At 34.4% G+C, this 57671-nt stretch carries 53 protein-coding genes (2 of these 53 only partly in view); 22 read left to right on the top strand and 31 right to left on the bottom strand.

What is annotated here, in order from left to right; genetic code table 11:
* On the top strand, window positions 1-1147 hold the 3' portion of the coding sequence (locus JHL15_RS12350; RefSeq protein ID WP_200246111.1) for a helix-turn-helix domain-containing protein. Its footprint begins 11 nt before the window's first position; the window shows 1147 of its 1158 coding nt (coding positions 12-1158); its start codon lies off the left edge, out of view; the stop codon is at window positions 1145-1147.
* 5 nt (window positions 1148-1152) lie between these two features.
* Here JHL15_RS12350 and JHL15_RS12345 read toward each other — a convergent pair whose 3' ends face one another.
* The 4 genes from JHL15_RS12345 to JHL15_RS12330 all read right to left on the bottom strand — a co-directional run bounded on the left by JHL15_RS12345 (window position 1153) and on the right by JHL15_RS12330 (window position 4384).
* Window positions 1153-2397: a Na+/H+ antiporter gene (locus tag JHL15_RS12345; protein WP_200246109.1), complete on the bottom strand. Its 1245-nt coding sequence runs from the start codon at window positions 2395-2397 to the stop codon at window positions 1153-1155.
* A gap of 209 nt (window positions 2398-2606) precedes the next feature.
* The gene (locus JHL15_RS12340; protein ID WP_200246107.1) at window positions 2607-2840 is read right to left on the bottom strand and encodes a thioredoxin family protein; all 234 of its coding nucleotides are present in this window, start codon (window positions 2838-2840) and stop codon (window positions 2607-2609) included.
* A gap of 4 nt (window positions 2841-2844) precedes the next feature.
* Window positions 2845-3729, bottom strand: a complete 885-nt coding sequence (locus JHL15_RS12335; protein WP_200246105.1) for a dihydrodipicolinate synthase family protein — start codon at window positions 3727-3729, stop codon at window positions 2845-2847.
* A 199-nt stretch (window positions 3730-3928) separates the two neighbouring features.
* The gene (locus JHL15_RS12330) at window positions 3929-4384 is read right to left on the bottom strand and encodes a cupin domain-containing protein (protein WP_200246103.1); all 456 of its coding nucleotides are present in this window, start codon (window positions 4382-4384) and stop codon (window positions 3929-3931) included.
* Between the two features lie 101 nt (window positions 4385-4485).
* On the opposite strand from JHL15_RS12330, the gene pdxR reads away from it, so the two are divergent.
* Window positions 4486-5919 carry a MocR-like pyridoxine biosynthesis transcription factor PdxR gene (gene pdxR, locus JHL15_RS12325; protein WP_200246101.1) on the top strand — a complete coding sequence of 478 codons (1434 nt, stop codon included), beginning with the start codon at window positions 4486-4488 and terminating at the stop codon, window positions 5917-5919.
* 78 nt (window positions 5920-5997) lie between these two features.
* Here pdxR and JHL15_RS12320 read toward each other — a convergent pair whose 3' ends face one another.
* The 9 genes from JHL15_RS12320 to JHL15_RS12280 form a co-directional block, all read right to left on the bottom strand.
* Entirely contained in the window at window positions 5998-6786 is a 789-nt protein-coding gene (locus tag JHL15_RS12320; protein ID WP_200246099.1) for a phosphatase PAP2 family protein, read from the bottom strand.
* A gap of 16 nt (window positions 6787-6802) precedes the next feature.
* Window positions 6803-9229 carry a TonB-dependent receptor domain-containing protein gene (locus tag JHL15_RS12315; protein WP_317193036.1) on the bottom strand — a complete coding sequence of 809 codons (2427 nt, stop codon included), beginning with the start codon at window positions 9227-9229 and terminating at the stop codon, window positions 6803-6805.
* 1 nt (window position 9230) lies between these two features.
* Complete coding sequence (locus JHL15_RS12310; protein WP_200246097.1) at window positions 9231-9659, bottom strand: PepSY-like domain-containing protein; 429 nt, start codon at window positions 9657-9659, stop codon at window positions 9231-9233.
* 75 nt (window positions 9660-9734) lie between these two features.
* Window positions 9735-10469: a COG4705 family protein gene (locus tag JHL15_RS12305; RefSeq protein ID WP_200246096.1), complete on the bottom strand. Its 735-nt coding sequence runs from the start codon at window positions 10467-10469 to the stop codon at window positions 9735-9737.
* Between the two features lie 133 nt (window positions 10470-10602).
* Window positions 10603-11889 carry a sensor histidine kinase gene (locus JHL15_RS12300; protein WP_234047761.1) on the bottom strand — a complete coding sequence of 429 codons (1287 nt, stop codon included), beginning with the start codon at window positions 11887-11889 and terminating at the stop codon, window positions 10603-10605.
* A 241-nt stretch (window positions 11890-12130) separates the two neighbouring features.
* Window positions 12131-12814 carry a response regulator transcription factor gene (locus JHL15_RS12295; RefSeq protein WP_200246094.1) on the bottom strand — a complete coding sequence of 228 codons (684 nt, stop codon included), beginning with the start codon at window positions 12812-12814 and terminating at the stop codon, window positions 12131-12133.
* Window positions 12815-12900: 86 nt separating this feature from the next.
* Window positions 12901-13401, bottom strand: coding sequence for a CinA family protein (locus tag JHL15_RS12290; RefSeq protein ID WP_200246092.1), 501 nt, complete (start codon window positions 13399-13401; stop codon window positions 12901-12903).
* Between the two features lie 161 nt (window positions 13402-13562).
* Window positions 13563-14177 carry a Crp/Fnr family transcriptional regulator gene (locus JHL15_RS12285; RefSeq protein WP_234047760.1) on the bottom strand — a complete coding sequence of 205 codons (615 nt, stop codon included), beginning with the start codon at window positions 14175-14177 and terminating at the stop codon, window positions 13563-13565.
* A gap of 216 nt (window positions 14178-14393) precedes the next feature.
* Window positions 14394-15278, bottom strand: a complete 885-nt coding sequence (locus tag JHL15_RS12280) for a DMT family transporter (RefSeq protein ID WP_200246086.1) — start codon at window positions 15276-15278, stop codon at window positions 14394-14396.
* Window positions 15279-15369: 91 nt separating this feature from the next.
* On the opposite strand from JHL15_RS12280, the gene JHL15_RS12275 reads away from it, so the two are divergent.
* Window positions 15370-16794 (top strand): aminotransferase-like domain-containing protein, encoded by a 1425-nt coding sequence (locus JHL15_RS12275; protein ID WP_200246084.1) that lies wholly within the window; start codon window positions 15370-15372, stop codon window positions 16792-16794.
* Here JHL15_RS12275 and JHL15_RS12270 read toward each other — a convergent pair.
* The 5 genes from JHL15_RS12270 to JHL15_RS12250 all read right to left on the bottom strand — a co-directional run bounded on the left by JHL15_RS12270 (window position 16791) and on the right by JHL15_RS12250 (window position 20149).
* Window positions 16791-17381 carry a Crp/Fnr family transcriptional regulator gene (locus tag JHL15_RS12270; RefSeq protein ID WP_200246082.1) on the bottom strand — a complete coding sequence of 197 codons (591 nt, stop codon included), beginning with the start codon at window positions 17379-17381 and terminating at the stop codon, window positions 16791-16793. The two genes, JHL15_RS12275 and JHL15_RS12270, sit on opposite strands and share 4 nt — an antisense overlap.
* Complete coding sequence (gene ytxJ / locus JHL15_RS12265) at window positions 17378-17758, bottom strand: bacillithiol system redox-active protein YtxJ (protein ID WP_200246080.1); 381 nt, start codon at window positions 17756-17758, stop codon at window positions 17378-17380. The genes JHL15_RS12270 and ytxJ overlap by 4 nt, the downstream gene beginning before the upstream one ends.
* Window positions 17755-18216: a DUF1569 domain-containing protein gene (locus tag JHL15_RS12260; protein WP_234047759.1), complete on the bottom strand. Its 462-nt coding sequence runs from the start codon at window positions 18214-18216 to the stop codon at window positions 17755-17757. Before JHL15_RS12260 ends, ytxJ begins: the two co-directional genes overlap by 4 nt.
* Entirely contained in the window at window positions 18210-18746 is a 537-nt protein-coding gene (locus JHL15_RS12255) for a YfiT family bacillithiol transferase (protein WP_200246078.1), read from the bottom strand. The genes JHL15_RS12260 and JHL15_RS12255 overlap by 7 nt, the downstream gene beginning before the upstream one ends.
* A 260-nt stretch (window positions 18747-19006) precedes the next feature.
* Window positions 19007-20149: a DEAD/DEAH box helicase gene (locus JHL15_RS12250; RefSeq protein WP_200246076.1), complete on the bottom strand. Its 1143-nt coding sequence runs from the start codon at window positions 20147-20149 to the stop codon at window positions 19007-19009.
* Between the two features lie 431 nt (window positions 20150-20580).
* Here JHL15_RS12250 and pncA point away from each other — a divergent pair, with 431 nt between their 5' ends.
* Together pncA and JHL15_RS12240 are read left to right on the top strand one after the other, a co-directional pair.
* The gene (gene pncA / locus JHL15_RS12245; RefSeq protein WP_089026301.1) at window positions 20581-21186 is read left to right on the top strand and encodes a bifunctional nicotinamidase/pyrazinamidase; all 606 of its coding nucleotides are present in this window, start codon (window positions 20581-20583) and stop codon (window positions 21184-21186) included.
* A 258-nt stretch (window positions 21187-21444) separates the two neighbouring features.
* Entirely contained in the window at window positions 21445-23010 is a 1566-nt protein-coding gene (locus tag JHL15_RS12240) for an amidase (protein WP_200246074.1), read from the top strand.
* Between the two features lie 362 nt (window positions 23011-23372).
* Here JHL15_RS12240 and JHL15_RS12235 read toward each other — a convergent pair whose 3' ends face one another.
* On the bottom strand, window positions 23373-24557 hold the full coding sequence (locus tag JHL15_RS12235; RefSeq protein ID WP_234047758.1) for a pseudouridine synthase: 1185 nt from the start codon (window positions 24555-24557) through the stop codon (window positions 23373-23375).
* A gap of 101 nt (window positions 24558-24658) precedes the next feature.
* Between JHL15_RS12235 and aroB the strand changes: the two genes are divergently transcribed.
* Window positions 24659-25705: a 3-dehydroquinate synthase gene (gene aroB / locus JHL15_RS12230; RefSeq protein WP_200246073.1), complete on the top strand. Its 1047-nt coding sequence runs from the start codon at window positions 24659-24661 to the stop codon at window positions 25703-25705.
* A gap of 95 nt (window positions 25706-25800) precedes the next feature.
* Here aroB and JHL15_RS12225 read toward each other — a convergent pair whose 3' ends face one another.
* Window positions 25801-26547, bottom strand: a complete 747-nt coding sequence (locus JHL15_RS12225) for a hypothetical protein (protein WP_200246071.1) — start codon at window positions 26545-26547, stop codon at window positions 25801-25803.
* 434 nt (window positions 26548-26981) lie between these two features.
* Here JHL15_RS12225 and JHL15_RS12220 point away from each other — a divergent pair, with 434 nt between their 5' ends.
* From JHL15_RS12220 to JHL15_RS12210, 3 genes are all read left to right on the top strand, one after another.
* Complete coding sequence (locus JHL15_RS12220) at window positions 26982-27638, top strand: porin family protein (RefSeq protein WP_200246069.1); 657 nt, start codon at window positions 26982-26984, stop codon at window positions 27636-27638.
* Between the two features lie 165 nt (window positions 27639-27803).
* Complete coding sequence (locus JHL15_RS12215) at window positions 27804-28364, top strand: porin family protein (RefSeq protein ID WP_200246068.1); 561 nt, start codon at window positions 27804-27806, stop codon at window positions 28362-28364.
* Between the two features lie 593 nt (window positions 28365-28957).
* Window positions 28958-29668 carry a porin family protein gene (locus JHL15_RS12210; protein ID WP_200246066.1) on the top strand — a complete coding sequence of 237 codons (711 nt, stop codon included), beginning with the start codon at window positions 28958-28960 and terminating at the stop codon, window positions 29666-29668.
* A gap of 166 nt (window positions 29669-29834) precedes the next feature.
* Here the strand turns inward: JHL15_RS12210 and JHL15_RS12205 are convergent, their stop codons facing one another.
* The 6 genes from JHL15_RS12205 to JHL15_RS12180 all read right to left on the bottom strand — a co-directional run bounded on the left by JHL15_RS12205 (window position 29835) and on the right by JHL15_RS12180 (window position 36644).
* Window positions 29835-30716, bottom strand: a complete 882-nt coding sequence (locus tag JHL15_RS12205) for a glycerophosphodiester phosphodiesterase family protein (RefSeq protein ID WP_234047757.1) — start codon at window positions 30714-30716, stop codon at window positions 29835-29837.
* Window positions 30717-30901: 185 nt separating this feature from the next.
* Complete coding sequence (purF, locus tag JHL15_RS12200; protein ID WP_200246065.1) at window positions 30902-32395, bottom strand: amidophosphoribosyltransferase; 1494 nt, start codon at window positions 32393-32395, stop codon at window positions 30902-30904.
* Between the two features lie 108 nt (window positions 32396-32503).
* Window positions 32504-33223, bottom strand: coding sequence for a phosphoribosylaminoimidazolesuccinocarboxamide synthase (purC, locus tag JHL15_RS12195; protein WP_200246063.1), 720 nt, complete (start codon window positions 33221-33223; stop codon window positions 32504-32506).
* Between the two features lie 32 nt (window positions 33224-33255).
* Window positions 33256-33951: a DUF3307 domain-containing protein gene (locus JHL15_RS12190; protein WP_200246062.1), complete on the bottom strand. Its 696-nt coding sequence runs from the start codon at window positions 33949-33951 to the stop codon at window positions 33256-33258.
* 2 nt (window positions 33952-33953) lie between these two features.
* Window positions 33954-34559: a SatD family protein gene (locus JHL15_RS12185; RefSeq protein ID WP_200246060.1), complete on the bottom strand. Its 606-nt coding sequence runs from the start codon at window positions 34557-34559 to the stop codon at window positions 33954-33956.
* 204 nt (window positions 34560-34763) lie between these two features.
* Window positions 34764-36644: an endonuclease gene (locus tag JHL15_RS12180; protein WP_200246058.1), complete on the bottom strand. Its 1881-nt coding sequence runs from the start codon at window positions 36642-36644 to the stop codon at window positions 34764-34766.
* A 190-nt stretch (window positions 36645-36834) separates the two neighbouring features.
* On the opposite strand from JHL15_RS12180, the gene JHL15_RS12175 reads away from it, so the two are divergent.
* From JHL15_RS12175 to JHL15_RS12125, 11 genes are all read left to right on the top strand, one after another.
* Window positions 36835-37974, top strand: a complete 1140-nt coding sequence (locus tag JHL15_RS12175) for an acyl-CoA dehydrogenase family protein (protein ID WP_200246056.1) — start codon at window positions 36835-36837, stop codon at window positions 37972-37974.
* Window positions 37975-37988: 14 nt separating this feature from the next.
* Window positions 37989-38486, top strand: a complete 498-nt coding sequence (locus tag JHL15_RS12170; protein ID WP_200246055.1) for a DinB family protein — start codon at window positions 37989-37991, stop codon at window positions 38484-38486.
* 201 nt (window positions 38487-38687) lie between these two features.
* The gene (locus JHL15_RS12165; RefSeq protein ID WP_200246053.1) at window positions 38688-41618 is read left to right on the top strand and encodes a reprolysin-like metallopeptidase; all 2931 of its coding nucleotides are present in this window, start codon (window positions 38688-38690) and stop codon (window positions 41616-41618) included.
* Window positions 41619-41707: 89 nt separating this feature from the next.
* Window positions 41708-43912 carry a zinc-dependent metalloprotease gene (locus JHL15_RS12160; protein WP_200246051.1) on the top strand — a complete coding sequence of 735 codons (2205 nt, stop codon included), beginning with the start codon at window positions 41708-41710 and terminating at the stop codon, window positions 43910-43912.
* A gap of 246 nt (window positions 43913-44158) precedes the next feature.
* The gene (locus JHL15_RS12155) at window positions 44159-46354 is read left to right on the top strand and encodes a zinc-dependent metalloprotease (protein WP_200246049.1); all 2196 of its coding nucleotides are present in this window, start codon (window positions 44159-44161) and stop codon (window positions 46352-46354) included.
* 537 nt (window positions 46355-46891) lie between these two features.
* Complete coding sequence (locus JHL15_RS12150; protein ID WP_200246043.1) at window positions 46892-47602, top strand: hypothetical protein; 711 nt, start codon at window positions 46892-46894, stop codon at window positions 47600-47602.
* Window positions 47603-47612: 10 nt separating this feature from the next.
* On the top strand, window positions 47613-48032 hold the full coding sequence (locus JHL15_RS12145; RefSeq protein WP_200246042.1) for a hypothetical protein: 420 nt from the start codon (window positions 47613-47615) through the stop codon (window positions 48030-48032).
* 243 nt (window positions 48033-48275) lie between these two features.
* Window positions 48276-48743: a pyrophosphohydrolase domain-containing protein gene (locus JHL15_RS12140; protein ID WP_200246040.1), complete on the top strand. Its 468-nt coding sequence runs from the start codon at window positions 48276-48278 to the stop codon at window positions 48741-48743.
* A 3-nt stretch (window positions 48744-48746) separates the two neighbouring features.
* The gene (locus JHL15_RS12135) at window positions 48747-49313 is read left to right on the top strand and encodes a TlpA family protein disulfide reductase (protein ID WP_200246037.1); all 567 of its coding nucleotides are present in this window, start codon (window positions 48747-48749) and stop codon (window positions 49311-49313) included.
* 3 nt (window positions 49314-49316) lie between these two features.
* Window positions 49317-49922: a DUF4230 domain-containing protein gene (locus JHL15_RS12130; RefSeq protein WP_200246035.1), complete on the top strand. Its 606-nt coding sequence runs from the start codon at window positions 49317-49319 to the stop codon at window positions 49920-49922.
* Window positions 49923-49934: 12 nt separating this feature from the next.
* Window positions 49935-50120, top strand: a complete 186-nt coding sequence (locus JHL15_RS12125; RefSeq protein WP_200246033.1) for a hypothetical protein — start codon at window positions 49935-49937, stop codon at window positions 50118-50120.
* A gap of 71 nt (window positions 50121-50191) precedes the next feature.
* On the opposite strand, the gene leuB is transcribed toward JHL15_RS12125, so the two are convergent.
* The 4 genes from leuB to JHL15_RS12105 form a co-directional block, all read right to left on the bottom strand.
* A complete protein-coding gene (gene leuB / locus JHL15_RS12120; RefSeq protein ID WP_200246032.1) occupies window positions 50192-51316 on the bottom strand; it encodes a 3-isopropylmalate dehydrogenase in 1125 nt (374 codons plus the stop codon).
* Window positions 51306-51905 carry a 3-isopropylmalate dehydratase small subunit gene (gene leuD, locus JHL15_RS12115; protein WP_200246030.1) on the bottom strand — a complete coding sequence of 200 codons (600 nt, stop codon included), beginning with the start codon at window positions 51903-51905 and terminating at the stop codon, window positions 51306-51308. Before leuD ends, leuB begins: the two co-directional genes overlap by 11 nt.
* A gap of 136 nt (window positions 51906-52041) precedes the next feature.
* Window positions 52042-53427 (bottom strand): 3-isopropylmalate dehydratase large subunit, encoded by a 1386-nt coding sequence (gene leuC, locus JHL15_RS12110; RefSeq protein WP_200246028.1) that lies wholly within the window; start codon window positions 53425-53427, stop codon window positions 52042-52044.
* 35 nt (window positions 53428-53462) lie between these two features.
* Complete coding sequence (locus JHL15_RS12105) at window positions 53463-54626, bottom strand: 2-isopropylmalate synthase (RefSeq protein ID WP_200246026.1); 1164 nt, start codon at window positions 54624-54626, stop codon at window positions 53463-53465.
* 146 nt (window positions 54627-54772) lie between these two features.
* On the opposite strand from JHL15_RS12105, the gene JHL15_RS12100 reads away from it, so the two are divergent.
* On the top strand, window positions 54773-56317 hold the full coding sequence (locus tag JHL15_RS12100; RefSeq protein ID WP_200246024.1) for a hypothetical protein: 1545 nt from the start codon (window positions 54773-54775) through the stop codon (window positions 56315-56317).
* A 44-nt stretch (window positions 56318-56361) separates the two neighbouring features.
* On the opposite strand, the gene JHL15_RS12095 is transcribed toward JHL15_RS12100, so the two are convergent.
* Complete coding sequence (locus JHL15_RS12095; RefSeq protein ID WP_200246022.1) at window positions 56362-57330, bottom strand: dipeptidase; 969 nt, start codon at window positions 57328-57330, stop codon at window positions 56362-56364.
* A 205-nt stretch (window positions 57331-57535) separates the two neighbouring features.
* On the opposite strand from JHL15_RS12095, the gene thrS reads away from it, so the two are divergent.
* On the top strand, window positions 57536-57671 hold the start of the coding sequence (gene thrS, locus JHL15_RS12090) for a threonine--tRNA ligase (RefSeq protein WP_200246020.1). Its footprint extends 1784 nt past the window's final position; the window shows 136 of its 1920 coding nt (coding positions 1-136); its start codon is at window positions 57536-57538; the stop codon falls past the right edge of the window.

Genomic DNA, 57671 nt, shown 5'->3' with positions numbered 1-57671 from the left:
TATCATTATTGGAGCTTTTCAGGCACTTGTGGCACTTTGGCTTTTACAGTTTAAAGAAAGAAAGTCACCTTCTAATTATCTGTTTATTTTCCTGCTTTCAGCAATTGCGGTTCATTTGATCATAAAATTTGTGATCTTCAATTTTATCCCCGATGAAAGTATCAGGCAGCAGATGAATACGTTTATTGGTGTCTGTTACGGTCCTTTGGTTTATTTATATACTTTAAGCAAGACAAAAAAGGGGTTCTCTATTGCCAGTAAGTGGTATATTTTCATCCCTCTTTTTTTGTTGATGATCGCATATTTTACCATTTCATGTGTCTTTGTCATTCTTAATCATGTTGATCAGAAATTGTTGAATCTTTACAATGATTTCAGCCTGGATCTCATTTTTATGGTCAACTTATATTATCCTGTAAAAAGCATTCTTATTGCCAGAAAAAACAAATCTAAAATCCTTGACAATATTGAATACGATATCATTACGAGGATATCTTACTGCCTTTTATTGATGGAATTGGGAGTGGTAATTTCTAAAACTTTACTTTATATCAGACCGGAAGATGCACACATAATTAATATTTCGATTAGGTGTATTGCCTACTTTTTATTGTTAATGATCTGCCTTTTAATCATAAGAAAAAGTCTCAAAACTGAAATAATGAATATTCATGAAATTCATTCAGATAATAGGGTTAAAATTCCTGTACATCAAAATAATAATACAGTAAATACTGTTGATTATGAGTTGAAATTCAGTGAACTATGGCAGAAAATGGATGCTTCGATGAAAAGACAGGAATTATTCAGGAATTGTGATTTAAATCTGGACGAACTGGCTCATAAAACGGAGATCAATAAATATCAGATCAGCGAGATGCTGAATGGTTATAAAAACAAACCTTTTTATCGCTATATCAACGAATACAGGATCGATTATTTTAAAAATATTGTAGAAGAAGCCATTGAAAAAAATGAGAGTATTAATTTTTTATCCTTTGCTTATGAGGCAGGATTCAAATCAAAATCTTCTTTTAATCGTTATTTTAAAGAAATTATTGGTCAAACACCATCAGCTTACTATAAAAGTCTGACACAGGAAAATAAAAGAGAAACGTTTGAAAATCTATACAGAGGGAGTGCCTAATTTTTTTACAATTTAAATTTCTTAACGATCCATGGCAAAGTAAGACCTTGTCCCAACAAAGAAATTAAAACGACAACTACAGATAAAAAGATAATTTCATTACGCATGGGAAAAGGTTCGCCTCCATTAATGTGAGTCGGAAGACCTAATGCGATGGCTAGAGAAACAATCCCCCGCATTCCGGACCATGTAAGGATAAAACTGGTTTTAGAGTCAAACAATGCCTCTTCACTGATTCTAACTCTCCTTTTGCCCTGAAAAGCTCTTTGTAGATTGAATTGCTGCAGATAGACCCTTGCCATCCTGATGATCAAGGTTACGATTACAATAATCGCGGCATAACCTGCATAAATCCAAACTTGTATCTGGGGCATTTTCTTTAGAATAATAGGGAATTCCAGACCGATCAGTAAAAAAATGAGCCCGTTGAGAAGAAAAATAATAATATCCCAGAAATTACGGGACTGCTCTTTGACATGATCAGGAAATTTGGTTCTGCTCAGTTTAGACATTCCTAAGCCTAAACAAACAACCGCAATTACTCCGGATACTTTGAAGTGCTCTGCTATAAGGTAAGTTACAAAGGGCATTAAAAGAATCAAACTGTTTACAACCATTGCATCTTTACGAAAGAAGCCAATAATGAATCTTAATCCTACAAAAATAATCCAGCCAACAAGAAATCCACCACCTAAAACACATATAAATTCAATAGATGCTTTCCAGGTTACAAAGGCAACGCCTATAACAGCTGCTACAGCAAAACGATAGGCTACCAAAGCGGAAGCATCATTAATCAAACTTTCCCCTTCCAGAATGGTCATTGCTTTATGAGAAAGCCCTAGCCCTTTGGTTACCCCTAATGCTGCTACAGCATCAGTTGCAGAAAGAATTGCACCCAGAACAAAAGCTAATGGCCATGTCATACCAGGAATTAAATAATGAGCGATAACAGCAATCCCTATTGTGGTTAAGAATACAAGCCCTATTGCTAATGTTCCTATCGTATTGAGATTCGTTTTAAACTGTTGAAATGAAATATTAAAGGCCGCATCATACAATAAAGGAGGAAGAAAAAGCAACATGATAATTTCCGGGTTGATCTCAACTTCTGGCATAGCAGGAACAAAACCGATCATCACCCCCACAATTAAAAGAAGCATCGGGACAGGTATTTTAATTTTACCCGCTAAACCGGAAACTCCGATCATTAAGGCCATAATCACTAAAATGACAGCATAGTTTTCCATCAGATTTATTGTATTTCAGAAAATTCTATAGTTGTAGTTGATTGTTGAATTGATAAAAGTAACAAAAATAATGATGTAAAGAAGGGAATCAATGAAGAAAAACAGGTAGTTTTTGGCTACCTGTTTTGGCATAATTTCGGATCAATATAAAGGGGGTTAGCCCATTCTATAATTTACATTTTGCATAATGGCTTTAGCCAAAACCAACACTAATTTTTTACATCCTCCATAGAAGCTCCGAAATTAATGTGCAATACATTTCCATTGGGAGTTATTAAAGCAGGAACAGACTGCACTCCTGCCCTTTCAGCAACTTCAATTTTACTTCTGTCTTCACCGAGATGAATGATTTCTACATTTTCAACTCCGATAAGATTAATAATATCGTGCTCAGCACTGATGCATACAGGACATCCTGCATGATAAAAAATGGACTTTTTCATTGGATTAATTTTTTAAATGATTAATAATAGTTTCTAATTCTTCAATATCACATTGCTGCAGTGGTTTTAGTGGACTTCTTAAGTTTCCGCCATCTTCACCAAGGATATTTAAACCGGCTTTGACTGTTCTTGGTAACCCTTTAGCAACAATGAATTTCAATAATTCTACCTGTTTATAAAAAATATCCTGAGCCTCCTTCAGTTGGTTATTTTCAATGGCCTTGTACAAACTGATATTCAGCTCAGGAATTAAATTAGGTGCCGCAGTACACCATCCTTTTGCTCCGGCAGTAAATGCAGCCAGTGCGAGAGGATTGGAACCGTTATAGAAAGCAACATCTTCTCCCAGTTCCTTTCTCAGATAATGCATCCTCTGTACATCTCCTGTACTTTCTTTGATCATTGTAACGTTAGGTATTTCCAATAATCTTTTCAATAATGTCGGAGACATATCTACACCACCTGTTGCCGGATTATTATAAGCCATAATCGGTATTGATATTTTGCTGGCAACTGTATCGTAATGCGTCACAATTTCATCATCTGTCAATTTCCAATAGCTCATCGGTATGATCATAACAGCGTCTGCACCTGCATTTTCAGCAAATTTTGCATGATAAACTGTCTTTTCAGTTGTAAGATTGGATACGCCTACTAATGTTGGAATTCTTTTGTTTACCTGTTGGATTGTTGCTTCCGTTATTGCTTCTTTCTCTTCATCGGATAAATATGGAAGAACTCCGGTACTGCCCAATGGTGCTATACCGTGACTCCCGGACGCAACCAGTCTTTCTACCAGTTTTTTGAAAAGCGGGATATTTACTTTTTCATCCTGATCAAAGGGAGTTATGGGATATGCAATGATCCCTTTAAATGGAACATTTTTCATGTATTTTCTTTTTAAAAGTGTAATGAGATTGATCAATCTCTTGTTAAATTATCAACCACAAAATGACTCACCATTGTTTAATCGTCACTTCGAGTAGGCTTTCGAAGAAAGGCGTATCGAGAAGTTTTAGACATAGGTTCTCGATACAAAATTATTCTTCATTTTATTGCGAATAGTTTCACTCGAACTGACGGCTTTCTTACAAATCTCTTCCTTCTTCTTCTCTTAATGCCACTCCCAAATTTTGTAATTGCGGAGCATTTTCGCAGGCAATATATTTTGCAGGTTCTGTATCGCTTAAGTTTTGATGCTTATGCCATCCCCATGAAGGAATATATACAGCATCTCCCGCCTGCCATTCTACTTTTTCTCCTTCTATTTCTGTCCAGCCTTTCCCTTCTATTACATACAATACGGTTTCATAGGTATGACGATGTTTGTTGGTTTGTTGTCCAGGCAATAAACCCCCTATAGTCATACTTACATTTTTACTGGGCAGATCTACAAAGAATACCGGATGTTTTCTTTCTGTTGAAAATTGATCGTGCTCACCTGCTCTTTCTACATTTTTATGAATGAGATGACTGGGTTTTTGGAATTCTGGTCTTGCAAAAGTTTTGTGAAAGTCTTTTGAACTGAATTTTTCATTGTCCATGATTGTAAAAATTTTAATGTTTTTTGCATTATTGCTTTACAAAAATATTTTATATTTGGATCATCTAAATGATTCAGTTTTAATAAAAGTAGGTAGTCCAGATGTTGCGTCCATGGAAATTAGAATTCAAAATTGATAAGAAGTTAGCGAAAGCTGTATATCTTCAAATTGCCGATACCATTATTGCTGATATTCAATCCGGGAGATTAAAAGGAGGTGATGCTCTTCCCGGAAGCCGTGTTTTAGCCTCCATGCTGGCTGTTAACAGAAATACTATAGTGGAAGCTTATCAGGTTCTGATCAATGAAGAATGGGTATTGTCTAAAGAGAGAAAAGGAATCTTTGTATCTGATCAATTACCATCATTGAAAATCCGTTCTAAGGATCAGCAAGAAGTCACGCGTGAGTTTACAAACCCTGCAGACCCTTTTTTGATCAATTATGATGATGGTCATCCTGACAGTAAAATTGCTCCTATAACTGAGCTGGCGAGGGCATACCGCCAGATATTCAATAGAAAGGCAAGATGGCAAATGATGGGATATACCGATGTACATGGAGATATAGAGTTTCGAAAAGCCGTTTCTCAAATGCTTAATCATGAAAGAGGAATGGATAGTAACGAACATGAAATTTCTATCACGCGGGGCAGCCAGATGGCCATGTTTCTGGCCGCTCAGAGCTTGCTGAATCCGGGAGATTATGTGGTCGTTGAAAATCCAGGTTACAAACCAGCATGGAAAGCATTTGAACACGCTGGCGCAAAATTACTGCCAGTATCAGTGGATCATGAGGGAATAATTGTAGAAGATATTATCAAACTTTTAGAAGAGAAAAAGAATATTAAAGCTATCTATCTAACACCTCATAGACAGTATCCTACTACGGTTACTTTAAGTTTAGCTAGAAGATTGAAATTGATAGAAATTTCTAATGCTAATGGCATTACTATTATTGAAGATGATTATGATAATGAGTTTCATTTTGGATACCGTCCTATTCTTCCTCTTTCAAGCTTCCCTGAACTTACCAATTATGTTTATGTAGGAACGATGAGCAAGGTTGTAGCTCCTGCTTTAAGAATCGGATATTTAGTAACTAAAGATCGAATTCTGCTGAATAAAGTAGGTGAATTGCGGAAAATAATAGATGTGCAGGGAGATGTGATCATGGAACAGGCAGTTCTTCAGCTAATAAAAGAAGGTGCTGTTAAAAAGCATATCAAAAAGGCAACTATTCATTATAAAAATAAGAGAGATTTTGTACATACTCTTTTGAAAAAACATATACAGGATAATGCAAGTTTCACTTTACCTGATGGTGGATTAGCATTCTGGATCGTACCAAAAGTAAATTTGAACTGGGATGATCTAACGAATTCATTATTAAGTAGAAATGTCAAAATAATACATCCTCAGAAATACAGTTTTGATCATTATTTAAATGGACTCAGGTTAAGCTATGGTTCTCTTTCTGAAGAACAGTTGGAGCAAAGTATTGCAATAATTGGAGAAATATTGAAGGAGTTACAATAAAAAAGCTTCCCTATTTTGGAAAGCTTTCAATTATTCTTTGGGATCAATGTGCGTAACAATGATTTGTTTTATTTAGGCTTAAAAATTTTTGACCAATCCTATTCCTACATTTCCCTGTTGATAAAAAGGCATTATCATTGTTTGAGATTTCTCTTTTTTACCTCCCAGAAGCTGATTAATTTTTGGATAAAGCCAATAAGCCAATTCGGTGGATAAAATTCCAAAACCAGCTCCACCTACTACATCACCAAACCAATGTTTGTTATTTAACATCCGATAAACTCCCGTAAAAACAGCAAAGGAATATCCGGAAATACCTAACCAGAAGTTAGTATCCTTATATTCTCTGAACATAAATTGTGCAGAAGCAAAAGCCATTGCTGTATGGCCGGAAGGAAACGAAAGATTATTGGAACCATCTGGCCTTTCTTCTTTAGCAATATGTTTTAGAGGAAGAACAATTGCTGACGAAATCAATAGAGAAGTTCCATAGATAATACTCCGATCCCTGAAATTATGTTTTCCTTTTATTCCAGCAGCATTTAAACCATAAACAATTACAGCAGGTGCAAATTGAGAATAATTATCCAGTTTTATAGGATCAGGTTTATGCTCGCTGATTTCATATTGGGTTGAAGAATTCAGTTGCTGCAATCCTTTAATACTTAAACTTGCTACACCATAAGAAATCAATGCAGCAGGAATGATCAGCTTTTTATAGGTAAAGTGATGAGTGGCATCATCGTTATTTAATTTTGGAGAAGTTGCTACACTATCTTTAACCGTATCAACTCTTATGGTATCCTGCCCCTTCACTTCATGGAAGTTTATAAAAATTAAAACTAAGCTTGCTATTAAACCTTTCATTTGAATCTTATTTGAATTAAAATTTATAACTGTAGCCCAATCGGACAACCTGGGTTTCGTAATAATCATCACTTGTATATCTGAATCCAGAACCCTGAATTTGTTTTTTGATCACCATTGTATTGAATAGATCAGAGGCATTTAGAAATATTTCGCCCTTCCCATTTTGGATTGATTTTTTCACTCCCAGATCCACGGAAAAGCGACTCCCAATTCTTCCTTGAGGGATAATGTCGGGCGCTAAATACACTGCCGTAAGTTGAGCATTGATTCCTTTTGATAATTTGAAAATATTATTCATTTTAACATTTCCGGATACAGCTGTCTGCTGATCTGCAGAAAAAACATTGGGTTTCGGATATAGGTTTTCCACGGTAAATGCATTGATCTGATTTCTATAAATATTCCCATTGATATTAAATGAATAAACCGATGATATTTTCTGATTCCAGATGGCTTCAATCCCGGAATTATAGCTTTTTCCTGCATTCTGGAATATGGCATATATCAATGTGCTTTCAGGAACAATGCTTGAAATTCTGGTAATTGTTCCATTCGAAAAACGATGATAAAGAGAAGAGTATAAATAGCCATTGTCCCAATTGTATTTGTGGCCAAGTTCTATCGAATTGGTAAACTGGGGACGTAATCCGGGATTACCCACTTTAATGATTTCTGCATCATCATATTTAGGAAATATTCTAATATCTACTTCATTAGGGCGATCTACTCTTCTGTTGTAAAATATAGAGAACTTATTATGGTCATTTAGTTTATAACCTACCCTCAGGTTGGGAAATGGTTGGGTATAGTTGTACCCATTGCTTGAATAAGTAGGATGATTGGGATTTACATCATATTGAATCTTCACGTATTCCATTCTTAATCCTAATTCTGCTTCCCATTTTTCATTTTCAAAAATATAGTTTCCGTATACTGCGGGAATGAGTTCCTTATAATCTGCCCAACCTCCGGCATTAGCATCGATCACGGAATTGGCTCCAGGCAGAAAATTCATATTAGTAGGAATACTTCTGTTTCTCAATTTAACCCCGGCTTCAATTCGACCGTATTTGAGAGGCTTTACATAATCCACTGTAAAATCATATACCTGCTCATCAGATAGAAGCTTAAAAGCATCCTTACCTACAGTTGTTGGCAAAAAATTGTCATAGAAATACTTCTCGTCTTCTCTATGAAATGTATAATTGAAACCAACATTTAATAAATGCCCGGCTTCTTTAAATTTATGCTGATAAGAAGCTGTAGCCATTGCCGTCGTTTTCAATTCATCTTCTAAAAGTTGCCATAAACGAAGACGCTGAGAAAGATTTCCGTTGAAAAATGGTTGATCACCGCGATCCGTAATTTTTTCACTTCCATAAAGACCAGAAACTGTTAATGTATTCTGGCTATCAATATTCCAGTCTACACCTCCTTTTGTCGTGAGAAAATTGGTGTTCCTATTTCTTTTTAACTGAGAATTGATAATCGTTCCATCATCATAAGTTCTTGTGACAAATTCATTTTTATTAAGGGTTTCCGTGTATAAATTATCAGCCTGCAAAAAGACATTTATCTTATTCTTTCTGTAATTCAGGGAAACAGATGGGTTTATTTTTGGAGTTGCAGTGTACTGTGGTCGTATGGTAGGTAGATTTTGTTTTCTTTCCCAAAGAGAGCCTAACCCCAATGTTAATCCTACTTTTCCATTCCAACCATTCTGCTTGTTTTTCTTCATAATAATATTGATGATCCCCGCATTTCCGTTGGCATCATATTTTGAAGATGGATTATTAATAATTTCAATTTTATCAATGGCTGAAGCTGGAATATTATCTAATCCTGTCTGGCTTCCAAATCCTGTTAATGCAGTCTGCTTTCCATCAATTAAAACAGTTACCTTATCATTTCCCCGAAGCTGAACTTTGCCATCCTGCACCGTAATTCCGGGAAGATTCTGCATACTCTGGAGTACTGATCCCCCACTTTGGCTGATGTTATCGGCCAAAGAATACGTTTTCTTATCAAGTTGGTTGCTTACTTCATTTTTTTTAGAGCCAGTGAGAACCACTTCTTCAATTTTTGTTTCTTTGGCGCTATGAGCTATTCCCAGCTCTATGGGTGGAATATCCAGGAATTCCGAAAGGCTTCCCACAAAAAGGTTTTCCGTATGGGTATCATATCCTGAAATAGAAACTTCTACCAGGTAATTTCCTGGTTTTACTTCTGTAAGGGAATATCTACCTTCTTCATTTGTGATTGTTCCCGAAATAAATGCATTGTCCTTAGGTGATTTTAAAATGACATTAGTATAAGGTAATGCAGATTTACCGGTATTTGTTACAATCCCTGAAACCGTTACGGATGAAACCTGTGCCGTAGCCAAAGAGGTGAAAAATAAAACTACCGAGATTAGTAACAACTTGAATCTGATCATCATACTAGTCTTTAATTTCTTTTATAAAATTTCCATTCATGTCAAAGATCAAATCCTTACCATCTACTTCGGCTTCGTAAGTCATCACTCCTTTTGAATCTGTTATTTTAGCGGCTTCTTTTATTTTCTGATCTGGATAATTTTTAGCAATAAATTGCCTGATTGGAGTAGAAAGCGTATTAATTTTTATAGGAACTTCTGTTTCAATGATATCTCCTGAAGCACTAAATAAGACAGAGTATGCAGTCCCTTTTGATTGAAATTCAGCTTCAAAATTATCCTTCTCCATCTCCCATTTTACCTTTTTCGCTTCTGGAAATTGATTTTTAAAAGTAGTCTGAACTGAAACTGGAACTTTTCCTTGTTGAATCTTTTGTGCATGCACCATAGCTGCACCTGAAATCATTATTACTAAAACTGCTAATTTTTTCATTGTATTATATTTTAATTTATAGTACAATGATCGGATATGATTTAGAAGAAATTTAGAAGATGAAATCCTAAGAGCTTAATTCTTTGATTTTTTATGGGAAATAAGAATCATAAGAAGTAATAATCCGAATGATACCAATGATGCATGTAAAGTACCCAGATCAAGCCCTCCTTTTACAACAGGTTTGATAAGAAAATCTCCAAAAGTAGCTCCAAAAGGTCTTGTAAAGACAAAAGCAATCCAAAATAAAAGGACATGGTTAATCTTTGTAAGGTAATGAAGAAAAACAACAATAAGTATAATAACTCCGGTAACAGATGCTCCTGTTAAATAATCTAATCCCAGATTATCACTCAGAAAATCTCCAAATGCTGTTCCAAGACTATTAGAAAAAAGGATAGCAATCCAATAGTATATTTCTTTATTTCTCTCAAAAATAGGGTAAACTTCAAGGTTTTTATATTTTCCATACCATAGAAACAGAGTTGCTAAAAGTCCTGTAATTAAGAGTAGACTCCCCAAAAGATAGCCTGCTTTTAACGTCCTGTCAATAAAGTCTGAAATTTCTGTCCCTAATGTTGTTGTTCCTACAATCACAAGCCAGTATACAACAGGAATGTATTTTTTTACCTTTAATTGAATTGATATAGAAAGGATAAAAAACACTAAAGTAACCAGAATACCTATTGTATATCCGAGATTAAGGGTCATGGAAATGAAATCTCCTAAGGTTTCTCCCAGGGTTGTTGCCGTTATTTTCATTAACCAGAAGAGAAGCGTGACAGAAGCTACTTTATTGATTGTTTTCATTTTTTATTTCAAAGTTCCTCATCAATTTTGTAGAAATTTAGAATGAGGAAATTCTTAATGTGTAAAGTCTGTATTCATCTCTAAAATAGATACAGAAAGCAGATCTTCCTTAAAGCTTGGGAAAAGTTAATGATTAAAAACCGATAGAAAAAATATGATGATTATTCTGAAAACTATAGGACAATGTCCACTGTTGATGGTTACAGATCTCTTTAACAATAGACAATCCCAGCCCACTTCCATTAGTATCTGTGGAAGCTTTTGAAAATCTTTTGAACAGAGTTTCTTCGTTTAAAATGGTGGATCCTGAATTAGAAATGATCATTTGAGTTTGAGAAAGCCCAATGTATGCACTTCCTCCGTTCAATGTGTGTCTTACAATATTGACTAATAGATTATTAATCAGGGTTTCTGTTAATACCTTGTTGCCATTAATATTAATTCCATCAGCAATTTGTGTTTCAACAAGAATTTGTTTTTGATCAAAATGTTCCTGAAATAGTTCTAAACTCTGGTGAAGAAGTTCACTAACCGGTAGAACTTCATTTTGAGTGAATTGTTGGTTTTCAATTTTAGCAAGGAGTAAAAGATTTTGATTAATTCTGGAACTTCTCGTCAAAGCCCTGTTTATATCTTCCACGATCTGATATTGCTTTTCCGTGAGATCTTTGTTTTGCAATAAAACATCCAGTTTATTTTTAATGATAGCCAATGGAGTTTGTAGCTCATGAGAGGCATTTTCTGTAAATTCTTTTTGAGTTTTGTATACAGAAATATTGTGCTCTATTAATTTCTTCAACGAATGATTAAGCTCTTCAAATTCGGTGATATCAGTACTAGTAAAATCAATGCTATTTTGACTGTTAAGATTAAAAGTTTTTAGTTTTTCCAAAGTATTTCTGAACGGTTCCCAGACAGAAGCCGAAAGCTTTCTGTTTAAAAATAACAGCCCTAATACAATCAATATAAAAAAGAAAATAGTAATAGCTGCAATGACAGCAATGGTTTCATGGGATTCCTCAATATTCGTTTCTACAGTAAAAAGATAGGGTTTCTGATTAATGTAAACTACTTTTTTCAGACATCTGTAACGTTCTAGTTCTGGTGGGTGCGCATAGGTTTTTTGTTTCTCAATCGTAAAAGCCTGATCTTTCTTCAACGAATTAAAAGGAATTCTTTCAATATTCGTCCCTGGCTGAATTTTATTCCACAAAAGAATACTCTTTTCAAATTCTTCCTCGGAAAGCTTTAAACGTCCAAACTCATATGCTGTTTTTTCTACAATAGTTGTATTATGCTCATCCAGCTCGCCTTTCCAAATAGCATCCACTACCCAGTAATAAACAGGTATACTGATGATCAATATGATAAGAACATAGATCAGAAAGGGCTTTGTCGTTTTGCTTAATAATGGTTTCAAATGACTTTAATTATGAGTTATAACTTATAAAGTGGAAAGTTGAAAATTGAAAGTGGAAAATTAGATACCAGATATTAGATTCGTCAATCATAAATTAGAATTTAGATGTTGGAGATTAAACTTCACCGATAAGATTATACTTCATTAAAATACTAAAACCTCAAAAACATTTAAACTCATAACTCGAATCTCGGAACTCGAAACCTTTAACTTCTCATTTTCCACTTTCCACTTTCAATTTTCAATTATCAATTACCTCCCATTTATATCCTGTTCCGTACACCGTTTTTAAATAATGATCACAACCCGCATCGTATAATTTCTTTTTCAAATTCTTCACATGAGCATATACAAAATCGTGGTTATCCAGCATATCGGCAAAGTCACCGGAAAGGTGTTCTGCTAATGTGCTTTTGGAAATTACTTTATTCTTATTTCCTATAAAATATATGAGGAGATCGAATTCTTTTTTGGTAAGTGCTACTGTTTGATGATTGATGGATACTTTTTTGGCTAAAAGATCAATTTGCAGCTCTCCCTGTTGTACCGTATTTGCATTATTGAATTGTTTTCTACGGATCACAGAATAGATTCTCGCCAGAAGCTCAGAAAGATGGAATGGTTTTGTGAGATAATCGTCGGCTCCCATCTGTAATCCATTGATCTTATCATCCAAAGCATTTTTAGCAGAAATGATAATAACACCATCCTGTTTGTTTTGTCTTTTTAATTCTTCCAAAATTTTAAGCCCATTTCCATCGGGAAGCATAATATCCAAAAGAATACAATCATATTGGAACATTTCTATCTTTCGTGTTGCTTCAAGAAATGAGGATGCGAATTCACACAAATAATCTTCCTCCGAAAGATATTCGGAGATGCTTTTGGCAAGCTCAGCTTCGTCTTCTATGATCAGTATTTTCATTGGGCTAATTTACATATCCAATTTTGAAGAAATTTTGAATATACTAAAATAGCCTTTAAAATATAAAATCTGATTAAATATATAGGTTATTTCAAGATTAGAAATTGATTAAGCTCGCTTTTAAAACATCCTAAAATGAATTCTGTAAAGTATAGCTGAGCATCTAATGCTTGGGTTTTATGATGTAGCTCAAGTCTTTTCGTTAAAATGATCTCTCCCCTATAGGAGAAAGAAAAATAAGAGAAAATTTTATATAATGAGCTTTTTATAGGTGAGGAATAACCTGTAATCGCGATAGACCAATCAGTGTCGAATAATTTTGCAACATTCAACGCCATTGTTTTTGTTATATTTTCTGAAACAGAATCACACATTTCTGCTTCCTCTTGATCAATATCCAGAAATTTCACTTTTTCCAGCATCGTATATGTCGTAATCCCGCCATTATAAAATAAGGAGCTATTAGGCATTTGTGAAAAAGCCAATTGTAATAATCCTGAAGTTACACTCTCTGCCACAGATATTGTTTCTCCTGTAGTAAGTAAACACTGGCTGATATATTCAAGTAAATTTTGTTGAAATTGCATAATCATATTTTAAAGTGGTTGGTGTTTATTCTATTACTGGACGTTTATGAATCAAATATTTATTTAAAAATATTCTTGCGGTATTCAAAGACGAAATGTAATAGATTGATTACCAAAGTTAGAAGAACAAAATGCCACTTTTTATGATTTGAGTCATAGTTCTAAAACAGAATTCGCCTGTTTTCAAATTTTATAGAATTATCCTTTTCCATCTTTTTCAATGTTCTGATTACTGTCTCCACACGTAAACCGGTTAAATTAGCAATCTGTTGTCTGGTAAGCTCTATAGGAAATCCAAATTGACATTCGTTTTCAGAATAGCTTTTTAAATATTCCATTAATCCTTTAAGCCTTAATATTGGATTTTGATACGCCATATATTGAGTCATTAATACTTTATAATATAACCTTTGAGAAAGGCATGCGTTCATTGTTAATGAGATATCCGGGTGTTCTTCCAGTAATTTTAAAAAATTATCCTTTGAAATTCTTATAATTTCAGAGGATGTTAAAGCAGTCGCATTGGTGGGATAGACTTTGTTTACAAAAAGCAAAGAATCTCCAAAACTCTGATTTTTGCTTAAAATATTCTGAATAAACTCTTTTCCTTCTTCATTATAATTATTAAGCTTTACTTTTCCCTCTGCGATCTGAAAATAATAAAGCGCATGATCATCTTCTTTAAAAATCAATTCCCCCTTTTTATAACTTTTGTTTTCAGCACCAAAAGAATATAAAATTTCATGATCGATATTCATACAACTGATTGTTTTCATAATACTGATTTCTCTAAATTTGAAAAAGAAAAATAGTGAAAAACCTTCATTAATACAAAAGCTTTAAACCAATTATCGTCATATTGGTTTTATGAATGAAATTAAAACAGGTAAAACAATAAATGATCCCTAAATATAAATACGATCTACAGGTTGATTAGTATATAAAAATACCGCCTAAAAGACGGTATTTATTTAATTTTAAAAGAAATCTTTTTATTTTGCAAACTTCTTCGTACCAGCAACACATAGAATAACCCCAATCGTTACTCCCAGCATTCCAATACTTACCGGCTCATGAAGTAAATAGGCAGCCAGAGCAAGACCAAAAAACGGTTGTAGAAGCTGTAATTGACCTACACTCGTAATACCACCCTGCGCTAACCCTTTGTACCAGAAGATAAAACCAATAAACATGCTGAATAAAGCAACATAAGCTAAACCAAGCCATCCCTGAGTACTTACAGTTTCAACATGATCAGGGAAATAAATGAAAAATAACGGAATCATTAAAGGTAAAGCAATAATCAAAGCCCAGGAGATCACTTGCCATCCACCCAGTGTTTTAGATAATTTAGCACCTTCAGCATAGCCCAATCCACATAAGATTACGGCAGCCAGCATTAGTATATCGCCAATAGGAGAAGCTGAAATTCCCTGAGAAACGGCAAAACCTATTACCAGAAGACTACCTACAATAGAAAAGAACCAGAAAACCGGATGAGGGCGTTCCCCTCCTCTCAATACACCAAATACCGCAGTAGCTAAAGGAAGCATTCCTAAAAAGACAATAGAGTGCGCAGAAGTAATATATTGAAGAGCTAAAGAAGAAAGTAATGGGAAGCCAATAACACAACCTATAGAAACTAAAACCAATGGTAATATCTGCCCTTTTACAGGCCTTTTTTCTTTATAAATTAATAAAACAGCTAAAGCAAGAACACCAGCAATACCCGCTCGTGCAATCGTTACAAAAATAGGACTCATATCCATTACCGCTAATTTGGTAGCCGGTAAAGATCCACTAAACAGCAACACTCCAATGAAGCCATTGATCCATCCGCTAAGAGCCTGATCTTTTGAAATTGTATTTGTAATCATTGTATATTTTTTTTGATATGTCAAAATTAGAAAGGAAAAATAAACAAACACAGTCTCAGTTTTGTATATTTGCATGAGCACAGTTTGAAATATGAGTAAAGAATTTTTGTATACAGAGATCACTAATGGATTTGCTTCGCAGATCAGGAACGGAGTATTAAAACCCGGTGAAAAGCTTCCTTCAGTAAGGAAATTATGTATTGAGCATCAGATAAGTATGAATACGGCCAAACGGGTGTTTCTTGAACTGGAATCTCAGTCATTGATTGAATCAAAGCCACAGTCTGGTTATTTTGTCAGTCAATTACTTTCTATAAAACTCCCACTTCCGGAAGTAAGCCGGCCTTCTCTGATCGCCAATAATAATGAACCAGATGAGCTGATCAGTAAAGTATATGAAAATATGGGTAAAACCAATCTTACTCTTTTTTCTATTGCTATTCCGTCAGGAGATCTATTACCTCAGGCTAAGCTAAAAAAAGAAATCATCAACGCAACCAGGGAATTAAAGTCCGGAGGTGTTGAATATGAAGAGCTACAGGGAAATTTAAAATTAAGAAGAATGATTGCTCAAAGATCCTTATCGTGGGGAGGAAATTTTAATGAAAATGATCTGGTGACCACAAACGGAGGAATGAATGCTCTGTCTTTTTGTCTGATGGCTTTAGGGAAACCTGGAGATACCATTGCCATAGAAAGTCCTTGTTATCCGGGTATATTACAATTGGCAACAGGTTTTGGATTAAAGGTATTGGAATTACCCACCCACCCTGCTCATGGAATTGAAATCGATGCCCTGAAAAAAGCAATTCCTAAAATCGATATCTGTTTACTGATCCCTAACTTCAATACACCTTTGGGAAGCTGTATGTCTGATGAGAATAAAAAAGAAGTAGTAAAGCTTCTTTCAGAGAATAATATTCCGCTCATTGAAGATGATGTATATGGAGATATATACTTCGGTTCGCATCGCCCTAAATGTTGCAAATCATTTGATAAAGAAGGAAATGTAGTGTATTGCAGTTCAGTATCAAAAACCCTCGCTCCAGGATATCGTGTGGGATGGATTGCTCCCGGAAAGTATAAAGATAAAATACTGAAACTCAAATTACTTCATTCTACTTCTTCCATTTCTATTGTGAATGAGGCTGTCGCTAATTTTTTAAAAACCGGGAGGTATGAAAAACACCTTCAGGAATTACGGAAAACCCTGCAAAGTAATTATCAGAACTATGTGCAGACGATAGTTCAGCACTTTCCGGAAGGGACTAAGACCAGCAGACCGCAAGGTGGACTTTCTCTTTGGGTAGAATTCGATAAAAAGATACAGACCAGAAAATTATATGATCTGGCCATTAAACAAAACATTAGTATTGCTCCGGGAAGAATGTTCAGCCTTCAGGATCAGTTTGAAAATTGCATGAGACTTTGTATCGGGCTTCCCTGGTCAGAAGAAACCCAACAAAAGCTAATACAGGTAGGAAAAATGGCAAAAGTGATTGAGAGAGAATTCTAATCTACAACAAAATTTTTCCTTGCTAATTCTTTACGTACACGGCTTAAACTTTCAGGAGTAATTCCTAAATAAGAGGCAATCATCCATTGTGGAACCCTTAATAAAAGATCCGGGTACATTTTAATGAACTTCAGGTATCGTTCTTCAGCAGTTTCTCCCAATAAAGAGTTGATTCTGTCCTGAAGGCTTTTGACATGTTTCTGCAGCAGGATATCTCTTCTCTCCAGACTGTCTGGAAATTGAGAAACCAATTTATTAAAGAAGTCCGGATGTAAAAACAAAACTTCTGAATCTTCAACAGCCTCAATATAATATACCGACTGTTCATTAAAATAGATACTGGCTCTATCTGAAATCAGCCAGCTCTCAGGAGCAAATTGAATAATATGTTCTTTCCCGTTTTTATCGATAGAATACATTTTTAAAAGCCCTTTTTCTACAAAGAAAACATAACGGCAAATTTCACCGTGTTGTAATAGAAATTGGTTTTTAGGTATTTTTTTAACCTCGTAATGCAAGCTACAACCGTTTACCTGCTCCGTAGGAACATTTAAAACTTGAGCTAGATAGTTATTAATATTTTTCATGGTGTGATTTGGCTTATTGAAATATTCTGGTGCGAGGCATTGTTAATTGCTTTTCCATTTTCAATAACAATTAACTGAGGGCTTTGGTGGGTTACATCAAGATCTTCAGCAATTTTATTAGAAATCGGTCTGTAGGCAAGTAGATCCAAAAAATACAGATCTACATCAGTGCCCAGCTCATTAATTTCCGATTCAAAATTTCTCAATACTGTTTTACTGATAAAGCAACTTGTGGAATGCTTAAAGATAGCTACTCTATTCTTATAAGATCTTTCGATGGCTTCTGCTAAGTCTTCTTCAGATTCTATCTTTTTCCAGAAAGATTTTTGTTCTGGTTGATCCTCTTTTCCTCCAAATATTTTATCAAAAAAACTCATACATTAAATTGTTTAAGGTGATGATTGAGATGTTTATACTCTAAAAAGCCCCAGTCTTTTTCTGTCATTTTTCCAAAAAGAACATGTCTTTCGGGCAGATGATGATGAGTATATGTATCCCAATATTCATTCATTGTTTTTAAAAGTCCCTCCCGGCTCTCATCAAAGTTACATTCAAAATTAACGATTAGTTTTTGAAAAGTAGGCATGTTTCGGGGAATTCCATTATTAAAAATCCGCATTTCTACTTTTGTAAGGAAACCTATTGTCTCAAAAAGAGGGTTGATTGGTGCTATCTTCATCTTTCCTAATGCAATCTGTAGAATCAGATCACAATGTTTAAGCATTTGGGCTACATTCATTTCACCCCATTTTCTATAGGAATCTACAGTAAGTCCGGAAATCCTATCGATGATTTCATCAAAATAAATGCGGTTATGAAGATTTTTTTTTACCAACCTTTTTCTTTCTTCAGATTTTCGATATGTGCAAAATGATGATTACAATGCCAGTTATACAAAGCCAGATAGTATCTCAAATCATGATCCTGCTGGTTTTCCGGATGGTGGAACGTTCTTTCAAACTGTTTATTTGTAAGAGTTTTAAGCAAAACATACCATCTTTGATGAGTTCCTTTAATCATTCTCATCGCTGGTCTTATAGGAATATGAATGCTATCCTGAAGTTCAGCCCATTTTGCCTCGTCATAAGGTTTTATGGTTGGATTATCTTCTGTTAAAGCCAGTTTAAAACGAATATAACTATTGATATGACTGTCTGCAATATGATTGATCAGTTGTCTTACAGTCCAGCCTCCTTCTCTGTAAGGCGTGTCCAATTGATCATCGGTAAAATTTTCAATGAGATTTTTTAATTTCTCAGGAAAGTTTTTGATCACTTTCATGTACTTATCCAGTTCAATATCACAAATGTGATCCGGTTTTTCGAACTGGCCTATTGGAAATTTCTTTTCTTTTAAATTACTCATTATGATTATCTTGGTTAATATGTTCTTTGTCTCTTAACAATCAGCAATAGGAAATTTCTTCATGCTCTAAAATCCGTTCTAAAATTACTATAAGAAAAGCAACAAACCAATAAAAATTTACAGGTTGAAAAGATGAAAAAGAGCATATATCTGATATTTATATCACTTTATAGAAAAATTGAGCTTTTAATCCATTCAGTCGGGAAAAATTCAGATAAAAAAAGCTTCAATTTGATAAAATTGAAGCCTTAGTATTTCTATTAATAACCATGCAGTTCTATCCCCTCTGTTCTTTGTAATGTTACTTTCTTACCCATTTTCTTTTGAATCACTCTGAAATGTTGTAGTTCATCATCTGTAAGAAGTGTAATAGCCGTTCCCTTCTCATGAGCCCGACCTGTTCTACCAATACGGTGAATATAATCCAAAGGCGAACGTGGTAATTCATAATTGATTACACACGGCAAAGAGTCGATGTGAATACCACGACCAATAAGGTCCGTAGCTACCAAAATCTGAGCTCCGTTTACTTTAAACTCTTCCAGGTTGTTTTTACGCGCACCTTGCGATTTCTGACTGTGAATGGCTACCGCTTTAATTTTATTCTTCTTCAGTTTTTGAACCAGACTATCTGCAGATTTTGTAGAAGAAACAAAGATCAATGCTTTTTCAACCTTCTTTTCTTTAATTAAATAACGCAGAAAAGGTCCTTTGTTTTCAGGGGAAACATGGTAAGCCAATTGCTCAATATTATCAATTCCAACTTCTTCCTTTTTGATTTCAATAACCGTTGGATTACTGGATAAACGTTTCTTCATTTCAGAAACTTTATCATCTAAAGTGGCCGAAAATAAAGTTGTTTGTTTCATTACAGGCATTAGAGCAAAAAGTTTGTTCATTTCTTCTCCAAAACCCAATTGAAACATTTTATCCGCTTCATCAATCACTAAATGTTTAATTTCAGAAATGCTCAATGCTTTATGGTCTATCAGATCCAATAGACGTCCAGGCGTTGCAATAAGAACTTCTACTCCAAACATGCCTTTCATTTGTGGATTGATAGAAACTCCACCGTACACTGCCATTGTACGGATCTCACGCTTCAGATTGGCTGTAAAAGCTCTGAAAACTTCATCAATCTGAATGGCTAATTCACGTGTGGGAACCAATATTAAAACCTGAATATTACGGTCTTTCTTAACTTCTGCATTTTGTAATTTTTCTAAAATAGGCATCACAAAACAAGCCGTCTTTCCGGAACCGGTTTGTGCAATTCCCATCAAATCCTTTCCCTGTAAAATAACAGGAATAGCTTGCTCCTGAATTGGAAATGGCTTCAGATAACCTAGCTTTTTGACAGATTGAATAATATTGTGTGATAATCCCAAAGACTCAAATGACATAAAATACTTATTTATGGCAAAGATAAGCTATTGATATTTGGTTTATGCTCTAAACCGAATTCTTATAATAATTGTTGAATGCACGTGTACGCTAATGGATAAACGTATTCTAAACCATAAACCGAAGGTTCCATGTAGTCAAGAGTCACAAAAGGTTTCTTTCTAAACACTTTAGATCACTTAAGCAAGTTGACAATTGTGCCGTAAAAGTTCACGTAAGAGGAAAATCAAAGATTTTCATAAAACTTAAGTGTTCTTACTATGCGCAATGTTTGTAAATTTAAAATAGCTTAAGTGTTAATCCATTGTCCCAACTACTTATTTTATTCAATTTAAATTTTAATATTGTCGTTTTGTCCGATTAATTAATTTTGGACGATTTTTTGAGTATTAGTTTTAGTAAATTTATCAAAAATTCGAGAAATCTAAATATGAAAAAAGCGTTAATAATAGTCGATGTACAGAATGATTTTTGTGAAGGTGGGGCTTTAGCAGTTCCGGGAGCTAATGAAATTATTCCTTATATCAATCTTCTGATGGAAGAAAATGAATATGATCAGATCGTTTTAACCCAGGATTGGCACCCTGCAGACCATAAAAGTTTTGCAAGCAATAATGGAAAGAAGGTAGGTGAAAGTATTATTTTAGGAGGTGTTCCTCAATTTATGTGGCCGGATCATTGTATTCAGGGAACTTTTGGAGCAGAATTTCATAAAGACCTTAACAGAGATAAAGTAACCCATATTATCCAAAAAGGGAAAAACACTGAGATTGACGCATATAGTGGCTTCCAGGATAACAATCACTTCATGAAAACAGGGCTTGATGATTTCTTAAAATACCATGATATTCAGCTATTGGAAATTGTAGGTTTAGCAATGGATTACTGTGTGAAATTTACATGTACAGATGCTGTAGCTAATGGATATGTTACCTGCCTGCATTTTAACGGAACACGTGCCGTGAATGTAAAACCTGATAATGGAAGAGATGCCATCTATGAAATGATTCAGAAAGGAGTTACTATTTTAGGATAATTTTCTGATCTCAAAAATATAAGACAAGCACAGTAAATTATTTACTGTGCTTTTTCATTCAATTAAATAATACTACAATCAATAGAAACGGGCTTTAGCCCGTTACATAAAATACACCATACAAATTGGCTTTAGCCAAAACCTATACAGCCAGTTTTCCGCAGTAATAAAATATTCATCACTCATCATTCAAAACTTATAACTCTTAAACCCTCTTCATTTTAAGATAATTATCTACATTTGATAAAATCCTTTTCAATGAAAAAAGTTGTGATATCAGTTGCATTTTTTGGTGCATTTCTAGGAAAAGCTCAGAATACATCTACCAATGAATTTAAATACCTGGAATATGATATTCAAAAGATTCAAAGCTTATATAAAACCAATAAAACATCAGTAAAAGAAGTTATTGAAGCCTATTTAAAACGCATCAATGAGGTAGATAAAAACGGAGTTCAGTTGAACTCGATAATCACTATTAATCCTGATGCCCTAAAAATTGCTGATTCTCTGGATCATATTAATGTTAAACAAAAGAATAAGCCCTTGTTTGGCATCCCGGTTTTATTAAAAGACAATATTGATACGCATGACAAAATGCCAAATACTGCAGGCTCTTTAGCATTAAGAAACTCATTTCCTTTGCAGGATAGTTATCTTACTAAAAAACTAAGAGAAGCAGGTGCTGTGATTATCGGAAAAACCAATCTGAGTGAATGGGCTAATTTCCGAGGTAAGAAGTCAACCAGTGGCTGGAGCGGTTTGGGTGGATTAACTAAAAATCCTTATGTTCTTGACAGGAATACCTGTGGATCCAGCGCGGGTTCCGGAGCTGCTATTTCTGCCAATCTAGGCATTATAGCTATTGGTACAGAAACGAATGGTTCTATTGTTTGTCCTTCGAGTCTTAATGGGATTGTAGGGTTGAAACCTACCGTTGGATTAATTTCCAGAAAAGGAATCATTCCGATCTCAAGTACACAAGATACCCCCGGGCCAATGGCCAGAACAGTAAAAGACATCGCTATAAGTCTTGGAACTATGGTAGGTGAAGATAAAAATGATATAAAAACAATAGGCTCTACTCCATTTCTACATAAAGATTATACCCAATTTCTAACATTAAATGGGATAAAAGGTAAAAGATTCGGGTACGTGAAAAACATCACCAATGGAGCAAGCAAAAAAGTAGATCAGCTATTTTTGCAAATATTACAGGTTTTAAAAGATCAGGGAGCTATAATTGTGGAAATAGAAAAGGAACTGTTTCCAGAGGAAGTTTGGGAAAACTCTTTTAAGCTAATGGTAGATGAATACAAGGACGGGTTGAATGATTATTTTAAATCCTTAGGTCCAAATGCCGTTATAAAAAATATCGATGAGCTGATTGAATTCAATAAAAACAATAAAGAAGAGCTCCAATATTTCGGACAGGAATTCTTAGAGCTTTCAGCCAAGAGTAAAGGAACAAATGATGAAGAGTATGCGAAAGCAGTAAAAATGGCAAAAGAAGGAAGTCAGGAGAAAGGAATTGATTTCGTAATGAAAAAATATAATCTCGATGCTATTATTGCTCCAACGACCACAGAAGCCTGGAAAACAGATCTGAAAAATGGTGATCATTACACATTTGGAAGCGCTGATGCCGCTGCTATTGCAGGCTATCCAAGTATTACCTTACCAATGGGATATATTGATGATCTACCCGTTGGGATTTCATTTTTTGCCGAAAAATGGCAGGAAGGAAAACTCATTACAATGGCATATACGTTTGAGCAGGCAAATCCACAGAGAAAAGTGCCTCAGTTCTTAAATGGAAAATAAATTTTAAGACAATCAATAGAAACGGGCTTTAGCCCGTTACATAAAATACAATATACCTTTAACCAAAATTAAGAACCTATAGAAATGAGTTTAATCTCTATAAGCAGGAGTCTAGACTCTAACATTTATAGGGTGTGTGGAGATTCCTACGGAATGACAAATACAACGCAAAAACTTGTGATACAAATGATTTTAGATGAATAGAAATAATCAGGATTAAAACCCAACCTTATTGATGAGAAAGTAAAATAATTACATAAAAAAGCGTGATAATTCAATTACCACGCTTTATATTTTTAAATGCTAAAATTGTTTTTGAATGAGATTAAAACTCATCATTCATCACTCAAAACTTATAACTCTTAAAGCATTTTCAAGTTATTCACTTCTAATTCTGAAAGAATTCTCCAGTGTCCTCTCTTAATGTTTTTCTTGGTCAATCCAGCGAACATTACTCTATCTAAAGCCTCTACTTCGTATCCTAATCTCTGGAATATTCTTCTGATAACACGGTTCCATCCAATGTGGATTTCAATTCCGATCTCATTTTTAGGTTTTCCTTCGATATATGAAATCTGGTCAACAACTGCTACTCCTTCATCTAAACGAATACCTTCAGCAATTAACTTCATATCTTCACCTGATAACTTTTTATCCAATGTCACATGATAGATCTTCTTAGCATCAAAAGATGGATGCGTCAATTTTTTCGTCATATGTCCATCATTGGTTAAAAGAATAACACCTGTGGTAGAACGGTCTAATCTTCCTACTGGGAAAACACGATAAGGTGAAGCATTCGCAACAAGATCCATTACAGTTTTTCTTGCTTTATCATCTTTCGTTGTAGAAATATATCCTTTTGGTTTATTCAAAAGTACATATACAGGTTTTTCCGGTGTAATATTTTGTCCGTCAAAAATTACTTTGTCACTTTTCTGAACCTGGTAGCCCATTTCAGTAACTACTTTTCCGTTGACTTCTACCAATCCTTGTGTGATCAGCTCATCAGCTTCTCTTCTGCTGCATATCCCGGAATTCGCAATGTATTTATTAAGACGGATGGTATCCTTATGAACATCTTTATCGATCTTGTTCAGCCTTCTTTTTTGTACAAAAGATCTTGCCTTGTCTTCATCTCTCTCATTTCCGGAAGAAGGTCTTCTACCATACTTTAAGCTGCCTCTTTCATATTTATCTCTTGTGTCAAAGCTTTTCCCTCCTCTTTTTGCAGCGGGCTTTCCATAAGTTTTTCTTTCTCTTCCTTCGCTTGCATTAGTGATATAAGGTGTTCTTTCTGATTTTGATCCACCGTTTTCATCACGGCTTTCAAAACTTCCCTCGCTTCTTTTGAAAGGTTTCTTCTCAAACTTCGAATTACTCCCTTTATGGTCACTATTTCTCTCTCCTGCTTTAGGGAAAGATTTCTTGAAAGAACTTGATCCTGAAGAATTTCCAGATTTAGAAGCACGAGAATCATCAGAATTTTTTCTTGTTGAAATTCTTGGTCTTTGTGGTTTTCCTGATTTATTATTATCTCTGCTCATTCTAAATATTTTTGCAAAGATAGTAATTTAGTTACGAGTTAAAAATTAAGAATCATAACTTTGCAATATTGTTGTATACTTAATTATATATTATTCAGGAAATGATAACACTATTAAATGATCAGTTTTCTCAGTTGAATACCTTTTTACATGAAAGATCTTTCAGTAAAATTTTTATATTGGTTGACGAAAACACACACGAATACTGCCTTCCTGTTCTTTTAGGCAATATGGAAACAGATCTGGCCTTCGAAATCTTGGAAATAGAAGCTGGTGAGGAAATGAAAAATATCCAGACGGCCAATCAGCTTTGGGAGATTTTGACAGAAATGCAGGCTGACAGAAAAGCTTTAGTTATTAATCTTGGAGGTGGTGTTATTACTGATATGGGTGGATTTGTAGCTTCCACTTATAAAAGAGGGATTCAGTTTATCAATATACCGACTACCCTTTTATCCATGTGTGACGCATCTATTGGAGGAAAAACAGGAATTGATCTGATGCATTATAAAAACATGGTAGGGACATTTACATTTCCCGAACAGATCTTTGTATATCCTCAATTTTTAGAAACCCTGCCCTTTAAAGAATTAAGAAGTGGGTTTGCAGAAATGCTGAAACATGGATTAATTGCAGATAAGCTTCATTGGGATAATTTAATAAAGATCCAAAAACTGGATGTAGAATCACTTCTTCCTCATATTCAGACTTCAATGGCTATTAAACAGGATGTAGTGGATCAGGACTTCCATGAAAAGAACATTAGAAAAACCCTGAACTTCGGTCACACCATTGGACATGCTATTGAAAGCTCTTGTCTGGAACAGGGAAATCCTATCCTTCATGGGGAAGCTGTTGCTGCAGGAATGATTTGTGAAGCTCATCTTTCTTATCTGGAAGGACTCATTTCAAAAGAGGATTCAGAAATGATTATTGACAACGTTAGAAGATATTATCCGTATCTGGATATTAGTGATTTTAAAGATGAAGATCTTTCAGCATTACTGTTGAATGATAAAAAGAATACTGAAAAGAAAATTAATTTTTCTTTGCTTTCTGCAATTGGATCATGTGTTTTTGACCATGAATGCACTCAGGAAAACATACAGAAATCCTTGCATTTTTACAGAAAATTAAATGATGCTTAAATTCTTTCTGAGAATATAAAAATAAAGATCCCAACTGTAATAAGTCGGGATTTTTTATACTGTTTGGAGGAAAAAGTTCCGCTATAAGCAACAGTTTATTGAGTATTCTTTATTAAGCGCTGCTTTATGATCTGGTAAAGCATTTCTACTTCATTAATGTCGTCATAAAGAAATGGTAAATAAAAGCCTACCCCTTCCACATACACTCTTATTTTATCTCCTTGCCATTTATTACTTACTTTTTCAATAGCAAGTTGATCTGTAAAATAAACCTTTCGCATCTTCTTTCGAAAAAACATAGACAATGCATTTGTACTTCGGGTAGTGGTTCCGAAGTCATAGATTGGAAAAAACTCTATGTTATCATCATTGATAATAAGCTGCACAATTTTTTTTCGTCTGATAAAAAGTTTCGTTCCCAATAGCAAGCAATAAACCGAGGCCAAAAACAGAATAACATACAATACCATAAAGATAATTAGAAGTACAGATGCCTGCATATAAATTTCTTCAATGATATCAGGAAACAGCTGAATAAAAAGATAAATAAAGAATACAGCTAGCAATATCATCGATATACTTAATAATGTTGTCCTGTAAGATGAAATATAAAATATTTTCTGTCCTGAAATATCAGTAGGATGTATCTGTGGTGTAGGTTGATTGACGTTAAATATACTATAAACAAATTTTACACTTAATAATATGATCAAAACACCTAAACAAACCATGATTCCTATATTGAATGGATATGGTATTTTGTGGGACACTGTTATAAACAGCATCAAAAAGATCAGTCCAATAATAGTAAGAATAAATTTTAATCTCTTGTTTTGTTCCATCTTTATGGTTTATGATATTAAACTTAAATGCTGTCAGACAATCTCGGAGCTAGCATGTTGAATTACCATTAATAGAATAGATTAAAATTAATAAAATAATGACAGGAATAAATTATTCAAAACCCCTTTTTACAATTTCAAAGATTGGCTTTGAAAAATAATAAACAATTTATGACATCTTTAGTATCTTTTTCTATTGAACTAACCAATTAGGGTTTAAGCTATTTTTAAGATGTGTTAAACAAATGTTTGTTTATGCTGATAATTACAATTGATTATCAGTTATTTATGTTGTATTTATTGCTTTTCTTAACACCTGACTTTTATCATATTTCATTTTTTGGCATTCAATTTGAAAGATACTCTGCGTCAAATGAAAGTTGACAAGTAGTAAAATTTAAAATTAAGAAAGTAAAATATTAAAAAATTAAGTTATGAAAAAGTTAATTTTAGGGTTAGCAGTAACTGCAAGTTCATTAGCATTTGCTCAGCAAACAACTTCGACTTCATCTTCTAATCCAGTTACATTTGGTGTTAAAGGTGGTATGAACGTTTCATCTCTTTCAAAAGGAGCTGACTTGAGCGATTCAAAATCTAAAATTGGTTTTAATGCAGGTGTATTTGCAAACATTCCAGTAGCTAGTTCATTTAGTATTCAACCAGAGGTATTGTATAATGACCTTGGATCAAAAGTAACAAGAGAATATACTGTACTTGGAAATAATTATAAAGATGAATCTTCTACTAATTTAGGATATATTGCAGTACCGGTAATGTTCCAGTATAACGCAACACCAGAATTTTTCTTAGAAGCAGGACCTGAATTTGGATTCTTAGTGAGCGCTAATGATAAATTCAAAAGCTCTACTAACAATAATACAAGTACAAGAACCAGAAGTTTAGATAAAGATAACTTCAATACATTCAACTTTGGAATTGGTATTGGTGCAGGGTATTATTTTACTCCAAACTTAGGTATTACAGCTAGATATACTGCTGGTTTAACAGATATTGCTAAAAACAGACCTAGTAACTCTGATGCAATAAGAAACAACGTATTCCAGGTAGGTTTAGCTTATAAATTCAAATAAGCGTAAGAAACACATTCAGATAACAAATTTTGATTTCAATAAAATGGTTAGGTTTACTGGTTAAATCTAACCATTTTTGGTTAATTTAGGTTAATTTAAGTTATTTTAACATAATTTGGCAAGAATTTTGCATAAACCATTTACGAATTAAAATTAAATTAAATCATGAAAAAATTATTATTAGGTTTAGCAGTTGTTGCAAGTTCGCTAACATTTGCTCAAACATTTGGAGTAAAAGCAGGTCTTAACATTTCTACGATTTCCGGAGGCGACTCAAAAGCAAAAGCAGGGTTCTACGGTGGTGTTTTAATGAATGTTCCTGTTGCATCTAGTTTTAGTGTACAACCCGAAATTTTATATAATGGCGTAGGAGCAAAAGCTGATGGGAATAATGATCTTAAAGTAAATTTAAGTTATATCTCTGTTCCAGTAATGTTCCAATATAACGCAACTCCACAATTTTATCTTGAAGCAGGTCCTCAATTTAGCTTCCTGATAGATTCTAAATTTAAATACCAATCATCTTCAGTGGATGGCAAAGACTTTATCAAAGGTTTTGATTTTGGAATCGGTCTTGGTGCAGGATATTTCTTCACTAAGAATATTGGTGTAAATGCAAGATATGTAGCAGGTGTTGTAAACATTGCTAAAGAAGTAAATGGCGTACAAGGAGACGGAAAAAATAATGTTTTCCAAATTGGTCTTGCTTATAAATTCAATAAGTAATAACAATCCTTAATTGTAATATAAAGGTTAGATCCATTAGATAGATCTAACCTTTTTTTTATGGGATTAAACTGAGGTGTTGGGATATGATAAAATTAAATTTATATTCAATATTTGGTTTTGTAATTCAAAATGATACATTTCTCGAATCACAAATAATGTATATTAATTCATGCTGTTTTTGGAATATTATAAACTTTTTCTGTTCTAAATATTACGTTAAAAATAGAAACTATTCTTGTATAACAGATAAATAATGCAGCCTGGCACAGCAGGTTTAACCAATACAATTAGCACAATACGGATAAAAAACAAGGCAATTTGTGGGGAATAAAGCGAAAGTCAAAAAATATTTTAAAAAAAATTGCACATTTTTTTTCATTCAATTTAACTTAAAAAATTAATCGATTGTTTAATTTTAACTAATAAAATCCCATTCTAGTGGAATATTAAGAATTGTTTTAAACAATCGCTTCCTGGCTTATATTCTTGCAAATCATAGATTTATAATTATGGCAAGGCTTTTGCAAAATACATCCAATCTGAATGAATAATTCGGATAGTAAGAAATAGTAAAATTAAAAAATTAAATTATGAATAAGTTATTTCTAGGACTAGCGATAGTTGCTGGTTCATTTGCTTTTGCTCAGGAAACACAAACAACAACAGCTACTACTATTACTCCAGTTAACAAGGAAAAAGAACCAATTACATTTGGTATTAAAGGAGGAGCCAATGCTGCTCAGTTTAGTGAACAGAAATTAAGTGCAAACAATCAGAAAATAGGATTTAACGCAGGTGCTTTTGTAAATATCCCACTTTCTAAGCAATTTAGCTTACAACCTGAGGTACTATACAACCAATTAGGTGCAAAAAGTGTTCTTTCTTCTTCTGAAGTTACAACAGGGGCTACTACTGTAAAAACTCAACGTGACTTTAAAACAACATTGAATTATATTTCAGTACCAGTAATGGTTCAGTTCAAGCCAGTGGATAATTTCTACGTTGAAGCAGGTCCTGAATTCAGTTATTTCATCGATGGAAAAAACAAAGGAGAAACTACAGTTACAAGTACTACCAATAGTATCGCAACTACTCAAAGAACATCGGTTTCTGAAACAATCAATAAAGATGATATCAACAGATTCAACTTTGGATTAGGTCTAGGTTTAGGATATTACTTTACGCCTCACTTAGGGATCAATGCTAGATATGTGAATAGCTTGACTAAAATTGAAAAAAGCAGACCTGCTGCTGAAAACAATAACAGAGTATTTCAGTTAGGTTTGAACTATAAGTTTTAATAACCACAACCAATTTTTTAACCATAAATGCAATTTTGCATTGTAAAATGGCTGGGAAAATATTTTCTTCCAGCCATTTCTTTTGAACCAATAAACTAAAATTATGCAAGGATTTATTCAAATATTCGAGGATCGTCACTAATTACCCCATCTATTCCCATGTCTTTTAATTCTTGTAATTAACCGTCCATGGTATAACTTTCATTCCTAATGAATGGCATTCTTGTACCAGCTCACGGGTAACAAGTGATTGATCCGGACTATAGATCGTTGGAGTAAAACTCAGAAACTTCATATCACCAGCTACCCCATTAAGATGGTTAGGATATAATCTGAATTTCTCTGCAGGTATATTCTTAAAGTAATATTGCTGTTGCGCCATCTTTTTATCATCAACCTTTTCTACCAATAAAGCAGTCATTATTTTAGGATATTCTTTATGGATAATTTCCAATGTTCTGGGATCAAAAGACTGAATAATAACTCTGTCTTGAATTCTTTTTTCTATAATGATCTTCATTATCAGATCCACAAATTCTTTGGGTTCCGGATGAAAAATATGATCAGAGAAAGGGCGTGTTTTGGTTTCTATATTATAAAAAGGTAAAGGTCTTTTTAACTCACGGGAATAACTTTCACATGCATCTATCACCTCTGAGAAAAGAGGTTTTTGTACCTTTATTTTCTTTTGATCAGGATAATTGTTAAGTGGTTTTAAACCTACATCAAATGTTTTAATTTTTGCATGGGACATATCATAAATTTTGTAATAAAAACCAGAATCTTTGGGAATGTATGTCCCATCTGGTTTTGTTACCAATTCAGGGGAAAGAAAAGCATCATGGGACAGAATTACCTGTTTATCCTTTGTTATGGCTAAATCCATTTCAAGTGTTGTAATACCCATTTTTAAAGCATTTTTCATTGCCGGTATTGTATTTTCCGGGTAGAGGGACTTTCCTCCCCGATGCGCCTGCTTATCAAAAGACTGAGCAGAATATACATGAGTAAATGCAAGAAAAATACCCGTCAATAGTATGGTTTTCATATCCTGAAATTTTAATCTTACAAAATTAAAATTTAGCCATGCATTGTAGAATACGGAAATATTAAGCTTTTGCTACATTTATATAAAATCCTTTTACTCTACATGGAAAACACTCTTACACAGTTATCAATAGAAAGAGGTCAGGTTATTAATAACCTGACCTCTTTTGTTTATGGTAATTAGAATTAATTGAATAATTCTACTTCCTCTCCTTTCGCTACAGGATATTCTTCTGTAAAACATCCAAAACAATGATTAGAAGACCCTAAAATCTCTTTAAGGTTATCTGTGCTTAAGAACTCTAAAGAATCCACTCCTAAATAGTCTCTAAGTTGCTCAGTAGTCATATTAGCAGAAATCAAATCATCTTTTGATGGGGTATCAATTCCCAAATAACATGGTGCAATGATCGGAGGAGAAACACTTCTGAAGTGGATCTCTTTTACACCTGCTTCTTTCAGGATCTTAACCAATCTCTTGGAAGTAGTTCCACGAACAATAGAATCGTCGATGATCACTACTCTTTTACCTTTTATTTCAGAAATAATCGGATTCAGTTTCAGGTTAACGATTCTTTCTCTCATTTCCTGGGTAGGAACAATAAAACTTCTACCAATGTATCTGTTTTTGATCAAAACCGGACGGAATGGTATTCCTGAAGCTTTTGAAAAACCAATAGCAGCTGGTACTCCTGAATCAGGAACTCCAATTACTAAATCAGCCTCTACCGGAGCCTGTTCCCAAATCTTTTCACCAGATTTTTCTCTGATCTCATACACATTGATGTTCTCCAGTGTAGAGTCAGGTCTTGCAAAATAGATATATTCAAAAGAACAGATTCTCTGTTTTCCTTTCTCATTAACCATATAAGAATGTAATCCAGTTTCATTCTCATTGGTGTAAACAATCTCGCCTGGTAAGATATCACGAACATATTGTGCTCCAACAGCATCCAAAGCTACAGATTCAGAAGCTACAACGTATGATTTCTCATCAATTGCTCCTAAAACCAAAGGTCTGATTCCGTTAAAGTCTCTGAACGCAAAGAATTTATTTCTTGTCATCCCTACTACAGAATAAGCTCCTTCGATCTTTTCCATAGTTGCTTTAATAGCTCCTCTTAACCCCAGATCAAGATTTTTTTGAATTAATCTCAATATCACCTCAGAATCTGAAGTGGCTCTGAAAACAACTCCTTCAGCTTCTAATTCTGCTTTTAATTCTTTTGCATTGGTTAAGTTACCATTATGCGCAATTGAAAGTATAATCTGGTCATATTCGTTTTTCGCAAAAAATGGCTGGAAATTATACTTCTTTTTGTCTCCGGCAGTGGTATAACGAGTATGCCCTATTGCAGAATTTCCCATAAAAGTTTCAGGATGCTCAATATCTTTATAAACATCTAAAACCAGCCCCTCATCTTTCAGATTGTTGATTTTCCCATCTTTAAGAACGGAAATACCACAAGCTTCCTGACCTCTGTGTTGTAAGGCAAAAAGCCCGAACTGAGAAAGAGAGAACGTATCCAGATCATTATCAGAATATAGTCCGAAAATCCCACACTCCTCATTGGGAGCATCAAGTTTTTCTTCTTCTTTCGTTCTGAAAAGATTTCTACCGTACGTCTGGCTTTTAAACTGTTTTAAATATTCACTTTTATGAATGTCTAAACTTTTCATTTCTATTTTTTCTAATCTAGATTTTATTTTGATAGATTCTTAAGTTAGATGAAAAATTAAATATTATGTTAAATAGATAATTGAACACCTGGTCTTTTGTCTATACTCTTACTTATTAAGTAAAGCTTTCAATCTGTTGTAGATTTCAACATAAGCTTCAGTTACCTCGCCTAAGTCTCTTCTGAATCTGTCTTTATCTAACTTCTTCATGGTATCTTTATCCCATAATCTACAAGTATCAGGAGAAATTTCATCAGCTAAGATGATCTCACCATCTGAAGTTTTACCTAACTCAATCTTGAAGTCTACAAGGATAATGTTCATCTTATCAAACAGATCGATCAAAATTTCATTGATATCAGAAGTCAGCTCGTACATCTCATCAAGTTCTTCATAGGTAGCTGCACCTAAGAAAACAGCATGGTGATCATTGATTAGCGGATCTCCTAATTCATCTTTTTTATAACAGATATCAAAGATCGTTACTGGTGATTTTATTCCTTCTTCCACCCCTAATCTTTGAGCCATACTTCCCGCAGAATAGTTTCTTACAACCATTTCTAAAGGAATAATGGATACTTTTTTTACCAATTGTTCTCTTTCGTCCAATTGTTTAATGAAATGAGTTTTAATCCCTTTTTCATTTAAGTACTCAAAAATCAAAGTTGTGATCGCGTTGTTCATTTCGCCTTTCAAATCAACCTGTCCTCTTTTCTGAGCATTAAAAGCGGTAGCATCATCCTTAAAACGAACTACTACTTGATCAGGATTATCGGTAGCAAACACTTGTTTAGCCTTACCTTCGTACAACATTTCTTTCTTTTCCATTTTCTAAATTGTCTTTATAGTTAGATTTATTATTATTTAATTAAAATTCCTGTTAAAACTGCCATTCCAAAACTTAAAAGTGTTCCCACAAGCACGTATTCGGTTAACTTTCGTTGTTTAGCCTGAGCAAGATCACTGAATCTGAAAACAGATTTTGCAGCAACCATAAAACCTACGCCTTCCCAATGATTCACTAAAATAAAAATGAATACCAGTAAACGTTCCAAGATCCCTATATATTTTCCGGCACTTGTTAAAGATTCGGTTTGTATATTGTTTTGTGCTTCAGCAACCGGAGTCCATGAAGACAATAATATTTTAATGATAATAGATGAAGGAGTTGTCAAAAACAAAATTGCCATTAGTATTTTTAGAAACTCCGGATTCTGTAGAATACTTACATCAAATTCTTTATAATACCATGAAATTCCTAAAATAACAAGGATGTGAAGAAACTGATCAATAAAAAACCACCTTTTCTTTGTTTTAATATTTTGGAAGCTCAGTTTAGAGGCATCAATAATAAAGTGAGAAACACCTACTAAAGCAGCAACCCACCAAAGGTTTATATCCCAAAGAAAAATAAAAGTTAAAACAGTATGAATAAGAACATGAAAATAGAGAAACTTGCTTTTTAGCTTACGATTCTCCTTATCAGCAACCCATGAATTTGGCTGAAGAATAAAATCTCCGAGTAGATGTGCCAATATGAGTTTAGTGAAGATCATTTTTACAGTTCTGAAATTTTCTTTCTAAAATATTGATTTGTTTCTATGATAAGGTCATAATTTGCACGTTTCAACCTCTGGCTTACCGAAGATTGTGAGATTGCAAATTTTTTAGCCAGATCTTCTTGTGTGATGTCTTCATTCATGATCATCTCATGAATAATTTCTGCTGTAGCCATAGTCCATTTATCAAAATCTTTCGAAGACCATTTCAGGAGCATATTGAGATCTCTGTCTACAGCCTCATTGGAGGTTTTAATAGCAACAGTATCTCCGTCACTCTTTAAGCCATTTAATAACCTTCCGGAATACACGTAAGCTGTTCCATTAGATTCTGTGATTTTATCGGATGAAAAATTCTCTTCTCCAATGCCAATCGCCATTCTTACATCTAAATTTTCCTGACTTTTTATAACAGATTTTATGGCTAGAAAACACCAGAAAACTTCATCGATAGTACATTTGAACTGAAACTCATCTCCTCTGTAAATTTCCCATGTGAGCGGTGAGCTCCCCCAATTCTCCAGGAGATTCTTTAGTTTGGTAATCCAAACTTCTGTGTCTGCATGTTGCGAATTTATAATATCACCGGTGATGACCGCTATCATTTTGCAAATATAAGCATAATTACTTATAAATAAAAGATATAAGCAGAAACACTTATAGATATTAATTATTAGTGAATCTGCTTATATCGATTACCTCTTAAACAGAAGATTTTATGAGATTTACGAATTATAAATTACATATTATAAATGTCATTTTAGAATATTTTTATCTACTTATTATTTATAATATCAAAATTTACAACCTTATTTCTTAATGAATTTATATGTTTTATTATCCAGTTTCAGCAAATACATTCCTGATTGTAAATTCTGTATCGAAATATTTCTCTTATTTTTAAATGGCATTTTTTCAGTAAGTAAAAGTTGACCTGTCCAGTCTATTATCTGTGCTGTTTCAATATTTTCTGTTTTTCCACTGACAAATATATTTTCATGAGCTGGATTAGGATAAATTTTCAACTCTTCGTTATCTACATAACGGACATCCGGTAACGATAAAGTGCCCAGATCCTCACAATAATCACTTGGATGAATATTCCATTCATTACTATCAAAAGAAGATGTCGGTTGGTTAACTCCTGCTTTTCTGTAAAGAGAAACATTACTTAATACAGAAGCGTTCGATTGAAATTTCACCCCGATAGCATCCACTGTTGTTGTCTTGTAAGCCAGTTCAACATATTGATTTCCTGAAAACATCATTTGAGGTGCAGCTGTAACGAACTTTGCATCATTATTGGTAAAACAGGAAAAATTAGCATGAGGATTTAAAATAACAAAAGCTTCATTATTCTGTATAACACCTTCAAACTCATAAGGAGCCGGAAAATAGTAACTTCCTGTAGTACTTGATGAAAACTGAATCGATAATCTGTAATCACTTAGATTAACAGGATGCCCTGTTCTGTTTGTGATTTCTATTGCTTTGTTATTGGAACTTCCTTCTAAATATTTAGAAACAAATAAATCTTTAGCATATACATCAGAAGCAATCGTGTTTACCGAAAGAACATTACTATCCTGAGAATATAAATATCCATTATCATAAGCCTTAACTGTAAAACTATAAGATGTAGAAGGCAATAAATGATCAATAGTAATAGAAGAATTTCTTGTCGAGCCTACCAATGTTCCATTTTGATAAACTTTATATCCGATAACATCCGGACTTAGACTGGGTGACCAACTTAAATTAGCAAAATAAGCGCTTGTCTGAGTTACCGCCAGATTAGAAGGAGCTAAAGGAACATCAACATTAGGGGTTTGGTTCCAGATAGCGTTCACCCATTGTGGATGGTCAATAAATGGGTTTCTGTTTTTCTGGATGGCATAAACCGAATTATTTCTATCGATTTCTCTTTGAGAAACAGGATCCTGTGTGTGCCACTGAATAAGCATCGCTATATATGCATCATCAAACGCTTTCTCTTCTGTTCCATCCAAAGGGTTGGTATCAGATGCAGGATTGGTGTTATTATTAAATTTAAAAGTCCCTAATTTCCCTTCATATCGAACTGCAAAGTACAGCAGACTTCTTGCTATATCACCTTTAAACTCATCAATAGGTTCATAAACGCGACCTGTATATACATAATTGGGAATAGCACTCCGTCCGATTTTTGAGGAATTGGTAAATGTGTAATATACGTTGGAAGGCGCTGTGCTTGATATTCCATACGGGTAATTACTTCTTAGCTGGTTGATTCTTGCATCTGTCGGAACTACGTAAAACAAATCAGAATACATGGGATAATTACTATAAAAAGTACTTTGAGGCATCATATGCTCTCTGTTATATCCTAATCCTTCCGCATTAGCACTGGATATTAACTGAGCAGAAGTATATTCGTAAGCATCCGGTCCTGTTGGAATTTCCGAATACATGTCCAGTAATAAGGTAGTGTTACTGATTCCATGATCATAATAAATGTCAAGATCCGTTTGATTATAATAATCGGGAAGATCACCATAGTTCCAGCTGATATTTTTAACCGAAATAATATCATGTAATTTCGATTTAAGGGCATATCCTGTAAGCCCGGTTGTTCCATCATAATATCCCGCAGGAATTTGAGCATAAATGGATGACGAAAACAAAATAATTGAGAGTAAAACTTTTTTCATACATAAAATTTGGAATTGTAAAGTAGAAAAATATATTTTTTGAATCTGCATCATCCATATTAAAAAAACATTAAATTACCTCTCATAAAAAACTGATAATTAAATTATTGCAATCGTAATACTGCATACAGAATAATTTATTTTAGTATTTCCACAATTTAAGTATCTTTGAGAACTAACTATTTACTTTATGAATACCGAGATTGCTGACAACATTAAAATGATTGCAGAAACGGCAAAAGAATTTGCTGAGAAAAATATCAGACCCAATATTATGGATTGGGATGAGAGCCAGACTTTTCCTAAAGATTTATTTCATCAGCTAGGAGAAATGGGTTTTATGGGAATTGTTGTTCCTGAGCAGTATGGAGGTTCCGGCCTTGGTTACCATGAGTATGTTACTATTCTCGATGAAATCTCACAAGTAGATCCTTCTATCGGGCTTTCTCTAGCAGCACACAATTCATTATGTACGAATCATATTTATGAATTTGGAAATGAAGAACAAAGACATAGATGGCTTCCTCAGCTGGCTACTGGTAAAGTACTAGGAGCTTGGGGGCTAACGGAACATAATACAGGATCAGATTCCGGAGGAATGTCTACTACTGCAGTAAGAGATGGCGACGATTGGATCATAAACGGAGCTAAAAACTTTATTACTCACGCTATTTCAGGTGAAATTGCTGTAGTAATGACAAGAACAGGAGAAAAGGGTGCTAAAAATAACTCTACTGCTTTTGTTTTAGAAAAAGGTATGCCTGGTTTTACTTCTGGAAAGAAAGAAAACAAATTAGGAATGCGTGCTTCTGAAACTGCAGAATTAATCTTTGATAATGTACGTGTACCAGATTCCCACCGTTTAGGAGAAGTTGGAGAAGGGTTCAAACAGGCTATGAAAATTCTTGATGGAGGTAGAATTTCAATCGCAGCTTTAAGTTTAGGAACTGGAAGAGGAGCTTATAAAGCTGCTTTAAAATATGCGAAGGAAAGACATCAGTTTGGAAAAGCTATTTCTAATTTCCAGGCAATCAATTTTATGCTTGCTGATATGGCAACAGAAATTGATGCGGCTGAACTTTTAATTCACAGAGCGTGTACATTAAAGGATGCAAAGCAAAAAATGACAAAGGAAGGAGCAATGGCAAAATTATTTGCTTCTGAAGCTTGTGTAAGAATTGCGAACAATGCCGTTCAGATCTTTGGAGGTTATGGATATACAAAAGATTTCCCGGCTGAAAAATATTATAGAGATGCTAAACTTTGTACTATTGGAGAAGGAACTTCTGAAATACAAAGATTAGTGATTGGAAGAGATATTACTCAATAATTAATTTCTTTATCATGATTAAACAAGCACTTTTAGGGGAATTTCTGCATGAAGCAGAAAATACCAGACAAATTTTAAAAGCAATTCCTGACAGTGCTCTGGATTGGAAACCTTCTGAGAAAAATTGGACAACAGCTCAATTGGCATCTCATATTTCTGAAATTTACAACTGGTATGAATATACTTTCAATCAGGATGTTTTTGATATGGGAGTTTATCAATATGATAAAGGAGATATTTCTAAAGCAGCAAATATCTTAGCTAAATTTGAAGAGAATGTCACAACAGCTCAAAGGGTTTTAGAAAATTCTGATGAGAATACCTATCTCAATAATTGGAAAATGGAGATACACGGGAAAATATTATTCCCTCCTACTCCAAAAGTTCAGGTAATCAGAGGATTTTTGTTTAATCATTTATACCATCATAGAGGCGAATTGGTTGTTTATTTAAGATCAACCGGAAATAAAGTTCCGGGAATGTACGGACCCACCGCCGATGATAAAATATAATTAGAATTATTTCACCAATAAATGAATAGTACACGTATTTTGCGTGTACTATTTTCTTTTTTTGATACAATAAAAATTAAAGGATATTCAATGTATTGAATAATATACTAGATCTATATTCAAAAATATTCTTAAATAATTTTGTTTTTCGTAATGAATTTTTTATTAGCTTTGATATTCCACAATCAAAACAAATATTTTATGAAAAAACAATTAACTCTGATTGGAGTGCTTCTCATGACGGGCATTTCTTTCGCGCAGACCGATCGTCTTTGGTCTCAAAGCTCACAAAAAACATCCAACAATGTTTTTGAAAACAAGACAAATATTAATAATCCAAAGGTATACACCCTGGATATTAATGGCCTTAAAAGTGCACTTTCAAGAGCTCCAAAAAGACTTTCAGCTGGCGAGAAATCAGAAGTCATCATTTCATTCCCAAACTCTGACGGGAAAATGGAGAATTTCAAAGTAAGAGAAAATTCTAACTTTGATCCTCAACTGGCAGCCAAATATCCGGATATCAAATCTTATGTCGGTGATGGGCTGGGAGATTCAAACTCTACGGTTTATTTCAGTATTTCTCCATTAGGACTTTCTTCAATGGAAATCTACGGTGATAAATCTGCAGTTTTCATTGAGCCTTATACTAAAGATCTTTCTACTTATGTCGTGTACAAAAAATCTGACAAGAAAGACAATCTTAACAAATTCGAATGTACTGTAATTGATGTTGCTCAAAAAGGGGTGAGTAATATCAATCTTACAGCCAGACCTAACGCAGATGATGCTAAACTAAGAACATTCAGATTAGCTCTTTCCTGCACCGGAGAATACACCACTTATTTTGGAGGAACAAAAGCCAATGCTTTAGCTGCAATGAACAATACAATGACCCGTGTAAATGGTGTTTTTGAAAAAGATTTCGCAGCAAAGATGGTTTTAATCTCTAATAATGATGATGTAATTTACACCAATGCTTCTACGGATCCTTATTCTCCTTCAAGCAGCATGAATAATTGGAATTCGCAACTTCAAAGCACTCTAACCTCTGTAATTGGCGAAGCTAATTACGACATCGGTCACTTATTCGGAGCTACCGGAGGTGGTGGAAATGCAGGATGTATCGGTTGTGTATGCACCAACGGATCTAAAGGCAGTGGATACACCTCTCCTGCTGATGCAATTCCTTCAGGTGATAACTTTGATATCGACTATGTAGCTCACGAAATGGGACATCAATTCGGAGGAAACCATACTTTCTCTATGAGTAACGAAGGAACAGGTGCTAATATGGAACCTGGATCGGGATCTACGATTATGGGATATGCAGGAATTACAGCTCAGGATGTACAGCCCCATTCTGATGCATTTTTCCATGCAATAAGCATTCAGCAGATTACTAATAACATTAAAGCTAAAACTTGTCCGGTTAGCACCGCAACAGGAAATTCAATTCCGACAGCTAATGCAGGTCTTGATTATACGATTCCAAAAGGAACACCATTCGTACTGACAGGAACAGGCACAGATGCCGATGGTGATTCTTTAACTTATATCTGGGAACAAATGGACAATGCTTCGTCTTCCCAAACGGGAGCAAGCTCTGCCGCAAGTGCAACAAAAGCTTCTGGTCCTACATTCAGATCATGGACTCCAACGACCGCTCCGGTTAGGTATTTCCCTAGAATGGCTTCTATATTAACAGGTGCTACAACAACAGCTGGCACAGAAATTACTGTTGAAGCTTTATCCAATGTTGCAAGAACTCTAAACTTCAGATTTACCACTCGCGATAACAGGGCCGGAGGATCTGGAAATAATTCAGATGATGCAGTAATTACTGTAAACGCAACAGCCGGGCCATTCACTGTATCATCTCAAAACTCTGCAACAACATATACTGGAGGAACTTCTCAAACTGTAACATGGGATGTTGCCGGAACTACCGCCAATGGTGTTAATGCTGCTAATGTTGATATTCTATGGTCTACAGACAGTGGAAATACCTGGACTACTCTATTAGCTGGAACTCCAAACGATGGAACACAGGCTGTAACCATTCCAAATACTTCTACGACAACAGGAAGAATTATGGTTAAAGGTTCTAATCATATTTTCTTTGATGTAAATAATGCAAACATTACAGTAAATGCAGGATCAGGAGGAACAGATACCGTGGCTCCTACCGCACCTACTCTTACTGCTTCTGGAACTACTGCTACAAGTACTAATCTATCATGGAGTGGAGCTACAGATAATGTAGGTGTTACAGGGTACGACGTTTATCAGGGAACTTCATTAATTGGCTCTACAGCTTCAACTTCATATACAGTAACAAGCTTAAGTCCATCCACTACTTATAGTTTTAAAGTTAAAGCAAAAGACGCCGCAGGAAACACATCTGTCGATAGCAATTCTGTAAGTGTAACTACACTTGCAGGTGGTACAGTAACATATTGTTCAGCATCTGCAAATAATACCGCTGATGAGAGAATCGGAAATGTGAAATTCGGATCTATCAATAATACTTCTACAGGAACAGCGGGGTATGAAAACTTCACTTCTGTTTCTACGAATGTAACAAGAGGAAGCGCTTATACAATTTCTATAACACCAGTATGGACTTCAACGGTTTATAGTGAAGCTTATGCTGTGTATATCGACTATAACCAGGATGGTGATTTCACAGATAGCGGAGAGCTAGCATGGTCTAAAGCAGGTTCTACTACTACACCAGTAACAGGAAGTATTACAATCCCGGCTTCTGCTACATTAGGATCAACAAGAATGAGAGTAATGATGCAGTATAGCTCTATCCCATCATCTTCTTGTGGAACTTATACGTATGGACAAGTAGAAGACTATACGCTTAATGTTGTTTCCTCAGGAAAAGGAGATATATTAAACACTGAGAATCTATTGACTGGTGCTAAAGTATATCCTAACCCAGTAAAAGATGTCCTGAATGTTTCAAATACAACCTCAGAAGAATATAAAATCTTCGATATGGCTGGAAAACTGATCAGCTCAGGAAAACTTGAAAGAGGCGCAGTGAATGTCAATCATCTTATCAAAGGTGCTTACATGATACAAATTGGTGAAACCGCTAAGAGATTCATTAAAAACTAATAAACTTGTATTGAAACTAAGTAAAAAACTACCTCTTCTGAGGTAGCTTTTTTACTGGTTTTCATACTTCCATCAAAACCAAATATTTTATGAAAAAACAATTAACTCTGATTGGAGTGCTTTTTATGACGGGCATTTCTTTCGCGCAGACCGATCGTCTTTGGTCTCAAAGTTCACAAAAAACATCCACCAATGTTTTCGAAAACAAGACTAACCTTAATAATCCTAAAGTATACACGCTGGATATTAATGGTTTAAAAAATGTACTTTCAAGAGCTCCAAAAAGATTGGCGACTGGCGAAAACTCTCAAGTTATTATCTCCTTCCCAAACTCTGACGGGAAAATGGAGAATTTCAAAGTAAGAGAAAATTCTAACTTTGATCCTCAACTGGCAGCTAAATACCCAGACATCAAATCTTATGTCGGTGAAGGTGTAGAAAACTCCATCTCTACAGTTTATTTCAGTATTTCTCCATTAGGACTTTCATCCATGGAAATCTATGGTGATAAATCTGCTGTTTTTATTGAGCCTTATACTAAAGATCTTTCTACTTATGTCGTGTACAAAAAATCTGACAAGAAAGACAATCTCAACAAGTTTGAATGTACTGTAATCGATGTTGCCCAAAAAGGGATTGACAATACCAATCTTGCAGCCAGACCAAATGCGGATGATGCTAAACTAAGAACATTCAGATTAGCTCTTTCCTGCACTGGAGAGTACACTACTTATTTTGGAGGAACAAAAGCCAATGCTTTAGCTGCAATGAATAATACAATGACCCGTGTAAATGGTGTTTTTGAAAAAGATTTCGCAGCAAGAATGGTTCTAATCTCTAACAATGATGCTGTGATTTATACTAATGCTTCTACGGATCCTTATTCTCCTTCAAGCAGCATGAATAACTGGAATTCACAACTTCAAAGTACTTTAACCTCTGTAATTGGCGAAGCTAATTACGACATCGGTCACTTATTCGGAGCTACCGGAGGTGGAGGAAATGCAGGATGTATCGGTTGTGTATGTACCAACGGATCTAAAGGTAGTGGATACACCTCCCCTGCGGATGCAATTCCTTCAGGTGATAACTTTGATATTGATTATGTAGCTCACGAAATGGGACATCAATTCGGAGGAAACCATACTTTCTCTATGAGTAACGAAGGAACAGGTGCTAATATGGAACCTGGATCTGGCTCTACGATTATGGGATATGCAGGAATTACAGCTCAGGATGTACAGCCTCATTCTGATGCATTTTTCCATGCAATAAGTATTCAGCAGATTACTAATAACATTAAAGCTAAAACTTGTCCGGTTAGCACCGCAACAGGAAATTCAATTCCGACAGCTAATGCAGGTCTTGATTATACGATTCCAAAAGGAACACCATTCGTACTGACAGGAACAGGCACAGATGCCGATGGTGATTCTTTAACTTATATCTGGGAACAAATGGACAATGCTTCGTCTTCCCAAACGGGAGCAAGCTCTGCCGCAAGTGCAACAAAAGCTTCTGGTCCTACATTCAGATCATGGACTCCAACTACTTCCCCGGTTAGATATTTCCCTAGAATGGCTTCTATTTTGGCAGGTGCTACAACAACAGCTGGCACAGAAATTACCGTTGAAGCTTTATCTAACGTTGCAAGAAAACTGAATTTCAGATTTACAGTTCGTGATAACAGAGCTGGAGGATCAGGAAATAATTCAGATGATGCCGTAATTACTGTAAACGCAACAGCGGGACCTTTTACTGTTTCTTCACAAAATTCTGCGACAACTTATGCAGGAGGAAGTTCTCAAACCGTAACATGGAATGTTGCCGGAACTACTGCTAATGGTGTTAATGCTGCTAATGTAGATATCCTTTGGTCAACCAATAGCGGAGCAACATGGACTACTCTACTAGCGGGAACTCCAAACGATGGGACGCAGGCTGTAACCATTCCAAATACTTCTACTACAACAGGAAGAATTATGGTTAAAGGTTCCAATCACATATTTTTCGATGTAAATAATGCTAACATTAAAGTAAATCCTACTTCGAAAAAAGCAGAAGTAATGAGTACAAATAACTTATTGACAAACGTTAAGGTTTATCCTAACCCTGTAAATGATGTTTTGAGTATCTCAAATACTACATCTGAAGAGTACAAGATCTTCGACATGGCTGGAAAATTAATAAGCTCAGGAAACCTTGAAAGAGGTTCTGTAAACGTTAATCATCTTGTAAAAGGAGCTTATATGATACAAATTGGCGAGATTTCTAAGAGATTTATTAAAAATTAATAATCTTAATTTGAAATTTCATGAAAAGGCCACCTCTTATGAGGTGGTTCTTTTTATATGCGTTGAAAAATATTACACATTTTAGTGAATTTGGTTTATTTTATTCTTTTCTAACCAATAAATTAACCATTTCCTAATATTTAAATAATAATATTGATTAATTAACACTTAAAATGTTTAAAAAATACATTATCCGTAATATATTTTTACTAGCTTTGAAATTCCACAATTAAACAATATTTTTATATGAAAAAACAGTTATGTATGATTGGGGTGCTTTTTATGACGGGCATCTCTTTCGCGCAGACCGATCGTCTTTGGTCTCAAAGTTCACAGAAAGCATTAAAAAATGTTTTTGAGAACAAAACTACTCTTACCGATCCAAAAGTGTACACATTGGATTTTAACGGCCTAAAAAATGCACTTTCAAGAGCTCCAAAAAGATTGGCTGCCGGCGAAAAATCAGAAATCATTATCTCCTTTCCCAATTCTGACGGGAAAATTGAAAATTTTAAAGTAAGAGAGAACTCTAACTTTACTCCTCAGTTAGCAGCAAAATATCCTGACATCAAATCGTATGTGGGTGAAGGTGCTGAAAACCCAACTTCAACAGTGTATTTTAGTATCTCCTCACTGGGGCTTTCTTCAATGGAAATCTATGGGGACAAATCTGCTGTATTTATTGAACCTTACACAAAAGACCTGTCTACTTATGTAGTTTATAAGAAATCAGATAGAAAAGCTGACCTTAGCAAATTTGAATGTAAAGTGATTGATGTTGCACAGAAAGGGATTGATAATAGTTCTGCTAAACCCAATGCTGATGATGCAAAATTAAGAACCTACAGATTAGCTCTTTCTTGTACGGGAGAATATACGACTTACTTTGGCGGAACGAAAGCCAATGCTTTAGCAGCAATGAATAATACAATGACCCGCGTAAATGGAGTGTTTGAAAAGGATTTTGCTGCAAGAATGGTTTTGATCTCTAATAATGATGACGTAATTTATACCAATGCTTCTACTGACCCTTACTCCGATTCTAGTAATTTGGATGACTGGAATTCTCAGCTTCAAAGCACATTAACTTCTGTAATTGGTGAGGCTAATTATGATATAGGACATTTATTTGGTAAAGATGGAGGTGGTGGAGATGCAGGATGTATCGGTTGTATATGTACAAATGGATCAAAAGGAAGCGGCTATACTTCACCATTAGATGGAATTCCATCAGGGGATAGTTTTGATATTGATTTTGTTGCCCATGAAATGGGACACCAGTTTGGAGGAAATCATACTTTCTCTCACAAAGTGGAATCCTATAATGTAAATATGGAGCCAGGATCCGGATCCACAATTATGGGATATGCAGGAATTACGCCTCAAGATGTACAGCCTCATTCCGATGCTTTTTTCCATGCTATAAGTATTCAGCAAATCACTAATAATATTAAAAATAAGACCTGCTCAGTAGATACGAATACCGGAAATTCAATCCCTACAGCAGATGCGGGTCTTGACTATACTATTCCTAAGGGGACACCGTTTATGTTGACAGGATCCGGAGCAGATGCTGATGGAGATTCTTTAACATACATCTGGGAACAAATGGACAAGGCCTCCTCTTCTCAAACCGGAACAAGCTCTGCTGCTAGTGCAACTAAAGCTTCAGGTCCTACTTTCCGATCATGGACACCAACAGCTTCGCCAACAAGATATTTTCCTAGAATGGCTTCTATTTTGGCTGGTAGTACCACAACTGCTGGTACAGAAATCACAGTTGAAGCTTTATCCAATGTTGCAAGAACTCTAAATTTCAGATTCACGGTACGTGATAACAGAGCCGGAGGTTCTGGTAATAATTCTGACGATGCGGTGATTACTGTAAACAAAACAGCCGGACCATTTAAAGTAAGCTCTCAAAACTCTGCAACAACTTATACAGGAGGTAGTTCTCAAACTGTAACATGGGATGTATCAGGAACTACTGCTAACAACATTAATGCTGCCAATGTAGACATTTTATGGTCAACTAACAGTGGAAGTACCTGGACTACCCTATTAGCGGGAACTCCAAATGATGGTACGCAAGTGGTAACCATTCCTAATGCTGCCACTACGACAGGAAGAATAATGGTTAAAGGTTCTAATCATATTTTCTTTGATGTCAATGATGCTAATATAAAAGTAACTGCATCTTCGGCAAAAGAGAAGGATGTTGCAAAGGATTTGATTACCGAGGTTAAAGTTTATCCAAATCCTGTAAGTGACATCTTAAATGTTTCCAATACTACATCAGAAGAATACAAAATTTTTGATGTAAGCGGAAAAATCATCAGTTCAGGAAAACTTGAAAGAGGTACCGTAAATGTCAATCACCTTACAAAAGGCACTTATCTTATTCAGGTCAGAGAAATCACTAAAAAATTCATCAAAATTTAATTACTGATAACTCAAATGTAACAGAGGCTGCTTAGAAATAAGCAGCTTTTTTATGGCATAATTTCAAAGTTTTATACCCGTGAGCTAGAAAGTTTCCAACTCAATAAAACTCTTTTGTTTATTAGTTTGTAAAATTTAAGTAAAAACAAAGAATATTAAATAATTTTTCACAGAAATAGATATTATAAGAATAATTAATTCATCAATAAAACATTATTTATATATAAAATACTATTATTTAACTTTTTTAATTTAAATTTATCACTCAATATTATTCTTAATTGTACTGTTTACTCAATTTGTATTCGAGGGAATTCAAAAGTCGTTGTTGATGATTGTAAAGGCTACTTCTTTTTTAATAGAATCACCTGCCTTGCGTCTTTAAAACAGACTAAGTAAATTTTATCTCAAATACAAGCCAATATCTATTAACCAAACCTCATTTGAAAACCTTAGAAAATTAATGAAATAGAAAATTCCTAAAGAAACCATCATATCAGATAATTCTGACTCAATTTTATATAAAAACTAATTACCATGAAACATTTATTTAAGTACATTTTTATTGTATCAATTTCCCTATTTTCAATTACCTGTAGTTCAGACAGAGATGATGAAATTGATAACACAAACGGTGTCACCCACGTATTTTATAAGAACGCAGATGAGTTTGCTTTAACTTATGATACAGCCGGATTGGTTAATCAGACCATCAGGAATCAGGCTTTTGACTTATACAAGCAAGGAAAGTGGAGCGAGCTGGAAGCTTTATTCAAAGCCAACAACCTGAATGGTGGATGGCCTCCTGCCAACGGTGGATACAATATCGTTGATGATGTTCCCTTTCAAGCGGGACAAAAATTTGACCGATATAGCGGAGCGATTAACTATAATGGAACAGGAATTCCTACTTTAGGAGGAAGCTTTACCAGTCCTATTATCAATGGATATGTTTATACTTTCACACAAAGAGCATTAAATCAACCCGAAAATTCCTATGATTTTTATTATGAGATCGATGTTTTGAATAATTCATTACCTTTCAAATCTCAAATCGCTGATGTAATCCCTTGGTTTAATCAAGCTGGAAATGGTAAACAAACCATGTGGAAAATTCCTATTGATCCCGCAACCGGTTATCAGAAAACATGGAATAAGCTTGCGCAGGAAGGATATGTAAAAATCACCATTAAAAAAAGTCCAAGTGGTCATTACAATAACTTAGTAGGTACAGTTATTCAGCAATAAATCAATTCAAATGTATTCAATATCAAAGAAAATAACCATTAATAAAGAAGCTTCCATAGCAAAGTCTAACTTCATTAATGATGAAATTATTCCATCTGCAGTCACAACATTTACCTGTTGTGACTGCAGTCATGAAAACACTATTGAGATTGTTCCCTATCAATCAGGATTTCCTATTCTTCAAATTTATGAGGATCATAAAGTCCTTTCAAAAAACGAGTTGTTAAGCCATAAAATAGTTACTGAAACTTCCCAGGGAATGTTGCATTATGGAGAATTAACAGTTAATAACTTACCTACCTTATATTTTGGTACCGATTGTTCATCCTGTCATGCAAAATATATTTGCGTATTTAGCTATGGAGAAAAGCAACCGGGATTAACAGCCCTGAATATTTCTGGTGTGTGGAAATATGAAGAATTGGAATAATCAGCTTCTACCGTAATTTCAATTGCTTTAGTTTTTTTAATGCTCGCAGATTTTGCAGATAGCGCAGATTTTTCATGCTTATAAAACACAATCATCTGCTCAATCCGCAAAATCTGCGAGATAATTATAAGAACAGCTTCCTAGAAAATGTAGCTAACCACCCTTCTTCATCAATACATTTTACACCATACATTTTACATTTTACAATTCGTTTTCTATCTTTGCTTTTAAATAAAAAAATTCATGGATAAAATTGATAGTCTGAACCAAGTAGCAGAATTCCATACTACTTTTAAAGCCCCTATTTTAGAAACACCACAAATCCCTTCTCCTGAAAGATGCAATCTTAGAGTTGAGCTTTTACAGGAAGAGCTTAATGAGCTTAAACAAGCAATCGCTGATAATGATATTGTAGAAATTGCAGATGCATTATGTGATTTACAATATGTTTTGAGTGGTGCTGTGCTGGAATTTGGACTTGGCAATAAATTTGTAGAGCTATTCAACGAAGTTCAGCGTTCTAATATGTCGAAAGCTTGCGATAATGAAGAACAGGCACAGGAAACCGTTGAATTTTACAAAGAAAAAGAAGTAGAATCTTTTTATGAAAAATCAGGTGAGAAATTCAATGTTTACAGACAGGCAGATCATAAAGTTTTAAAAAACAAATACTATTCTCCTGCTGATTTAAAAACGATCATCGACCAATAACATATGAAAAAATTTATTACAAATATTGTTGCCGTTTCAGGTTTATTTCTTGCTACCCAACAGTTCAGTGCACAAAAAGTGGTAATGAACCGTGAGGTAGAAACCCAAAAAGATGGTAAAATGCTTTTGGGAAATCAACTTAAAGATCAGTTTTTAAAAGAGCCCTATTCTGATTGGTATGTAAAAGAACATGACGAGTATGCTTTGGATCAAAAGGCAATTGCTGAACTGAAAAAAGCAAAGATTACCTCTTATAATATTACTGTTTTTATGGGAACCTGGTGCGAAGACAGTCATAGAGATTTCCCAAGATTAATGAGAATCTTGGAAGAAGTAAAGTTCCCGGACAATAAACTAACCATCATTGCAGTTAACCGCAAAAAAGAATCTCCATCAGGAGAGGAGGGTCTCTATAATATCCAAAAAGTTCCAACCATTATTGTTGAAAAATATGGGAAAGAGATTGGACGAATGATTGAAATGCCTAAAACAGGTTATGTTGAAAGAGATCTGGTTGATATTTTAAAGAAAGACGACACATCGGTACTTAAGGAAATATTTAAAAAATAAATATTGAAAAATAATAAACTTATATTATCATTTGTAGCAGGAATCATTGTAATGTTATTCCTGTTTTTTGGTCTTAAATCATGCTTTAATTTAGGTGGAAAGACAGAAAAATCAGATTATTATATTCTGACGAATCAGATTTCCAAAATGAATAAAATGGTCGTTCTGGAACAAAACATTTCCAGCATGCAGAAAACAAAGATGGGTTATGAGGTATTGGGAAATGAAGTTTCCAGTAATAGTATTATTACGTATACCAAAACCAATGCTCAGGTTTCTTATGACCTTAATAAAATGAAGATTGAGGTGGATTCTATCAACAAAAAGCTGATCATTCGTGAATTGCCCAGCGCTGATATCAGAATTACACCAAGTGTGGAAATCCAGTCATTGGATGATTCTTTCTTTAACAGAATTTCTGAAAAGGACATCAGAAATGTTACCCAGAAAGCAAAAGAAACGGCTATAAAAGCGATTGATGAAAATAGATTGAGAAATGAAGGCCGTAAACAATTAATGGAAAATCTTAATAATATTTTTGTTTTGGCAAAGGCTTTGAATTATACTATAGATGACAAAACAGGTCAACTAAATATTGTAGGCCTTTAAAAATTTAAAGCTATGAAGAATTCAAAAGACAACTCCAAAAAGAAGGAATCTACAAACGCTGCAGAGTCGAAAAAACAAAATCAGGACTTTCCTGATATTCCTGCATCATCTAAGAAAACCAATCCACCGGATATTGATAAAGAGGATATTGAAAAAGCCTCTAAAAATAAAACGGGAAAAACCGATAATACTAAATAGTAAAATATAAATAGCCTGCCTCAAAAGAAGCAGGCTATTTCAATATAAAAAAAATAAAATCAAACTCTGGGTTATACGATCGTAGATTTTCCGATCTTGATATTCTCAAAATTATAATATGACTTCTCGGAAAACTTAATATAGTCAGCAATAAATCCCCCTACTTCACTCGTAGAATAAGGTTGATCAGCATTGAGATCAACAGTTACATACTTATTCTCAATAGCATATTCCACAGATTCTCTCAACTTATTGGCGGCCTGTTCCAGTTGTAAATGATCCAACATCATTGCTGTACTCAATATGGAGGCAATCGGATTGGCAATTCCTTTTCCTTTTGCCTGCGGATATGATCCATGAATAGGTTCGAATAATGCATTGGTATTACCGATTGATGCTGAAGGAAGCAAACCAATAGACCCTCCGATTACACTAGCTTCATCAGAAATAATATCCCCAAACATATTCTCTGTTACAATAACATCAAACTGTTTCGGATTAAGAATGAGCTGCATAGCGGCGTTATCTACAAACATAAAATCCAACTGAACATCCGGATATTCCTCTGCTACTTCTTTACAGATCTTTCTCCATAATCTGGAAGTATCAAGGACATTCGCTTTATCAATAAGTGTTACTTTCTTTTTCCGTTTTTGCGCTTCCTGAAAAGCCATATGAACGATAGGTACAATATCTTCCCTGCTGTATTTACATACATCATAAGCGTAAGCTCCTTCTTCATCTGTAAATTTTTCACCAAAATAAATCCCACTTACCAATTCTCTGAATATCTGAATATCTGTACCTTCTATGATATCCTTCTTTAAAGGACTCTTTTCTATAAGTGATGAATACGTTTTCAAGGGTCTGATATTGGCAAACAAGCCCAATTCCTTTCGAAGTTTCAGTAATCCCTGTTCAGGTCTTACCTTTGCGTCAGGATTATCATCAAACGATGGATCTCCAATAGCTCCAAAAAGAACAGCATCAGAATCTTTACAGATTTTCAAAGTACTTTCCGGTAGAGGATCACCTGTCTGATAAATAGCTTCAGCCCCCATTAATCCATACATAAATTGGAAATTATAATGAAAAACTTCTCCAATTACCTTTAAAATTTTCACACTTTCATTAACTACCTCAGGACCAATTCCATCCCCAGGAAGCACTGCTATTTTGAAATAATTATTGCTCATATACCTTTTGTGTTTTTAATTCAAATTCTTTTATTGCGTCTTTTTTGCTTATCAGGAAATCAATATCATCATATCCATTAATAAGACAAATCTTTTTGTAAGAATCCAGTTCAAAATGTTCAGTTTTACCTTCGAAGCTGATGGTCTGTTTCTCTACATCAATTGTAATTTCCTTTTCAGGATTTTCTGTGATATCAGCTAAAATCTCTTTTAAAAGCTCTTCAGAGACTTTTACAGGCAGAAGTCCATTATTTAAAGCATTACCCTTGAAGATATCTGCAAAATAGCTTGATACAATCACTTTGAAACCATAATCAGTTAGAGACCATGCAGCATGCTCACGGCTACTTCCACATCCGAAATTATTGCCTGCCACTAAAATTTCACCACTGTATTGAGGTTTATTCAATATAAAATCAGCGTTGGGTTGATCAGTATGAACATCATATCTCCAATCTCTGAACAGATTATTTCCAAATCCTTTTTTGTCTATACTTTTCAGAAACCTGGCAGGAATGATCTGATCAGTATCTATATTTTCCACAGGCAACGGAATTGCACTGGATTTTATAATAGTTAGCTTTTGCATTGTTTAAAATATTCTAAATGAAAGATGATTTTTAATTTTATGGATTTTAAAAAACTGCTTTTGAGAGTATGATGATTCAGTCCTTACAAAAGCAGCAATCTTTAACATCCCCTATTTGTATTTTATGTCTTTATTTTTAATTCAAATTTTCAAAGACCGTAATCCGCCCTTCTACCGCTACTTTGGCGGCTGTCAGAGGACTTGCTAGAATAGTCCTTGAACCCTGACCTTGTCTTCCTTCAAAATTTCTATTCGAAGTTGAAACGCAATATTCGCCTTCAGGGATCTTGTCGTCATTCATTGCAAGACAAGCTGAACATCCCGGCTGTCTGATCTGAAATCCTGCTTCATTAAAAATCTTATCCAATCCTTCTTCATAAATTTGTTTTACAACTAGCTGAGAACCGGGAACAATTAACGCCTTAACGTTTTGTGATTTATTCTTTCCCTTAATATATTGTGCTGCAGAACGAAAATCTTCGATTCTTGCATTGGTACAGCTCCCTATAAATACATAATTTACTTCAATATCAGAAGGAGACTGCCCGGCTTTCAAGCCCATATACTGCAATGCCTTTTCTTCTGATTCATTTTGAGGTACAGGAATTACATCATCTAATGGGATTCCCATTCCCGGATTGGTTCCATACGTAATCATCGGTCTTATTTCTGAGGCATCGAATGTAAATTCGGCATCAAAAACAGCATCTTCGTCAGTTGGAAGAGTTTTCCAATACGCCAGTTTTTCTTCCCATTCTTCTCCTTTTGGAGCAAAAGGTTTTCCTTTTACATATTCAAAAGTAGTTTCGTCAGGTGCTATCATTCCTCCTCTGGCTCCCATTTCAATGCTCATATTACAAACGGTCATCCTTCCTTCCATGGACATTTCTTCAAAAACAGATCCTGCATATTCACAGAAATACCCTGTTCCTCCATTGGTTCCCACTTTTGAAATGATATAAAGAATAACATCCTTTGGTTGAACATTGTTCTGAAGTTTTCCATTTACGGTAATCCTCATTGATTTAGGCTTATTAAGCAAGAGACACTGACTCGCAAAAACCTGTGCCACCTGACTTGTACCAATTCCAAAGGCTATTGTTCCAAAAGCACCATGGGTAGAAGTATGGCTATCTCCGCAAACAATGCTCATTCCAGGTTGTGTAACCCCTAATTCCGGAGCTATGATGTGGACAATCCCTTGATAATGGTGACCTAAACCATATAGTTCAATATTATTTTTCTTGCAATTTGCGGTCAATTGCTCAACCTGATTTCTTGATGATTCATCGCGGATTGGCAACTCCTGACTTAATGTTGGAACATTGTGATCTGCAGTTGCAACAATTTGATTTGGCCTGAATATTTCAAGGTTTCTGGATTCCAGTTCAGCAAAAGCCTGTGGGCTTGTTACTTCATGAATCAGATGTTTATCGATATAGATAATTTGCGGTCCATCAGGAATAGTCTCCACAACATGAGCATCCCAAACCTTATCAAAAAGTGTTTTATTATTGTTCATTTTTAGTTTGATTTTTTTTAGAAAATGGATGATCCTTAGCTTATTTTTCTGGTTAATGCCGTCATCATGAGTGTAAGGTCATCGTTATCTACTTCTTTTTTACCGTCTGCTACTTTTAAAAATTCTCCATATAAAAAATCAAGTTCGTTTTTAGTAACATCAAATCCTATGTGCTTGAAACGATAAGCAAGAGCTGAACGACCACTTCTGGCCGTAAGAATGATTGAAGATTCATTGACTCCAACATCTTCAGGATTCATAATTTCATAGGTTTCTCTGTTTTTAATAACACCATCCTGATGGATCCCTGAACTATGAGCAAAAGCATTAGCACCAATGATTGCTTTATTCGGCTGAACCGGCATTCCCATTAGATCTGAGACCAGAGAACTCATTGTATTCAGCATTTTAGAATTAACATTGGTATGTAAATTAAGATCTTTATGTTGGCGTAAAATCATGACGACTTCTTCCAATGCCGTATTTCCTGCTCTTTCCCCCAATCCATTTATTGTACACTCTATTTGTCTTGCCCCATTAATAGCTCCCGCAATAGAATTTGCAGTTGCCAATCCCAGATCATTGTGGCAGTGGCACGATAAAATAGCTTTCTCAATTCCTCTTACATTTTCCTTTAAATACTTAATCTTTTGTCCATATTCCTCAGGTAAACAATATCCAGTGGTATCAGGTATGTTTAGAACTGTAGCTCCTGCTTTAATAACTGCTTCACACACTCTTGCTAAAAACTCATTGTCCGTTCTTCCTGCATCTTCTGCATAAAATTCTACATCTTCTACAAAACTTTTGGCGTATTTTACGGCATCTATTGCTCTTTCAATAATATCTTCCCTGGTAGAATTGAATTTATATTTAATGTGAGAATCTGAAGTTCCTATCCCTGTATGGATTCTTGGTCTTTTTGCATATTTCAATGCCTCTGCAGCAATTTCTATATCTTTTTTATTTGCCCTTGTCAATCCACACACTTTTGCATTTTTCACCAGTTTTGAAATTTCAGAAACAGAATGAAAATCTCCCGGACTTGATACCGGAAAACCGGCTTCAATTACGTCAATCCCTAGCTTATCAAGCCTTTCGGCTATAATTAATTTTTGTTCTGTATTCAGCTTACATCCGGGAACCTGTTCACCATCGCGTAATGTAGTATCAAAAATTTCAATTTTTTCGGAATTCATAATGAAGTTTTTACTTAATTTTGACTCAAAACTAAGACTTGCATATTTTTTTTATTTTTAATTTCTATAAAAATTACAATACTCAAATAATAAAAACACAAGCGTAATAGTTTGACATTCAAATATTTAAATTATTAAATTTTACAATGGCAGAATTGCAGAAAGACTTCTTATTTGTACTCATTAAATCATTAACAACTTCTGAAAAGAGACAGTTTAAACTTTACGTTAATCGTTTGGGAATTAATGTAGATGCTAAATTTCTGTTGCTTTTTTCAGAACTCGATAAAATGAATGAATATAATGAGTCCATTATTATAGAGAAAAAGATTTCTACTAAACAGCAGCTCTCGAATCTTAAAGCCCACCTTTATAAACAGATTTTGGTAAGTCTCCGGATGAACCCAAGTCATCAGAATTATAGGATTCAGCTTCGTGAGCAATTGGATTTTGCCAATATCCTCTATCAGAAAGGACTTTATAAGCAGGCATTAAAGATATTAGATAAAACCAAACAGTCGGCATTAGAATTAGATGAAAAAAGTATTGCATCAGAAATTATCGATCTTGAAAAAGTAATAGAATCCCAGTTCATCACCCGAAGTATAGATGGTAGAGCCGAAGAACTGATCAATGAATCTAAAGCCATTAGCAAGCAAAATCAATACACCACAGAATTATCTAACCTCTCACTGAAATTATACAGCGAAATGCTTACGCATGGATATGTCAAAAACGATGTGGACCGGGAAGAAGTATTAGAAATTTTTAATTCCCAGATTAAAAATATACAACCCTCTAAACTTAATTTTACCGAAAAATTATGGTATTACAAAGCTCATGTCTGGAAGAATCAGCTTTTGCAGGATTATAAATATACCTTGAAATATGCTTATCAATGGGTAGAATTATTTCATCAGAAACCTGAAATGATCTTTAGTCATCCTGTCTGGTATATTAAAGGAAATACCTACTTATTAAAGATTCTTTTTCTCTATGGCAATATTGATATTTTAGAGAACCAATTTGAAATTTTTAATAAAACTGTTTATTCACCTAGTTTTGCCCAAAATGAAAATTTACAAGCACTTATATTCCTTACCTACTCTAATACTTTAATGAATATTCATTTTGTAAAAGGAGAGTTTTTCAGTGGTACTAAGCTTATTCCTGAAATAGAAATGAAGATGGAAAAGCTTAGAGACAAAATCGATGAGCATCATTTTATGATCTTATATCTTAAAATGGCAGCGATGTTTTTCGGAAGCAAAAAATATAACGAATCCATGCGCTATTCTATGAAGATCATTGAATCTAAAGGAAATGTACAGGAAGATCTGCTATTTCATACAAGGATTCTGATCCTGATGTCAAAGCATGAGTCCGGAAATGATGAAGATTATGATGATTTTATAAAGGCTACATTAAAATTTGCAATGAAAATGAAAAAGCCGGAAGAGTTTCATTTTGAAAGTATTGAGTTCTTTAAAAACCTGAACAATCTGGTATTGGATGAAAGGCAAAAAGCATTTGAAGCATTCGATCAAAAACTTGAACAATACGAAAACAATGAATATTACAGAAGATCATTATTTTATATTGATATCCATGGCTGGATACAGTCGAAGGTTCAACATGTGGACGTCATCGAAATTATCAAGAAAAAGGTGAAGTACAAAAGACTGAAATAATGACAAAAGGTGGCTTCGAGAGCCTCAGCCACCTTCTTATTATTCTATAATCTATTTATAAAATCCAATGCGTTTTTATGGCTGATCTTCTCCATAATATCAACCGAAAAATCCTTTTCAAATCTACTGTTAATGGAATTAAACGCTGACGCATCATCATATCCCTCAAAGAAAATAGGTAAGCGTGATTTATCAGGATAATCTTTGCAGTAATAGAAATCTGCACCATAGGCAATAGCATCCTCTGCTCCTAAATCCAATCCATATTGAATATGCTCATATAACTTCTCTGGATTTTTTTCATCTACACAGTTCCTTATAAAATTAAGTCCTATTAAACCTTTTCTTTTAATAATCTCCTTCGCAAGTTCGTCAGGAAGATTTCTGTTTTTCTCATAAATACTCCGATAGTTGGAATGACTAGCCAGAATAGGGATTTTGTAATTCTTTTGATCGATATAATTAAGGATTCCATAAGCCAGTTGATCGCTTGTGTGCGAAAAGTCAATGGCAATTCTCTTGTCTGAAAGATAATCGATTAAAACCTTTCCATCATCTTTCAACCCTGCTTCAGAATTATTTCCACCCCCAAAACGGTTTTCAGTATGATGGGTAATTCCTATATAAAAAACTTTCTCAACATTATCAATAATGGTTTCCAGATTTTTAAAGCCAGCATCCAAATGAGAATCCTCTTCACAAAATGACGAAGCATTTTCTATAGAAGCAAGCACTCCTACCCTGTTTGGATCATCCATGTCCTTTTTATTCTGTGTGTCAAACAGAAAGAAATCATCAGTGTTTAATAATCCTTTAAATAACTCACTTTGTTTTAGACCTTCATTTATACTGTTCTTTTCAGTGGCAGTATAAATAGCCATAACCTGGAGCTTCACATTTCCCTCTTTTAAATAAGGGAGGGAACAACCTAATTGTTTATCATCAGTCTTTGCACCAGGTCGCAGTAAATAATAAAGCAGATCGCAATGCAAATCGATATTGAACTTATTCATGAGCTAATTTTTAATTTTTTTTAATGAATATTATTTAAAATAAAGAAGTCTTCTTTTGATAAAAAGGGATCATGAAAAATAAAACAAATAAAATCCTTAATATGTTTTTCATTAATTTGAATTATTTCTTTATTCAAATATACGTTAATATACTATTTTAAATAAAAAATGCGTATTTTTGCATCTTAAAATTTCATAGTAAACAATGATAAAAATTACACTTCCAGACAATAGTGTCAAAGAATTCGAGGGAGAAGTAACTTCTCTAGATGTGGCAAAATCTATAAGCGAAGGATTGGCTAGAAATACCATTTCCGCAATTGTTAACGGCAAACAAGTAG

The sequence above is a fragment of the Chryseobacterium paridis genome (assembly GCF_016595215.1).
Taxonomy (GTDB): Bacteria; Bacteroidota; Bacteroidia; order Flavobacteriales; family Weeksellaceae; genus Chryseobacterium; species Chryseobacterium paridis.
This window is presented reverse-complemented; position numbering and strand designations above follow the sequence as displayed.

What these genes read in the sequence shown, in the direction of transcription:
- JHL15_RS12100 (WP_200246024.1), top strand. Translation starts at nt 54,773, where the DNA reads ATGGCAGAATTGCAGAAAGACTTCTTATTTGTACTCATTAAATCATTA.
- aroB (WP_200246073.1), top strand. Translation starts at nt 24,659, where the DNA reads ATGATAACACTATTAAATGATCAGTTTTCTCAGTTGAATACCTTTTTA.
- ytxJ (WP_200246080.1), bottom strand. Translation starts at nt 17,758, where the DNA reads ATGAGTTTTTTTGATAAAATATTTGGAGGAAAAGAGGATCAACCAGAA.
- pncA (WP_089026301.1), top strand. Translation starts at nt 20,581, where the DNA reads ATGAAAAAAGCGTTAATAATAGTCGATGTACAGAATGATTTTTGTGAA.
- JHL15_RS12270 (WP_200246082.1), bottom strand. Translation starts at nt 17,381, where the DNA reads ATGAAAAATATTAATAACTATCTAGCTCAAGTTTTAAATGTTCCTACG.
- JHL15_RS12215 (WP_200246068.1), top strand. Translation starts at nt 27,804, where the DNA reads ATGAAAAAATTATTATTAGGTTTAGCAGTTGTTGCAAGTTCGCTAACA.
- JHL15_RS12255 (WP_200246078.1), bottom strand. Translation starts at nt 18,746, where the DNA reads ATGAGTAATTTAAAAGAAAAGAAATTTCCAATAGGCCAGTTCGAAAAA.
- JHL15_RS12330 (WP_200246103.1), bottom strand. Translation starts at nt 4,384, where the DNA reads ATGGACAATGAAAAATTCAGTTCAAAAGACTTTCACAAAACTTTTGCA.
- JHL15_RS12240 (WP_200246074.1), top strand. Translation starts at nt 21,445, where the DNA reads ATGAAAAAAGTTGTGATATCAGTTGCATTTTTTGGTGCATTTCTAGGA.
- JHL15_RS12160 (WP_200246051.1), top strand. Translation starts at nt 41,708, where the DNA reads ATGAAAAAACAATTAACTCTGATTGGAGTGCTTTTTATGACGGGCATT.
- JHL15_RS12345 (WP_200246109.1), bottom strand. Translation starts at nt 2,397, where the DNA reads ATGGAAAACTATGCTGTCATTTTAGTGATTATGGCCTTAATGATCGGA.
- JHL15_RS12290 (WP_200246092.1), bottom strand. Translation starts at nt 13,401, where the DNA reads ATGCAATTTCAACAAAATTTACTTGAATATATCAGCCAGTGTTTACTT.
- JHL15_RS12315 (WP_317193036.1), bottom strand. Translation starts at nt 9,229, where the DNA reads ATGATGATCAGATTCAAGTTGTTACTAATCTCGGTAGTTTTATTTTTC.
- JHL15_RS12280 (WP_200246086.1), bottom strand. Translation starts at nt 15,278, where the DNA reads ATGATTACAAATACAATTTCAAAAGATCAGGCTCTTAGCGGATGGATC.
- JHL15_RS12310 (WP_200246097.1), bottom strand. Translation starts at nt 9,659, where the DNA reads ATGAAAAAATTAGCAGTTTTAGTAATAATGATTTCAGGTGCAGCTATG.
- JHL15_RS12125 (WP_200246033.1), top strand. Translation starts at nt 49,935, where the DNA reads ATGAAGAATTCAAAAGACAACTCCAAAAAGAAGGAATCTACAAACGCT.
- JHL15_RS12140 (WP_200246040.1), top strand. Translation starts at nt 48,276, where the DNA reads ATGGATAAAATTGATAGTCTGAACCAAGTAGCAGAATTCCATACTACT.
- JHL15_RS12135 (WP_200246037.1), top strand. Translation starts at nt 48,747, where the DNA reads ATGAAAAAATTTATTACAAATATTGTTGCCGTTTCAGGTTTATTTCTT.
- JHL15_RS12150 (WP_200246043.1), top strand. Translation starts at nt 46,892, where the DNA reads ATGAAACATTTATTTAAGTACATTTTTATTGTATCAATTTCCCTATTT.
- JHL15_RS12170 (WP_200246055.1), top strand. Translation starts at nt 37,989, where the DNA reads ATGATTAAACAAGCACTTTTAGGGGAATTTCTGCATGAAGCAGAAAAT.
- JHL15_RS12180 (WP_200246058.1), bottom strand. Translation starts at nt 36,644, where the DNA reads ATGAAAAAAGTTTTACTCTCAATTATTTTGTTTTCGTCATCCATTTAT.
- leuC (WP_200246028.1), bottom strand. Translation starts at nt 53,427, where the DNA reads ATGAACAATAATAAAACACTTTTTGATAAGGTTTGGGATGCTCATGTT.
- JHL15_RS12335 (WP_200246105.1), bottom strand. Translation starts at nt 3,729, where the DNA reads ATGAAAAATGTTCCATTTAAAGGGATCATTGCATATCCCATAACTCCC.
- JHL15_RS12175 (WP_200246056.1), top strand. Translation starts at nt 36,835, where the DNA reads ATGAATACCGAGATTGCTGACAACATTAAAATGATTGCAGAAACGGCA.
- leuB (WP_200246032.1), bottom strand. Translation starts at nt 51,316, where the DNA reads ATGAGCAATAATTATTTCAAAATAGCAGTGCTTCCTGGGGATGGAATT.
- JHL15_RS12235 (WP_234047758.1), bottom strand. Translation starts at nt 24,557, where the DNA reads ATGAGCAGAGATAATAATAAATCAGGAAAACCACAAAGACCAAGAATT.
- JHL15_RS12220 (WP_200246069.1), top strand. Translation starts at nt 26,982, where the DNA reads ATGAAAAAGTTAATTTTAGGGTTAGCAGTAACTGCAAGTTCATTAGCA.
- JHL15_RS12295 (WP_200246094.1), bottom strand. Translation starts at nt 12,814, where the DNA reads ATGAAAATACTGATCATAGAAGACGAAGCTGAGCTTGCCAAAAGCATC.
- JHL15_RS12155 (WP_200246049.1), top strand. Translation starts at nt 44,159, where the DNA reads ATGAAAAAACAGTTATGTATGATTGGGGTGCTTTTTATGACGGGCATC.
- JHL15_RS12275 (WP_200246084.1), top strand. Translation starts at nt 15,370, where the DNA reads ATGAGTAAAGAATTTTTGTATACAGAGATCACTAATGGATTTGCTTCG.
- purC (WP_200246063.1), bottom strand. Translation starts at nt 33,223, where the DNA reads ATGGAAAAGAAAGAAATGTTGTACGAAGGTAAGGCTAAACAAGTGTTT.
- JHL15_RS12205 (WP_234047757.1), bottom strand. Translation starts at nt 30,716, where the DNA reads ATGAAAACCATACTATTGACGGGTATTTTTCTTGCATTTACTCATGTA.
- JHL15_RS12250 (WP_200246076.1), bottom strand. Translation starts at nt 20,149, where the DNA reads ATGTCATTTGAGTCTTTGGGATTATCACACAATATTATTCAATCTGTC.
- JHL15_RS12305 (WP_200246096.1), bottom strand. Translation starts at nt 10,469, where the DNA reads ATGAAAACAATCAATAAAGTAGCTTCTGTCACGCTTCTCTTCTGGTTA.
- JHL15_RS12190 (WP_200246062.1), bottom strand. Translation starts at nt 33,951, where the DNA reads ATGATCTTCACTAAACTCATATTGGCACATCTACTCGGAGATTTTATT.
- JHL15_RS12095 (WP_200246022.1), bottom strand. Translation starts at nt 57,330, where the DNA reads ATGAATAAGTTCAATATCGATTTGCATTGCGATCTGCTTTATTATTTA.
- JHL15_RS12185 (WP_200246060.1), bottom strand. Translation starts at nt 34,559, where the DNA reads ATGATAGCGGTCATCACCGGTGATATTATAAATTCGCAACATGCAGAC.
- leuD (WP_200246030.1), bottom strand. Translation starts at nt 51,905, where the DNA reads ATGCAAAAGCTAACTATTATAAAATCCAGTGCAATTCCGTTGCCTGTG.
- JHL15_RS12105 (WP_200246026.1), bottom strand. Translation starts at nt 54,626, where the DNA reads ATGAATTCCGAAAAAATTGAAATTTTTGATACTACATTACGCGATGGT.
- pdxR (WP_200246101.1), top strand. Translation starts at nt 4,486, where the DNA reads ATGTTGCGTCCATGGAAATTAGAATTCAAAATTGATAAGAAGTTAGCG.
- purF (WP_200246065.1), bottom strand. Translation starts at nt 32,395, where the DNA reads ATGAAAAGTTTAGACATTCATAAAAGTGAATATTTAAAACAGTTTAAA.
- JHL15_RS12225 (WP_200246071.1), bottom strand. Translation starts at nt 26,547, where the DNA reads ATGGAACAAAACAAGAGATTAAAATTTATTCTTACTATTATTGGACTG.
- JHL15_RS12320 (WP_200246099.1), bottom strand. Translation starts at nt 6,786, where the DNA reads ATGAAAGGTTTAATAGCAAGCTTAGTTTTAATTTTTATAAACTTCCAT.
- JHL15_RS12340 (WP_200246107.1), bottom strand. Translation starts at nt 2,840, where the DNA reads ATGAAAAAGTCCATTTTTTATCATGCAGGATGTCCTGTATGCATCAGT.
- JHL15_RS12210 (WP_200246066.1), top strand. Translation starts at nt 28,958, where the DNA reads ATGAATAAGTTATTTCTAGGACTAGCGATAGTTGCTGGTTCATTTGCT.
- JHL15_RS12165 (WP_200246053.1), top strand. Translation starts at nt 38,688, where the DNA reads ATGAAAAAACAATTAACTCTGATTGGAGTGCTTCTCATGACGGGCATT.
- JHL15_RS12285 (WP_234047760.1), bottom strand. Translation starts at nt 14,177, where the DNA reads ATGAAAACAATCAGTTGTATGAATATCGATCATGAAATTTTATATTCT.
- JHL15_RS12145 (WP_200246042.1), top strand. Translation starts at nt 47,613, where the DNA reads ATGTATTCAATATCAAAGAAAATAACCATTAATAAAGAAGCTTCCATA.